This window comes from Streptomyces sp. CoH27 (assembly GCF_020181035.1).
In the GTDB taxonomy this organism is placed as follows: domain Bacteria; phylum Actinomycetota; class Actinomycetes; order Streptomycetales; family Streptomycetaceae; genus Streptomyces; species Streptomyces camelliae.
This window is the reverse complement of record NZ_JAIQYY010000016.1, coordinates 1-56,773: the sequence shown is the minus strand read 5'-3', so window position 1 is coordinate 56,773 and position 56,773 is coordinate 1. Positions and strand designations below refer to the sequence as shown.

The window sequence follows — 56,773 nt, the reverse complement described above, 5'->3', positions numbered from 1 at the left end:
CCAGAACGCGTCGACCAGCTCCCAGGCCAGCTCGGAGAAGTCCGTGACCAGGCCGTGCAGGGTGTTCGGGGAGCCGATGAGGACAGGGCTGGGCATGTTGCGGCCCCGGCCCTTTGCCTCCAGCAGGTCACCGACGGCCTCCGAGGAGAAGGCGTCGGCGCCGATGCCGTACACCGTGTCGGTCGGCAGCACCACCAGCTCGCCCCGGCGGATGGCGGACGCGGCCTCACGCAGACCCGTCACGCGGTCGGTCGCGTCGTTGGTGTCGTATCGCCGTGCCATCTAGCGGGCCTCCTCGTACACGAAGTACACGAAATGCGGGACTTCAGAAATCACTGCCGTCGGGGTGGTCACGGCAACGCCTTGCGGGCGGTCGCGAACCGGGGGCGGTTGTTGAGGTCGGGGTGGTCGGCCGCGTCGGCCCAGCCCCGCTCCTCGGTGAAGATCCACGGCACCTGGCCGCCCTGGGTGTCGGCGTGCTCGATGACGACGACCCCGCCCGGGCGGAGCAGCCGGTGTGCGGTGCGCTCGATGCCACGGATCAGGTCGAGGCCGTCCTCACCGGAGAACAGGGCCAGCTCCGGGTCGTAGTCACGGGCCTCGGGGGCGACGTACTCCCACTCCGTGAGCGGGATGTACGGCGGGTTGGAGATCACCAGGTCGACCTGGCCGTCGAGGTCGGGGAAGGCGTCCAGGGCGTTCCCCTGCCGCAGGTCCACCCTCGACCCCGCCATGTTCTTGCGGGTCCACACCAGGGCGTCCTCGGACAGCTCCACGGCGTGCACCCGGGAACGCGGCACCTCCTGGGCGAGGGCGAGCGCGATGGCGCCGGAGCCGGTGCACAGGTCGACGATGCACGGCTCGACGACGTCCATGGCGCGCACGGCGTCTATGGCCCACCCGACCACGGACTCGGTCTCCGGACGCGGCACGAACACCCCGGGCCCGACCTGGAGTTCCAGATACCGGAAGTAGGCCCGCCCGGTGATGTGCTGGAGCGGCTCGCGCTGCTCGCGCCGGGCGATGACCTCCCAGTACCGGGCGTCGAAGTCGGCGTCCTTCACGGAGTGCAGCTGGCCGCGCTTCACCCCGTGCACGAACGCGGCCAGCTCCTCCGCGTCGTTGCGCGGCGAGGGCACGCCGGCGTCGGCCAGCCGCTGGGTGGCCTGGGCCACCTCCGCGAGCAGCAGGTTCACGCGAGTCCTCCGTGTCGTACTGGGTGGTGCCTGTGTGCCTTTATGCAGCTGCCAGCTTCGCCGCCGAGTCGGCGTCGACGCAGGCCTGGATCACCGCGTCGAGGTCGCCGTCCAGGACCTGGTCCAGGTTGTACGCCTTGAAGCCGACGCGGTGGTCCGAGATGCGGTTCTCCGGGAAGTTGTAGGTGCGGATCTTCTCGGAGCGGTCGACGGTGCGGACCTGGCTGCGGCGGGCGTCGGCGGCCTCGCGCTCGGCCTCCTCCTGCGCCATGGCGAGCAGCCTGGAGCGCAGGATACGCAGGGCCTGCTCCTTGTTCTGCAGCTGGCTCTTCTCGTTCTGGCAGGAGGCCACGACCCCGGTCGGCAGGTGCGTGATGCGCACGGCGGAGTCGGTGGTGTTGACGGACTGGCCACCGGGACCGGAGGAGCGGTAGACGTCGATGCGGAGGTCGTTCGGGTTGATCTCCACGTCCACCTCCTCGGCCTCGGGCGTGACGAGGACACCGGCGGCGGAGGTGTGGATACGGCCCTGCGACTCGGTCGCCGGCACGCGCTGCACGCGGTGCACACCGCCCTCGTACTTCAGCCGGGCCCACACACCCTGACCGGGCTCGGTGGCACCCTGGCCGCCCTTGGTCTTCACGGCGACCTGGACGTCCTTGTAGCCGCCCAGCTCGGACTCGGTGGCGTCGATGATCTCGGTCTTCCAGCCGACGCGCTCGGCGTAGCGCAGGTACATGCGCAGCAGGTCGCCGGCGAACAGCGCCGACTCGTCACCGCCGGCGCCGGCCTTGATCTCCAGAATGACGTCCTTGTCGTCACTCGGGTCACGCGGGACGAGCAGCAGACGGAGCTTCTCGGTCAGCTCCTCGCGCTGCTTCTCCAGGTCCTTGACCTCGGCGGCGAAGTCGGGGTCGTCGGCGGCCAGCTCGCGCGCGGTCTCGATGTCGTCGCCCGACTGCTTCCAGGAGCGGTACGTGGTGACGATCGGGGTCAGCTCGGCGTAGCGCTTGTTCAGCTTGCGCGCGTTCGCCTGGTCGGCGTGGACCGACGGGTCGGCGAGCTTCGTCTCCAGATCGGCGTGCTCGACGACGAGTTCCTGGACGGCCTCGAACATCTTTCGGCTCCTGTACTGCGGTGAAGGGAAGGGCGGGCGACCAAAAACGCCGGTCCCGGGCACACCCCGGTCGGGGTGTGGCCGTGGACCGGCGAAATGGGGCTCGCTACTTCTTGGAGCCGGCAGCCTTGCCGAAGCGGGCCTCGAAGCGGGCCACACGGCCACCGGTGTCGAGGATCTTCTGCTTGCCCGTGTAGAACGGGTGGCACTCGGAGCAGACCTCGGCGCGGATGGTGCCGCTCGTGATCGTGCTACGGGTGGTGAACGACGCGCCACAGGTGCAGCTGACCTGCGTCTCGACGTACTCGGGGTGGATCTCGCGCTTCAAGGTGTCTCCTAGGTTTCGGGAGGGCGCCGGGTCGCCGCCGCGGGGTGCGGGAGCGTGAACCGGAGCCGACGTACCAGTCTGCCAGGACTGGGGCCATCCCCCAAAACCGGGGGCCGCTGTCGCCTATTCCCCGAGGAGCCTCAGCTGGTCACGACGCCCTTGGCTTCACCCGTGGCCGTACCCGTCGTGGCCGACTTCGGGATCTGCTGGTCGTTCTTGAGGGCGTTCCACACCAGGTGGGCCTTGGCGGGTTCCATGATCACTCGGTTGGGGTCGGCCGGGTCGTACTGGACCGGCATCGTGATCATGCTCATGTTCTTCGGGCCGATGCCCTTGAGGCCGTTGGCGAAGTCGATGAGGGAGTTGACCGAGCCCAGGTCGGAGTCGGTGGTGACGGCCTTGGTGGCGGTGTCGGCCAGGTCGTACAGCTTCTTGGGGTTGCTGAACACACCGACGTGCTCGACCTGGTTGATCAGGGCCTTGACGAAGGCCTGCTGGAGCTGGATGCGGCCCAGGTCGGAGCCGTCGCCGACGCCGTGCCGGGTGCGGACCAGACCGAGGGCCTGCTCGCCGTCGAGGGTGTGGGTGCCGGCCCGGAGGGTCAGGTGGCTCTGCGGGTCGTCGATGTTCCTGGTCGTGGTGACCGGGACGCCGCCGAGGTCGTCGATGAGCTTCTGGAAGCCCTGGAAGTCGACCTCCAGATAGTGATCCATGCGGATGCCGGTGAGGGACTCGACGGTCTTCACGGCACAGGCCGCGCCGCTGGTGGAGTAGGCCTCGTTGAACATCGAGCCGGACGCGGCGGGGTGCGTGGTGCCGCTCGTGTCGGTGCACGCGGGGCGGTCGACCAGGGTGTCCCGGGGGATGGAGACCACACTGGCCTTCTTGTGGCCCTCGTAGACGTGGACGATCATCGCCGTGTCCGAGCGGGCACTGCCGTCGTCGGTGCCGCCGCCGAGCTTCTTGTTGGAGCCGGAGCGGCTGTCCGAGCCGAGGACCAGGATGTTCTGGGAGCCGTTGTCGATCTTCGTGGGCCGGTCGGCGCCGAGGGCCTGGTTGATGTCGACGCTGTGGATGTTGCCGTTGAGCTTGAAGTACACGTATGCGGCGCCGGTGCCGCCCAGGACGACCACGCCCGCCGCGGTCCAGGCCGCCACGCGCAGCGCCTTGCGGCCCTTGCCGGGGGCCTTGCGGCGGCGCCCGCGGCCTGGGCGGGGGGCTGTCCCCGCCGGCTCGGGTATGACGGGCTCCGGGGTGCTCTCGGCGGACACATCGCTCCTAGGTCTCGTCGGTCGGTTACCCCCTGCTTTCAGGGTCGGGCGGTCGTCACCGCTCCATCGTCGCCCCGTACGGTCAGACGGAGAAACTCGGGAAAGAGTTGCACAACGCAAAGTGCCCATCGCGTACGGCGATGGGCACTCTGTGTAGTCATTCCTGGTGGGCCGCAACCGAGACCCTTGTGTCAGAGATCTCGGTTGTGACCTTTCCGACGCGCTTGCACCAGCCGCGGGTATTAGTCCCCGTTGCCCGGAGTGGGCGTCGTCTTCTGGATCTGCATCAGGAACTCGACGTTCGACTTGGTCTGCTTCATCTTGTCGAGGAGAAGCTCGATCGCCTGCTGCTGGTCCAGCGCGTGCAGCACGCGGCGCAGCTTCCAGACGATGCCCAGCTCCTCGGCGCCGAGCAGGATCTCTTCCTTACGCGTACCGGACGCGTCGACGTCCACCGCCGGGAAGATGCGCTTGTCGGCGAGCTTCCGGTCGAGCTTGAGCTCCATGTTGCCGGTGCCCTTGAACTCTTCGAAGATCACCTCGTCCATGCGGGACCCGGTGTCCACCAGGGCGGTGGCGAGGATGGTCAGCGAGCCGCCGTCCTCGATGTTGCGGGCCGCACCGAAGAAGCGCTTCGGCGGGTACAGGGCCGTCGAGTCGACACCACCGGACAGGATGCGGCCGGAGGCCGGCGCCGCCAGGTTGTAGGCGCGGCCCAGACGCGTGATGGAGTCCAGCAGGACGACCACGTCGTGACCCAGCTCCACGAGGCGCTTGGCGCGCTCGATGGCCAGCTCGGCGACCGTGGTGTGGTCCTCGGCCGGGCGGTCGAAGGTCGAGGAGATGACCTCGCCCTTGACCGACCGCTGCATGTCGGTGACCTCTTCCGGACGCTCGTCGACGAGGACGACCATCAGGTGGCACTCGGGGTTGTTGTGCGTGATCGCGTTGGCGATCGCCTGCATGATCATGGTCTTGCCGGTCTTCGGCGGGGCCACGATCAGACCGCGCTGGCCCTTACCGATGGGCGAGACGAGGTCGATGATGCGGGTGGTCAGCACGCCCGGGTCCGTCTCCAGGCGGAGGCGGTCCTGCGGGTAGAGCGGGGTCAGCTTGTTGAACTCCGGGCGGCCACGGCCGTGTTCGGGCGCCATGCCGTTGACGGAGTCGAGGCGGACCAGCGCATTGAACTTCTCGCGGCGCTCGCCCTCCTTCGGCTGGCGGACCGCACCGGTGACGTGGTCACCCTTGCGCAGACCGTTCTTGCGGACCTGGGCGAGGGAGACGTACACGTCGTTCGGACCCGGCAGGTAGCCGGAGGTCCGGATGAAGGCGTAGTTGTCGAGGATGTCCAGGATGCCCGCGACGGGGATCAGGACGTCGTCCTCGGCGAGCTGCGGCTCGTTCGCACCGAACTCGTCGCGGCCACGGCGGCCACGGCGGTCGCGGTAGCGCCCGCGACGGCCCCGGCGACCGCCCTCGAAGTCGTCGTCGTCCTGCGGAGCGTTGTCCCGCTGGCGGTCCTGACGGCCGCCGCCCTGCTGCTGGCCGCCCTGCTGCTGGCGGTCCTGACGGCCGCCCTGGCCCTGCTGGTCGTCGCCCTTGCCGCGCCGGTCACGGTCGCGGCCGCGCTCACGGCGGTCACGGCGGCCACGGCCCTCGCCGTCACCGGCGTCGCCCTGCGGCTGCTGGGCCGGGGCCTCCGTCCTGACCTCGGCCTTCGCCTCGGCGGCGACCGTCTCGGCGCTGCTCGCGGCGGGGCTGCCGGCCTCGGCGGTGGCACGGCGGCGACGGCGCTCGACGGGGGCGTCGTCGGAGGCCGGTTGGCCGGGAATCTCGATCTGCTGCTGGGCCACGGCCTTCTCGGCCGGAGCCTCGGCCTTCTTCTCGCCGTCGGCGGCCTCACCCGTACGGGCCTTGGAGGTGGCGCGGCGCTTGGGCTTGGTCTCGGTGGCGGCCTCGGCCTTGGGGGCGGCGCCCCCGGCGGCCTGCGCCTCCTTGATGACCTCGATCAGCTGGCTCTTGCGCATCCGCGCGGTGCCCCTGATGCCGAGGCCCGAGGCGACCTGCTGCAGCTCGGCCAGCACCATGCCCTCAAGGCCGGTACCGCGGCGCCGCCGGGAGCCGGCACCGGTGGCAGGCGCGGAGGCGTCCGTGGCGGGCGCGGCAGCGGTCTCCTCGACACGTGCGCCCATCAGATCGGTGGTGTCGCTCACGAAGGGTCCTTCCCTGGAGCGGACGTCGGCCTGTCTGGCTCGGCGACCGGTTGTGCTGTCCGGCTACGGTCCTGTCTTCTGTGAACCGCGCCGGGGCGGTGGTCCGCCAAAGCGGCGGAAGAGAATTTGCTGGTGACTGGCGCTTCCGCGAGCCGTGGCACCCAGTGTCACGTGGCGTGGTAGCACCGATTCCGAAGCGTGCCCGGCGGCCCGCTCAGTGCCCGCATACGACGTACTGCCCAGGTACGGCGCAAGGAACACGGAGTGGCGTGGGAGGCTCCCGGAAGAATGTCTGTCCCGGACGGGGACACGAGGCACCTCGCCATGGTGGGGTCGGGTGCAGACTTGAGGTTAACACTACCGGATCCAACAAACATTCCCCCTCTCCAAATCCGGCAACCGTGTGCGGTCAGTCGGCGCCGGAGCCGATGCCGGATTCGGCACCGGAGGTCGCGAGCGGCAGTACGCTCGCGCCCTGCACGTCCAGGCTCAGCCGGTTGGCGGCCCAGTCGGCGCCCGCCAGGGCCTGCACCTTGTCGGCGGTGCCGGCGTCGGCGAGGGCCATGACAGTGGGTCCGGCGCCCGAGATGACGGCCGGGATGCCGTCGGCGCGCAGCCGCTCCACCAGCGCGGCGCTCTCCGGCATGGCCGGGGCGCGGTACTCCTGGTGGAGGCGGTCCTCGGTGGCCGGCAGCAGCAGCTCGGGGCGCCGGGTGAGGGCCTCGACGAGCAGGGCGGCGCGGCCCGCGTTGGCGGCGGCGTCCACGTGCGGCACGGTGCGCGGGAGCAGGCCGCGCGCGGTCTCGGTCAGGACCGGCTTTCCGGGCACGAAAACCACCGGAACGATGGAACCGTTCGGCTCCATCCTGATCGCCCGGGCGGCGCCGGCCTCCATCCAGGACAGCGTGAAACCGCCGAGCAGGCAGGCGGCCACGTTGTCCGGGTGGCCCTCGATCTCGGTGGCCAGCTCCAGGAGGGCGGCGTCGTCGAGCCTGGCCTCGCCGCCTATGGTCACGGCGCGGGCGGCGACGATGCCGGCGCAGATGGCGGCGGAGGAGGAACCGAGGCCACGGCCGTGCGGGATGCGGTTGGCGCAGACGATCTCCAGGCCGCGGGGCTGTCCGCCCAGCAGGTCGAAGGCGGTGCGCAGGGAGCGGACGAGGAGGTGGCTCTCGTCACGCGGGAGGGTCTCGCTGCCCTCACCCGCGATGTCGATGTGCAGCCCGGAGTCGGCCACCCGGACGACCACGTCGTCGTAGAGCCCCAGCGCGAGGCCGAGGGCGTCGAAGCCCGGCCCGAGATTGGCGCTGGTGGCGGGAACGCGCACCCGGACGGCGGCGGCGCGGAACGCTGGACCGGCCATCGCTCGTTGACTCTCCTTGAGCTGCGTGACTGTCGAAGACATTCGATGACATTCGATACGTGCGTGGAGACCCGCTGGCCGCGCAGACGGCGCGACGACACCCATATGCGCAGGCATATGCGAGGGGCGAGTTCGGTACAGCCTATCGAAGGAAGGTTCTGTGGCGACATAGGGCGCACAGGAGGCGCACGATGCGTGTCGTAAGCCCCCTGTGCACCCTGTCAGGGTTTCACCAGGATCTACGCGAGGCCGAGGCGCTCGGCGGCGGTGGCCGCGTCGACCGGGACGGTGACCGGCTGCGGGGCGCCGGCGACGGCCCAGTCGGGGTCCTTCAGGCCGTTTCCGGTGACGGTGCAGACGATGGTCTGCCCCGGGTCGACCTTGCCCTGCTCGGCGGCCTTCAGCAGACCGGCCACGGAGGCGGCGGAGGCGGGCTCCACGAAGACGCCCTCCTGTGCGGCCAACAGCCGGTAGGCGCGCAGGATTTCACGGTCCGTCACCTCGTCGATGACACCGCCGGACTCGTCGCGGGCCGCCAGTGCGTACTGCCACGAAGCCGGGTTGCCGATACGGATGGCGGTGGCGATGGTCGAGGGATCCTTGACCACCTCTCCACGGACGATCGGAGCACTTCCCGAGGCCTGGAAACCCCACATTCGAGGGGTCTTCGCGGCGATGCCGTCGGCGGCGTACTCCTTGTAGCCCTTCCAGTAGGCCGTGATGTTGCCCGCGTTGCCGACCGGGAGGACGTGGATGTCGGGCGCGTCGCCGAGCATGTCCACGATCTCGAAGGCGGCCGTCTTCTGACCCTCGATCCGCACCGGATTGACCGAATTGACCAGCGCCACCGGGTAGTTCTCGCTCAGCTCGCGAGCGAGCGTGAGGCAGTCGTCGAAGTTGCCGTCGACCTGGAGGATCTTCGCGCCGTGCACGAGGGCCTGGCCCATCTTGCCGAGGGCGATCTTGCCCTGCGGCACGAGCACGGCCGAAACCATGCCCGCGCGCACCGCGTAGGCGGCGGCGGAGGCGGACGTGTTGCCCGTGGAGGCACAGATGACGGCCTTGGCCCCGTCCTCCTTGGCCTTGCTGATGGCCATGGTCATGCCGCGGTCCTTGAAGGAGCCGGTGGGGTTGGCCCCCTCGACCTTCAGGTGGACCGCACAGCCCGTGCGCTCGGAGAGCACCTGCGCGGGCACGAGCGGCGTGCCGCCCTCGCGGAGCGTCACGACCGGCGTGGTGTCGGAGACCGGCAGCCGGTCCCGGTACTCCTCGATGATTCCGCGCCACTGGTGGGTCATTGCTGGTTACTCTCCTTCAACCCGCATGATGCTGGCGACACCCCGCACGGTGTCGAGCTTGCGCAGCGCCTCGACGGTCCCGGTGAGGGAGGCGTCGGACGCCCGGTGGGTGACGACGACGAGGGAGGCCTCGCCGTCCTTGCCCTGCTGGCGCACCGTGTCGATCGACACGCCGTGCTCGGCGAAGACGGTGGCGACCTGGGCGAGCACACCCGGTTTGTCCGCGACGTCGAGGCTGATGTGGTAGCGCGTGACGACCTCGCCCATGGGCGAGACCGGCAGGGCGGCGTACGCCGACTCACCGGGCCCCGTTGCGCCGTTGAGCCGGTTGCGGCAGACGGCGACGAGGTCGCCGAGCACGGCGGAGGCGGTGGGCGAACCGCCCGCGCCCGGGCCGTAGAACATGAGCTGGCCGGCGGCGTCGCTCTCCACGAACACGGCGTTGTACGCGCCGCGCACGGAGGCGAGCGGGTGGCTCAGCGGAATCATGGCGGGGTGCACGCGCGCGGTGACGGAGCCGCCGTCCGCCGCCCGCTCACAGATGGCGAGCAGCTTGATGGTGCAGCCCATCTCCTTCGCCGAGCGGAAGTCGGCGGCGGTGACCTCGGTCATGCCCTCGCGGTAGACGTCGTCGAGGCGCACGCGCGTGTGGAAGGCGATCCCGGCGAGGATGGCGGCCTTGGCGGCGGCGTCGAACCCCTCGACGTCGGCGGTCGGGTCGGCCTCCGCGTACCCGAGCGCGGTGGCCTCGTCGAGGGCTTCCTGGTAGCCCGCCCCCGTGTTGTCCATCTTGTCGAGGATGAAGTTGGTGGTGCCGTTGACGATGCCGAGCACCCGGTTGACCTTGTCACCGGCTAGGGACTCGCGCAGCGGGCGGATCAGCGGGATGGCACCGGCGACGGCGGCCTCGTAGTACAGGTCGCGGCCGTGCTCCTCGGCGGCGGCGTGCAGGGCGGCACCGTCCTGGGCGAGCAGCGCCTTGTTGGCGGAGACGACGGAGGCGCCGTGCTCGAAGGCGGCGGTGATGAGAGTCCGAGCGGGCTCGATCCCCCCGATGACCTCGACCACCACATCGATGTCCCCCCGTTTGACGAGGGCGGTGGCGTCGGTGGTGACGAGGTCCGCGGGAATGCCCTCGCGCACCTTGCTCGGGCGCCGTACGGCGACCCCGGCGAGCTCCACCGGGGCGCCGATCCTCTGGGCGAGGTCGTCGGCGTGCGTCGTCATGATGCGCGCCACCTCTGAGCCGACAACCCCACAGCCCAGCAGCGCCACCTTCAGCGGACGCGTACGCATCATCCGACCTCGTTTCCTCTCACCGTCTACGGTTGGACCAGTCTCACTCACCGGACGGGAGTTTCTACCCTTGGTCCGGATCGTGAGACATGAATTTCATTTGTACGGGGCTGGGCGACAGGAGATCTTCCAGCCCCGTTCGGCGGGTCACGGCTACCCGACGTCGAGACGCAGGAGGTCCTCCTCCGTCTCACGCCGGACGATCACCCGGGCGTCGCCGTCCTTCACGGCGACGACGGGCGGCCGCGGCACATGGTTGTAGTTGCTGGCCATGGACCGGCAGTACGCGCCCGTGGCCGGTACGGCGATGAGATCCCCCGGCGCCAGGTCGGCGGGCAGGAACGCGTCCTTGACCACGATGTCCCCGCTCTCGCAGTGCTTGCCGACCACGCGGGCGAGCATGGGCTCGGCGTCGGAGGTGCGGGACACGAGGGCGACGCTGTACTCGGCGTCGTACAGCGCGGTCCGGATGTTGTCGGACATGCCGCCGTCGACGGACACATAGGTCCGCAGCCCGTCGAGCGGCTTGACCGTGCCGACCTCGTAGAGCGTGAAGGCGGTGGGGCCGACGATGGCCCGGCCGGGCTCGACGGAGATGCGGGGCGTCCGCAGCCGGGCGGCCTCGCACTCGCGCGTCACGATCTCCGTCAGCGCCTTGGCGATCTCGTGCGGCTCACGCGGATCGTCGTCGCTGGTGTAGGCGATGCCGAGCCCGCCCCCGAGATCGATCTCGGGCAGCTCGACCCCGTGCTCGTCGCGAATGTCCTTGAGCAGCCCGACGACGCGATGAGCGGCGACCTCGAAGCCGGACATGTCGAAGATCTGCGACCCGATGTGGGAGTGGATGCCGATGAGTTCGAGCCCGTCGAGCTGAAGCGCCCGCCGCACGGCTTCCGCAGCCTGCCCCCCGGCCAGCGGAATCCCGAACTTCTGGTCCTCGTGGGCGGTGGCGATGAACTCGTGCGTGTGCGCCTCGACGCCGACGGTGATCCGGATCTGGACCTTCTGCCGCTTGCCGAGGGACTGCGCGATGTGGGCGACCCGCACGATCTCCTGGAAGGAGTCGAGCACGATCCGCCCGACACCGGCCTCTATGGCGCGGTGGATCTCGTCCTTGGACTTGTTGTTGCCGTGGAAGGCGATGCGCTCGGCGGGCATCCCGGCGGACAGAGCGGTGGCCAGCTCGCCCCCGGAGCAGACGTCCAGATTCAGCCCCTCCTGCTCCAGCCACCGGACGACGGCACGGGAGAGGAACGCCTTGCCGGCGTAGAACACATCGGCGTCGGGCCCGAAGGCACCGCGCCAGGCGCGCGCGCGGGCCCGGAAGTCGGCCTCGTCGAGGATGTAGGCGGGCGTGCCGAACTGCTCGGCGAGCCGGTTGACGTCGACACCGCCGACGGTGACGACCCCGTCGGCGTCCCGCGTGACGGTCTGGGCCCAGACCTTGGGGTCGAGGACGTTGAGATCGGCGGGCGGCGCGGAGTAGTGCCCCTCGGACAGGACATCGGCGTGACGGGGCCCGGCGGGGTGGGCGGAACGGCTCATGACGGTGACTCTCAGACTCTCTGTCTCTCTCCGGGGCGCAGCCCTAGAGGTGTTCGGGTGCGTCGATGCCGAGCAGGGACAGGCCACCGGCCAGCACCGTCCCGGCGGCTTCGGCGAGGGCGAGCCGGGCGCGGTGGGCGGCCGAGGGTTTCTCCTCGCCACAGGGCAGCACGGAGGGCAGAAAGGCCAGCACGGCATCGGCGACGGTGACGAGATGCCGGGCAAGCCGGTCCGGGGCACGGTGGGTGGCGGCCGCGGCGAGGATACGGGGGTGGTCGGCGAGGGGGGTGAGGAGCGCAGGGACGGGGGTGGTTGTGGGGGTGGCGCTGTTGGCGGGGGTGAGCGGGCTGGAGCCGGCGGCGAGCGGACCGGAACCGGGGACGATCGGACCGGAGCCGGCGGTGAAGGGCCCGGAGCCGGCGGTGCTGGGCCCGGAGTCGGCGGCGAGCGGACCGGAACCGGAGGCGACTCGACCTGAACTGGCAGCGATCGGACGGGAACCAGGAATGACCGGGCCTGGACCTGCGGCGATCGGGCCGGGCTCGGCGGTGAAGCCCAGGCGAGCGGCGTTGCGGCTGACAGAGCGGACGCGGGCGTGGGCGTACCGCACCCGGAACAGCGGATTGCCCTCCCGCTGGACGAGGTGATCGGCGGTGATCCGGGGCCGGTCGTGCGGGGCGGGGTGGAGCAGGGCCCACTGGGCGGCGTCGGGTCCGAGCGGGGCGGGGTCCTCCGGGGCGGGCACGGGCCGCAGATTGACGGGCTCGGCGTGCTCGACGGTGGCCCGCCCGCCCTGGGCGGCCACGAGCCGTACGACGGCGTCGGCGACGACCTCGGCCCGGACCTCGTACGGCACCCGCAGCGCGACGACCTGCCCCGCGAGGGCGTCCCCGTGCCCGTAGGCGGCGCCGCGGGCACGGATCTCCTTGACGACGGTGGTGACGAGATCGGCCTGTGCCTGCTCGGCGAGGGTGATGTTGAGGAATCCGGGGCCGGTGACGACAACCTCACGGATGCCGTCGGCGTCGGCGAGCCGGGGCACCAGGATCTCGGCGACCCGCCGCGGCGGCTGTCCGGCCGGCCGGGCGAGCTGAAGGGCGATGGTGGTGGCGTAGTCCCCGCACCCCCCGGGCCCCGGCTCGGTCACCACGGCCCGCTCGGGCACGGTCACACGCAGCTCCCCGTCATCGACAGCACGACGCACCGCATGCAGGACGGTGCGGGACAACTCGACGGGGGTCACGGGACAAGCGTAGGGGAGGAAGGGGGTGGGTAGGCGAAGGGGTTCTCACTGTGGGACGGGCGGCGGGTGCGTGGAGTTCCTGCCACGGGAGAGCCACACTCGGCCACCGCACGGGAGCCGTGCTCGACCACCGCAGGAGAACCGTGCTCGGCCACCGCAGGAGAGCCGCACTCGGCCACCGCACGGGAGCCGTGCTCGACCACCGCAGGAGAACCGTGCTCGACCACCGCAGGAGAGCCGCACTCGGCCACCGCCGGAGAGCCGTGCTCGGCCACCGCACAGGAGCCGCTCGCTAGCCGCCGTAGGAGAGCCGGCCGGAAACACCATCGGCGTAGCCGCCGCCGGCTCCGCCGCAGTCCCCTTCTCCCTCCCCGTCCCCACCGTCCCCGTCATCTCCCTGCCCGCCCTCGCCACCACCCCGATGCCCCTCGCTCCCTTCTCCCTCGTGCCTGTCCGAGCGCTGGATGAGCCGCTTGACGAGCCGGACCAGTTCGGCCGGTTCGAAGGGCTTGGCGAGGAAGGCGTCCACGCCGAGGTCGAGGCCGCTCTCGACCTCGTACTGGGTGCACGCGCTGATGATGGCGACGGGCAGATGGTGCGTACGGGGATCGGCGCGGAGCCGGGCGGCGGTGCGCAGGCCGTCCAGCCGGGGCATGACGACATCGAGCGTCACGACGTCGGGCCGCACCTGATGCACCACGTCCAGGCACTCGGCACCATCGGCCGCGGTCACGACCTCAAGCCCTTCCAGTTCGAGGTTGACCCTGATCAGCTGCCGGATGACCTTGTTGTCGTCCACAACAAGCACCCGACCCGAGGCGCCTGGCACACGTCGAGAGTAGGTCCGGCCCCGCCACCGCGTCCGGGTTTTCCCCACTTCCGCCCCGTACAGGGGACCCGTTCCACCGCGCCCCGGGAAATCAGGTTCCTGATCATCCCGCCGGACCTGCTAATGTTCTACCCGTCGCCGCGAGCAACAGCTCAAGCCGCCGACACGCCCCCGTAGCTCAGGGGATAGAGCAACGGCCTCCGGAGCCGTGTGCGCAGGTTCGAATCCTGCCGGGGGCACTTCGAGTGAAGTGCCTAAAGACCCCGCCACCAGCGAGTTAGCTGGGTGCGGGGTCTTGTTGCATGTGCAGGCGGATGCGGTCAGACGCAGCCCCATGACAATGATCACGTAATGACCGCGTAATGATCTTGGGGTGCGTCTCTGCAGGTCACGCCGACTATCGAGAGCTTTCGAGCGAGTCTCATCAAACACCTGGGCACGCAGACGATCTTGTGATGTTCTGCTCCTGTGGATGGTGTCCTCTCGGCCTTAATCGCGATCGTCGGAACGCTGCTGGGCTCCGCTGTGACGCACGCATTCCAGCGCAAAGCGTCTGCACACGACCGAGTGTTCGCAGCTCAACAGCAACTCCGCGCGGATCGGATGACCGTGTACAGCGACTTCGCCGGAGCGCTGACAGAGTTCCGACGCAGCCAACAAGATCGCTGGCACCGCAAGAACGAGGACCCAGACGGCTCCGCGTTCATCGCAGCTCGCACAGAGGCCTACCGGCTTCGCGGGACCGCCCTCCACTCGCTGTTCCGAGTCCAGCTCATAGCGAGCGCGCAGACGCTGATCGACACCGCGCAAAATGCCTACGACCTCACATCCAGCTTGCACAAGGCAGACGACAAGACAGAGCTGAGTGCCCTTGGTGCACAGGCACGAGAGGCCCTGGAGCAGTTCATCACCATCGCTTCTTCGGACGTGCAGTAACGCCGAGGGAGCCCCAGATCTCTCCGGGGCTCCCTCGGTAACTCGACCAGACCATGCAGTGGTCACATGGCTGGCATTTACACGTCCTCCTCCCCCAGCCCCTTCAAGATCCGGTCGTTCATCTCCTCCTCCTGGCCGTCGATGCACTTGGCGTAGATCTTCAGCAGGACGTCGACCGAGTGGCCGGCGCGAGCCGCCGCCTCCGGAGCGGGTACGCCGGAGTTGAGCCACTGGGAGACACCCGCGTGCCGGAGGTCGTACGGACGGGCCGCCAAGACGGAGGAGACCTGTTGGGGCGGGAACGCCAGCGCGCGGGCTTGCTTCCCCACGCACGGGAGTACGAGGACGCCGCTACGACGTTGCCCCGCTCACTGGCGAACAGCCGACCATCCTCCGCGGTGCCGAACTCCTTGATGTGCTCGCGGAGCATCCGTACCAGCGGAGGAACTGGCGCCGCTGCCGACCGAGGACTTCGAGTGCGGCATCACGCTGACTCCGAAGGTCGACCGCGCCAGTCGGATCACTGTCCGCCAGTGCCACTACTCGGTGCCCGCCCGCTTCATCGGAGAACGCGTACGCGTTCTGCTGCGGGGCAACGAGCTGCTGGTGTTCGAGCGCCGGAACGTCGTCGCCCGGCATCCGCGGCTGACCAAACGCTACGGATATCGCGATGTGCTGGACCACTACCTGGAGATCTTGCTGGTCAAGCCGGGCGCCATGGCCGGGTCGACCGCGCTGGCCGCCGCGCGGGCCGAGGGATCCTTCTCAGCCATCCATGAGGCGTTCTGGGTCGCTGCCCTGAAAACCTCTAAGACGCGCCGTCGCCGGCGGTATCGCCGCAGCGCGGCTCGATGCGGTCGACTACTTGCTCGCTCCATGCCCGGATGACCGCCGCCTGCTCGGCAGTGAGCGAGCCGAAGAAGTGGCGGCGGATGTTCTCGGCATGCACGAGAATGGCGCTCTGCGCGGCGCGGCGGCCCTCGGCGGTCAGCCCGACCCCCGCGCGGCGACCATCGGCCCCGTACTGGGTGCGCTTGACGAAGCCGCGCTTTTCCATGCGCGTCAGCTGATGTGAGACGCGGCTCTTGTCCCAGTCGAGTGACTCGGAGAGCTCGCCGACACGCATCTCGCGGCCCGTAGCCCTCCACAGCGTCACCAGCACGCTGAACTCGGCCTTCGAGATGTCGCAGTCACGCTGCAGACCACGCTCCAGCTCCCTGGTGAGCAGGCGCTGCGCGCGCATCCAGGTATCCCAGAACTCCCACTCCTCGGGTTCCAGCGATCGCGTCTCCGTCATGTCGCCGAGGATATCGCGACCAGCGGAGTTGTCACTTCAACTCTCTCCGATCTAGAGTTGATGTGACAACTCTCCCGGAAGGAAGACCATGCCACTTCGCATCGCAGTCATCCTCGGAAGCACCCGCCCCGGCCGCCGCGGCGGCCAGATCGCCGCCTGGGCACTGGAGGCCGCCCGCGCCCACGGCGGCGCCGACTACGAACTCATCGACCTCGCCGACCACAATCTCGGCAACCTCGACGAGCCCGGCAACCCGAACCTCCAGCAGTACCAGCACGACCACACCCGTGCCTGGGGCGCACTCATTGACAGCTTCGACGGCTACGTATTCCTCGTCCCCGAGTACAACCGCTCCTACCCCGGAGCCCTGAAGAACGCCTTGGACTACGTCTACCGGGAGTGGAACGACAAGGCTGCCGGGATCATCAGCTACGGCGGCTGGGTCGCCGGGGCCCGGGCCGCCGAGGCGCTGCGGCTCGTCCTCGCCGAACTCCAGGTGGCCACGGTCCGTGCCCAGCCCACCATCTCGACACACCCCTCGTTCCACACCGGCACCTTCGTCCCCCAGGAAGGCCTCGACACCGCCGTAGGCGACATGCTCGACCAGGTGATCGCCTGGTCCGGCGCCCTGCGCGGGGTCCGTGAGGCCAAGACGCAGACGGCCACGGCTGCATGAGGCCCGGTTCGTGGCCGATCACGTGAGCGGACGTGGCGAGCTGACGGACACTGCAACGCATCCGCCTGGCCTTCACCACCAACGGCCAAGAACAAGCTGACCCGGCCCGCTTCAAGAACCGAGGCCGACGCCCATACAGCGCGCCGCCTCGGCCCGGTCAGGCACGAGCCGTTCTCCGTCGGTCGTGCCGATGCCCGTCCTCGTCGTCCACCACAGATCGGAGAATCCGTCGGTCTCGGATCGAACACGGGTCGAGATCCTGTGGTCCGGCCGGCTGCTGGGGCCCGTCGTCCAGTCCGGATCCGATGCACTTCACGCTGCCCCTCCGCCCCCTCTTCACGGCCAGGGAACCCACTCGTTCGGGGCGGGGCCAAAACAACTTGCCGGAGTGGGGCCAATTGAAGTTGCCGCAAACAGCCGGGTGCTGTTGGTGCGGAGGCGGGTTAACGGGGGCCGGCCATGCCGTACGCGGCGACGTCTGGGATCGGGCTGCCGAGAGCTGCGTCATGCAAAGGAGCCCCCGCCGGCCTTCTCACCGGGCGGGGGCAGGGTGGGTCAGTCGAGGTCGATCGTGAAGCGCCTCGTGTTCGGAGCGATCGTTTCGGCGTGGATCTGGCCACGAGCACGGTCGAATTTCCCGGTGCCGCCAGTGATCGCGTTGTCGAAGGGAGGGGGAGGGGTCGTCGGGCGGCCCTGGGTGAGGATGCCGAAGACCATCCCCTGCGCGGAGAGCTGGCCGCCCGGGAGGGTGTAGGTCACGGTGCACTCCTCCGCTCCGCCGTCGACGGCCCGGGTGGTGGTGCAGGTGCCGCCGGTCTCGCCGACCTTCTTGCGGTTTTGGTCGAGGAGGTCCGAGCGGACGACGGTTCGATCGCCCTGGGTGGCGGGGATGCCGCCTGGGTTGACGGGGAAGCGCGTCTGCTCCTTGAGCACGCCGATGAGTGTGATGACCCGGTGTCCGCCCTTGGCGTGGGCGGAACCGGTGTCCATCGCGGCGGCCTCGACAGGGGCGCAGGCGAGAAGGCCGACCAGCGCAGTGGCCGTGCCGAGACAGGCTGCTCTGATGGGGCGCATCGTGTGGCTCCTGAGGTTGATACTCATGGATGGTCAGGTGACGCATTCATAACCTCGGCTCTGCCGCCGCCCGGAACGTCCCGGCGTGACTCACCGGTATATCCGATCAATCGGACCAACCCGCGACGAGAGACGGCCCGCCCGACCGGACGAGTCGGGCGGGCGGGCGGGTTGACGCTGGTGCAGCACATTGGCTCCTGATTCGCGGCAACAGCGGGTGCTGTCTCCGCTGACGGACAACCGCTGTCAGGTCTCGGCTCTGGCACAAATCTTGGGGAGCGATCGCGGAGGGTGATCTCGGATCATTTCGGACCGGCGTACATACCAAAAAGCAAGAACCGTGGGCGCCGGATGGGACATCCCTGTTGAGACCGCGTGCACTGACTGACACCAACGGCTGACACCAACAAGCGCGAACGGCAGCGGCCGAAGCCGGATGTCAGTGAACGATCGGCTGAGGTAGGGGGCGTTTGGTCGAGCCAGCAGATACCTGCGATCGACCTGATAAGGATGAGGCCACGCCTAAAAGGCTGCCTTTGGTGCCGGCAGGGAAACAGACGGCATTTCGCCAGGCTGGGGAGTGGGGACATGCTGCCGCACGCCCGGTCACCCGTGGCATGCAAGGCGGCGAAAAGTAGACGAAGGTGCAGGCATTGACACCGTCCGAGCCCGTTCCAACCCCAAGCAAGTCTTGGCGTCACCCCTTTCCATGGTGGACTTGGAGCTGACGGTCAGACAGCTGTCCGGAACTGCTTGCCGAACCGGCATGTGCCGAGGTGTCCAGTCGCCGATCCAGCCGGCGAGGATCCGCAAGGCTTCGGAAGACGGCGAGCCGGGTTGGGCTGTACTTACGAACAACCACTGGCCCGGGTCACAAGGAAAGGTGAGGTTTTCGTAGTCCAAGGTGACTTCACCGAGCAGGGGGTGCCGGTAATGCCTGGTGCCATGGGCGAAATCCTCCACATCGTGAGCAGCCCACCACCCGCGAAAATCCCTGTCCGTGACCGACAGCTGATGAATCAGCTCGGCGAGTTGCGGGTCGTTCGGATGTCGCCCCGCATAGAGATGCAAACCTGTGACGATCATGCGAGCGGCATTGCCCCAGTCGGCAAACAGTTCACGCGCCGCAGGGTCGAGAAATATGAATCGCGCCAAATTGCGCTCGCGCGCCGGCATGGCGTCGAAATCGACAAACATCGCACGAGCCATCCGATTAAGGGCAAGGACGTCCAGACGATCGCCCAGAATCATGGCAGGAGTATCCCGAAGCACCTCAAGCAGTGCGTACACACCGGGCCGCACTCGCCCGGGAACGGCGGGCCTGCTCACTCTGGCCACGGACTGCGGCCTGGCAAGGTTGAACAGGTGGGCACGTTCGACGTCATCCAGCCACAAGGCCCGGGCTACGGCCTCCAACACTGCTTCAGAGGCGTTGGCCGCCCGTCCGCGTTCCAGACGGATGTAGTAGTCCACGCTCAATCCGGCTGAGATCGCGACTTCCTCGCGGCGAAGCCCCGGAACGCGGCGACTCGCCCCCGCCATGACCCCGGCCTTCTCAGGAGTCACCCGGGCGCGCCGCGCCTTGCGAGTGGTCCGCCGCTCGGCCGTCAAGGCCCGCACACAGATCATCAACCAGATCCGCACCCTCATCATCACAGCGCCAGGTGAGGTCCGTGAGCGGCTGCGTGCCCTGGCCCCCGCCGAACTGATCAAGCAGCTGTCACGGTCCCGGCCAGGCGCGGACACCCGCGATCCGGCCTGCGCAGTCAGGATCGCCCTACGGCGTCTGGCCCGCCGCCATCAATACCTCACCGAGGAGATCGCCGATGCCGACGCCGAGCTGAAGTCACTGGTGTTCGAAGCCGCACCCGCGCTGGTCGCGCTGCCTGGAGTGGGCATCGAGACCGCCGCCCAGCTCCTGATCGCCGCCGGCGACAACCCCGAGCGGCTCACCTCGGAAGCATCGTTCGCGCACCTGTGCGCGGCAGCCCCCATCCAGGCCAGCTCGGGCCGCACCAACCGGCACCGCCTCAACCGCGGCGGCGACCGCGGGGCCAACCACGCACTCCACATGATCGCTCTGGTCCGCATGCGCTACGACCAGCGGACCCAGAACTACGTCGCCCGCCGAACTGCCGAAGGCCTGTCCAAGAAGGACATCCTCCGCTGCCTCAAACGCTTCATCGCCCGCGAGGTCTACGGGCACCTCACCCGTCCCCACCACACACCGAAACCACTCACACAGACCGCTTGACGGTCTATAGGAGCGTCATCAACGAGGCCGGACGGCGGCGTACATCAGCATCCCTGCCCGACCGTCGAGGCGCTCCCCCTCAAGCCGTCCGCTTGCGTGCCGCAGCCTTCTTCGTCGCCGTCTTCTTCTCCCCAGCCTTGGCCACCGACTTGGCCGTCTTGGCCGCCGTCTTCTTCGCCGTCGTCTTCTTCGCCGCCGTCGTCTTCTTGGCGGCAGCCGTCTTCTTCGTCGCCGCCGTCTTCCTCGGCAGCCGTGTCACCTCGGCCTCGCCGCCGGGGGGCACCTCGCCGCGGGACTCCTTCGCCGCCCGGACGCTGTTCTCCAGGGCCGCCATCAGGTCCAGGACCTTGCCTCCCGGGGCCGGGGCCGGAGCCTCGGGCGGGGCCTCGCCGGCGGCCTTCGCGGCGATGACCTCCTCCACCGCCTCCCGGTACTCGTCGTGCAGGTCCGCCAGGTCCACCTCGCCGAGGGTGTCCATCAGGGCGTCCGCGAGGTCCAGCTCCTTGTCGCGGATGGTGACGTCGACCTCCGGGGCCACACCCTGCGGTGCGCGGACCTCGTCCGGCCAGAGCAGGCCGTGCATGGCGATGGCGTCGTCGACCACGCGCAGCATGCCGAGGCGTTCGCGGCCGCGCAGGGCGTACTTCGCGATGGCCACCTTGTTGCTGCGCTTCAGGGCCTCCCGGAGCAGGGTGTACGGCTTCGCCGCCGGGGCTCCGCTCGCCGCCAGGTAGTACGCCGCGTCCATCTGGAGCGGGTCGATCCGGTCGGCCGGCACGAAGGCCACGATCTCGATCGTGCGGGCGGTGGGGATGGGGAGGTGGGAGAGGTCCTCGTCGGTGATCGGGATGATCGTGCCGTCCGCGTCCTCGTACCCCTTGCCGATCTCCTCGCCGCCGACCTCCCGGTCCTCCAGTTCGCAGAACTTGCGGTAGCGGATGCGGCCGCCGTCCTCGGTGTGGATCTGGCGGAAGGAGATCGCGTGGCTCTCCGTGGCGTTCACCAGCTTGATCGGGATGCTGACGAGACCGAAGGAGATCGCTCCGTTCCATATCGACCGCACGTGCCGCACCCACCCTTCCTCTGCCAATTACACCGTTTTCGCCCGTTTCTCTGGGATTGTCATCCTATGACGCCTATCACGGAGGTGGAGGGGCGGCGGGTCGCGCTCAGCAACCTGGAGAAGGTGCTGTATCCGCAGACCGGCTTCACCAAGGCGGAGCTGGTGCACTACTACGTGACCGGCGCCGGCGTGCTGCTGCCGCACTTGCGGGACCGGGCCGTTTCCTTCCTGCGTTATCCCGACGGCCCCGAAGGGCAGCTGTTCTTCGCCAAGAACGTGCCGCCGGGTACGCCCGAGTGGGTCACCACCGCGGAGGTCCCGCGGTCGGAGGGGCCGGCCCGGATGGTCGTCGTACAGGATCTGGCCAGTCTCGTCTGGGCTGCCAATCTCGTCACCGAGTTTCATACGCATCAGTGGCGGGTGCAGGACCCCGAGCGGGCCGACCGGCTGGTCTTCGACCTCGACCCCGGACCGCCCGCGACCGTCGTCCAGTGCTGTGAGGTGGCCCTGTGGCTGCGGGAGCGGCTCGCGGCGGACGGGATCGAGGCGTATCCGAAGACGGCCGGGTCGAAGGGGCTGCATCTGCTGGCGGCCGTGCGCGGCGCGTCCCCCGAGCGGGCCAGCGAGTACGCCAAGGCACTCGCCGTGGAGGCCGAGCGGGCGCTGCCCCGGCTCGTCGTGCACCGGATGGCGAAGAGCCTGCGGCCGGGGAAGGTGTTCGTCGACTGGAGCCAGAACGCCGCGCGCAAGACCACGGCCACGCCCTACACGCTGCGCGCCCGCCCGTACCCCTACGTGTCCGCCCCGGTCACCTGGGAGGAGATCGCGGACTGCCGCAGCGCCGGGCAGCTGGAGTTCCAGGCCGGTGACATGGCCCCCCGCCTCCAGGATCACGGGGACCTGATGGCGCCCCTGCTGAACCCGGAGACGGCTGCGCCCCTCCCCTGACCCGGATCCAGTCCCCTCCTACGCCTCCTACACCCTCCCCCACGTGTTCCGGTCCCGCGCCATCCCGTGCAGGGCCTCCACGTCCGCCGGCTTCAGCACCCCGCCGAGCCGGGCCAGGTCCGCCAGCCCGGTGTCCTGGAGGATCCGGACCGCGCGTGGCCGGCCCGTGACGGTCACCTCGGCGGGGCCCGCCAGGGCCAGGACCGGGCGGACCTCGGCGGTCAGGGCGTAGGAGGCGCGGTCGGCGTCCGCGCGCAGCCGGCGCAGAAGGGGCTCGGGCTCGCGGCGGCCCACGGTGACCATGGGGTCGGCGACCAGGACGCGGCTCTTGCGGGCGTACAGGGCGTGGACGGCGAACAGGCCGCCGGGGCCGAGCAGCAGGTGGTGGATGCGGTCGCCGCCGGGCAGCGCTATGGAGTGCAGGGTGTGCCAGCCGGCGCCCTCCAGGGCGTCCAGGGCCTGGCCGACGGTCTGCTCGGCGGCCAGGGCGCGGCGGCGCGGGTCGGGGCGCAGCCGGTGGGCATGTCCGGGGTCGCGGTCGAGGGCGACGAGCAGGGCCTCGCCGGGGCGGTTGGGCGCCAGGTCGTCGTCCGGGTGCAGGGTCAGCCGGGCCAGTTCGGCGGGGGTCGGAACCGGGGGCGGGCCCACGGTCACCGGGCCGGTCAGGAAGGGTTTCAGGGCCTGGAGTACGTCGTCCCTGCTGTCCTCGCCGAGCAGGTTCACCCGGCCCGTCTCCCGGTCGTACCAGGCGACGTTGCTGCCGTCCGGGCGGCAGACGTACAGCCGTTCCCGGCCGTGCCGATAGGCCGGCACCACGCGCAGTGCGTTCATGCGCCATCACCCCTCGTCCATGGGAACAGGCGGGGTGCTCCCGGGGCAAGAGCGGTTACCTTGGAGAACGGCCCTGCGAGGGGGAGTTGGGGAGGCGCCGTTGCGGATCCGCGGAAGGCAGCCCGACGTACCGCCTCCGGAGCGTCCGTGGAGCGAGATCGTGCCGGGCCTGTGGATGGGCGGGCATGAGTTCCGGGGCCGTTCCGGGCGGGTGGAGCCGGTCGTCGTGCACGGCGAGTTCGATGTGGTGCAGACACTGCTGCGACTACCGGGGTACGGGCCCGATCCGGGCGTCGAGCACCACGTGTGGCCCATCCCGGACGGCCCGCTGGACGGGACCCAGCTCGCCGGGGTGATGCGGCTGGCCCGTGCGGTGAACGAGGCGCTGGACGCCGGGCGCCGGGTGCTCGTGCGCTGTTACCACGGGTACAACCGGTCCGGCCTGCTCATCGCGCACGCCCTGGTGCAGCGCGGCCACGCCTCCCCGGACGAGGCGATCCAGCTGATCCGGGCCCGGCGCTCGGCGTGGGCGCTGCACAACGAGCTGTTCGTGGAGTACCTGCGCGCGGGACTGCCGACCGTCCGACTGCTGGAGGAACTGGCCGAGTAGCCTCTCTCCCAGCGCCGCCTCGGCGGCACAAAAAAGACTTTCCTCGGAAACTACGAAACTACGACCATTCCGTACTACGCATAAGGTGTACGGGATCCCGAACAGACCCCGACGCCCCAGGAGCCCCGTGCCAGCCCGCCGTCCCCTGCGTACCGCCCTCACCGCGGCCGCCGTCGCCCTGCTGTCGGTGACGGCCGCGGGCTGTGGCGACCGGGGCGGACTTCAGGCGGCCGGGCCGACCCCGACCGCGATCAGCCCCGCCAGGCTCTGGCCCGACCTGCGGCCGGCCTCCAGCCCGGCCTACCCCTACGCCGTGGCGACCCGGTCGGTCGTCAAGGGCGTCAAGGTCCCCGGTGACGACATCCGCAAGGTGGACCCGGTGGCCGTGGTGGAGGCGGAGATCAAGGCCGAGCCGGACGACTACGGCTCCAAGGGGGCGTACCACGCGACCGTGGACCGGCTGAAGGACTGCCGGGCCGGCGGCGACACGGCGCGCTGCCCGCTGCTGACGCCGTACTACCGGGACCTGACGGGCGACGGCCGGGAGGATCTCACGCTCGGCTTCCGGCTCTACCCGACCAACCAGACGGCGGTACGGGTCTACACCGTCGAGAAGCACCGGCTGGTGCAGGTGCTGGCCGACAACGACGCGATCCTCGGGGTGGAGCTGGCCGGCCGGTCGCTGATCGAGCGCTCGCCGGCGGACGTCTCCGGCTACGAGTACCGCACGACCTGGGTGTGGGATCCGGGGCAGCGCGCGATGGTGTTCTCCCGCGACGAGTATCTGCACACCGGTGACGGCCGCAAGGCCCAGAAGCCGTCCGCGTCCCCGTCCGCGTCCCCGGCGTACCCCTCCCCGGCGGGCAACCCGTGAAGCCCGGTCTGCCAGGGTGGGCCGGGCCGCTCGCCGTGAAGGCTGCCGTGTTCATCACGGTGATGTGCTGCGCGCTGGCCGCGCTGCTCGGCGTCCTGGTGCATGTCTCGGTGACCAACCAGACGGTCGACCAGGCCCGCCACCAGGCCCTGTCCCGCCTCGCGGACGCCACCGAGGCGTACGAGGCCGGGGACACGCTGCTGCCGGGCGCCGGGGTCGACCCCGAGGGGCTGCCGCCCGCGCTGCGGACGCTGGCGGCGTCCGGTCAGCGCGGCACGATCGTCTCCACGCACAACGGGCGCCCCACCATGTGGGCGGCGGGCCCGGTGGCCGGGCGCCGGGCGCTGGCCGTGGAGGTCGACTACTCCCAGCAGGCCCGCACCATCGCCGGCCTCGACAACTCGATCCTGTGGTCGTCGGGCCTCGCGATCGGGGTGACGGTGCTGGTCGGCGTGTTCGCGGTGACCCGGGTGACCCGCCGGCTGCACGCCACCGCGCGTGTGGCCCGGCGGATCAGCACGGGTGACCTGGACGCGCGCGTGGACGATCCGCTGACCAGGGATCCGTCCCGGCCGCAGGACGAGGTGGCCGCGGTCGCGGCGGCCCTGGACACCATGGCCTCCACTCTGCAGAGCAAGCTGCTGAGCGAGCAGCGGTTCACCGCGGACGTGGCGCACGAGCTGCGCACCCCGCTGACCGGGCTGCACGCGGCGGCGGAGCTGCTGCCGCCGGGCCGGCCGACGGAGCTGGTGCGGGACCGGGTGGCGGCGCTGCGCACGCTCACCGAGGACCTGCTGGAGATCTCCCGGCTGGACACCGGCCGGGAGAAGCCGGCCGTGGGCACCGAGGAACTGGGGGCGCTGGCCCGGCGGGTGGTGCGGGCGTCGGGCACCGACACGGAGGTGCGGATCGTCCGGGGCGCGCGGGTGGAGACCGACCGGCGGCGGCTGGAGCGGGTGCTGGGGAATCTGGTGGCCAACGCGCACAAGCACGGGGCCCCTCCGGTGGTCCTGACGGTGGACGGGCCCGTGGTGACCGTACGGGACCACGGGAGCGGGTATCCGGGGTACCTGGTGGCGCACGGGCCGCAGCGGTTCCGTACGGAGGGCGGGGCCACGGGGCACGGGCTGGGGCTGACCATCGCCCTGGGGCAGGCGGAGGTGCTGGGGGCGCGGCTGGTGTTCGCCAACGCGCTGGACGGCGGGGCCGTTGCCACGCTGATCCTGCCGGTGGACGAGGAGCGGTAGAGCTCGAACACAGCCCCGCGTTCCTTCGGGGCGCGCCCATGGCCCACAAGGCGTCCCATTTAGGTAGGTTCCGGGCATGACCAAGGCCGGAACCACCCTGGCGGCGGGGCAGGCTCCCGCACCCGTCGTACGTCTCCCCCGGCGCCGTGGCATCGAACTCGCCCTGATCGTGCTGGCCGTCCTGCTGTCCGTGTACGGCTACTGCGCGGTGGGGCTCGCGCGGACCGGTACCGTTCCGCCCGGCGCCGCCGGCTACGGCGCCGGGCTCGGGGTGCTCGCCCTGGCCGCGCATCTCGCCGTACGGCTGCGGGCGCCGTACGCCGATCCGCTGCCGCTGCCGATCGGGGTGCTGCTCAACGGGATCGGCCTGGTCCTGATCTACCGGCTGGACCTGGAGACACCGGGCAACCGCGCGGCCCCGGCCCAGCTGGTGTGGTCCACGCTCGGGGCCGGGCTGTTCATCGTCGTCGTGCTGCTGCTGCGCGACCACCGGGTGCTCCAGCGGTACGCGTACGTGTGCGTGGCCGCCGCGCTCGCCCTGCTGGCGCTGCCGATCCTCTTCCCGGCCGTCAACGGCGCCCGCATCTGGATCCGGCTCGCCGGATTCTCCATCCAGCCGGGCGAGTTCGCGAAGGTGCTGCTCGCGGTGTTCTACGCCGCTTATCTGGCCGCCAACCGCAACGCGCTCGCGTACACCGGCCGCCGGCTGTGGCGCTTGCAGTTCCCGACCGGGCGGGTGCTCGGGCCGATCGTCACCACCTGGCTGCTGAGCGTGGGCGTCCTGGTCCTGGAGCGGGATCTGGGCACCTCGCTGCTGTTCTTCGGGCTGTTCGTCGTCCTGCTGTACGTCGCCACCGGACGCACCGGATGGATCGCGGTCGGGCTGCTGCTGGCGGTGCTGGGCGCCTGGGCCGTCGGCCGGTTCGAGCCGCATGTGGGCGGGCGGATCGAGGACTGGCTGCACCCGTTCCACACGATCGACGCCGGGATCGGGCCCAACCAGCTCTCCCAGTCGCTGTTCGCGTTCGCGGCCGGCGGGGTGCTGGGGACCGGGCTCGGGCTGGGACACTCCGTGCTGATCGGCTTCGCGGTGAAGTCGGACTTCATCCTGGCCACGGCGGGCGAGGAGCTGGGGCTCGCCGGGCTCGCGGCGATCGTCCTGCTGTACGCGCTGCTGGTGGAGCGCGGCTTCCGGGCGGGCCTCGCGCTGCGCGAGCCGTTCGGCCGGCTCCTGGCCGTCGGGCTCGCCGCGCTCCTGGCGCTCCAGGTGTTCGTGATCGCCGGCGGGGTGACCGGGCTGATCCCGCTGACCGGCATGGCGATGCCGTTCCTCGCCCAGGGCGGCTCCTCGGTGGTGACCAACTGGGCCATCGTGGCGCTGCTGATCCGGGTGAGCGACTCGGCGCGCAGCCAGTACGACGGGCGGGAGGCCCCGTGAGGGACCATCGCGACCACGGCGACTTCGGCGGCTTGCCCGAGGGCGGGCGGCCCATGGCCCGGTACATCCGGCACGCGTGCGCGTTCTGCGCGCTGCTGCTCGCCGCCCTGCTGGTCAACGCGGCCCGGGTGCAGGTGGTGGAGTCGGGCGTGTACGACGGCAATCCGGCCAACCGCCGTGCCACGATCGCCCGTTACGGCCAGCCGCGCGGCGACATCCTGGTCGGCGACGAGCCGGTCACCGGATCCACCGACACCGGCGAGCAGCTGCGCTACGAACGGGCTTACAAGGACGGCCCGTTGTACGCCCCGGTGACCGGCTTCTCCTCCCAGCGGTACGGCACCACGTTCCTGGAGCACGCCGGGGACGGGGTGCTCTCCGGCACCGATCCGATGCTGTCGGTGCTGCCGCTGTGGAACGACCTGACGCGCCGGCCCAGTCCGGCCGGGAACGTCGTCACGACCCTGAACCGGGCCGCGCAGGAGGCGGCGTACCGGGGGCTCGCCGGGCGCAAGGGCGCGGTCGCCGCGATCGAACCGGCCACGGGCCGGATCCTGGCGCTGGTGTCGAGCCCGTCGTACGACCCCGGGCAGCTGTCCGGCAACGAGGAGGCGGTGACCTCGGCGTGGGAGCGGCTCAACCACGACCCGGAGAAGCCGATGCTCAACCGGGCGGTGCGGCAGACCTATCCGCCGGGCTCGACGTTCAAGGTGGTCACCGCGGCGGCAGCGCTGGACGCGGGCGTGGTCACCGACCTGGACGAACGCACCGACTCCCCCGACCCCTACCGGCTGCCGGGCACCGTCACCCGGCTGACCAACGAGGCCGACGGCTGCCGCGACACCTCGCTGCGGGACGCCTTCGAGTGGTCCTGCAACACGGTGTTCGCCAAGCTCGGCGTGGACGTCGGGGCGCGGGCCATGGTCGGCACGGCGCAGGCCTTCGGGTTCAACGATGCCGGGCTGCGCATCCCGTTCGCCGTCGCGCCCAGCACCTTCGACCCGCACCTGGACCGGGCGCAGCTGGCGCTGTCCTCGATCGGGCAGTACAACACGCGGGCCACGCCGTTGCAGATGGCGATGGTCGCGGCGGCCGTCGCGAACGGCGGGCAGCTGCGCTCGCCGTACCTGGTGGAGCGGACCACCCGGCACAGTGGGGAGACGGTCGCCGGGAGCGGGGTGCATCCGGTGCGGCAGGTGATGAACCCGTCGACGGCCACGCGGCTGAAGGAGCTGATGACGGACGTCGTCCGGGAGGGCACCGGCACCCGGGCGGCCATCCCCGGCGCCCTGGTCGGCGGCAAGACCGGCACCGCACAGCACGGCGTCGGCAACTCCGGTGTGCCGTACGCCTGGTTCGTCTCCTGGGCGCAGGCCGACGGCACCCTGGAGCCGCGGGTGGCGGTCGCGGTGGTGGTGGAGGACGCCTCGGCGGACCGGGGCGAGATCAGCGGCGGCGGGGACGCGGCGCCGATCGCCCGGGACGTGATGCGGGCGGTGCTCGGTCTGTGAGACGGGGGGTACCGGTCCCGGCGGGGCCGACCTACCGTTCGGTCATGACGCAGACCTCCGCCGCGTACGAACTCGCCCAGGTCAACATCGCCCGCCTCAAGTTCCCTCTGGACTCGCCCCAGTTGACGTACTTCGTCGACGCGCTCGACCCGGTGAACGCGGTGGCGGACGCCGCGGACGGGTTCGTCTGGCGGCTGCAGAGCGACTCCGGCAACGCCACCGACATCCCGGTCCTCGGTGACGAGTGGCTGATCATCAACATGTCGACGTGGCGGGACACCAACGCGCTGACGGCGTTCATGTACCAGGGCCGGCACCGGGAGTTGCTGTCCCGTCGGCGTGAATGGTTCGAGAAGCTTCAGGAGGCGACGGCCGTGCTGTGGTGGGTGCCGGCCGGCCACCGCCCGACGGTCGCCGAGGCGGAGGACCGGCTGCTGCGCCTGAGGGCGCACGGCGCGACGCCGTACGCCTTCACGTTCCGTGCGCCGTTCCCGGCGCCGCAGGAGAGCGCGGCGGTCAGCCGATCGGCTTGATCATCTCCGAGCGGACCTGGAGGGTGAGCTTCGCGTACATCGCGAGGTCCACGTCGGACGGGTTCTGCGTGGCCGACTTGGGGGTGACCGATCCGACGGCGGCCCCCGTGTTGCCGTCGTTCCAGGCGCACATGGGGTAGGTCACGGACTCGCCGAGCTTCTTCTGCGTCAGCACCTCACAGCTGACCGTGGGCTCGCCGCTCTGCGAGAAGTCCTTCCGTGCCACGGCCACCGTCACGCCGTCCGCCTGGGAGGCGCCCTTCAGCATGTTGTCGCGGGCCTCGTCGGTGTTCTTGAAGCGGCCGTACATGCCCGACACCACCAGGCTGCCCTGGGTCGCGTCACCACCCTGGCGGTAGGTGGCGACCACGGCGTGGACGTCCTTGGCGTCCCAGGCCCCGTCGGCCTCGTCCTCGATCTTCTTGCCCTCGGTGTCGGAGAGGTCCTGGGCGAGCTGGAACCTCCCGCCGACCAGCGTCTTCGGGAGGACGAGCTTGTTCTTCGCCTCGGGGAAGCCGCTGCTGACCACCGCGCCGAGCAGAATGAGCCCCACGACGACCAGCGTGACGGCACCGCCCACGATCCCCAGGATCAGCCCGACCCGGCGCTTCTTCGGCGGCGCGGCCATGGGCGGCGCGCCCCACGCCGGGTAGGGCTGCGGCGGGTACGGCTGGGCTTGCGGGTACGGGGAGCCGTACGGGCCGGGGGCAGCCTGCGGCGGGCCGTACGGGGACTGCTGACCGTAGGGCGGCTGCTGGTCGTACGGGGACTGCTGACCGTAGGGCGGCTGCTGCCCGTACGGCGGCTGCTGCGGCGGCCCGTACGGCGGCTGCGGCTGCTGCGGTGGTGGAGGCATGGACACGCCAGCACGCTACTGCACCTGGGTGAAGGTGCCGCCACCGCCACCGCCACCGCCACCGCCACCGCCACCGGGATGCTCAGCCCTCGGCGGCCCCCGCCTCGACGGCCTCCTGCACCTCCGCCACCCGCTCCCGCTCCTCGGCGGCGAAGCGCTCCGCGTCCAGCTGGTCGGCCAGTTCCTCGTCCTGGGCCATGAGCAGGTCCAGGTTGGCGTCACCCAGGTCGAAGACGCCCATGTCGAGGTAGGCCTGCTGGAGCCGCTTGCCCCACAGACCGATGTCCTTGACGCAGGGCACGATCCGGCTGAACAGCAGCTTGCGGAAGAGCTGGAGGAACTCGGAGCGCTCGCTCAGCACCTCCGCCTCGGCCCTGGGGATGCCGAAGTTCTCCAGCACCTCCTCGCCCCGCAGCCGGTCGCGCATCAGATAGCAGCCCTCGATGACGAACTCCTCGCGCTCGCGCAGTTCGGCGTCGGTGAGCTGCTTGTAGTAGTCCCTGAGTGCCATCCGGCCGAAGGCCACGTGCCGGGCCTCGTCCTGCATGACGTAGGCCAGGATCTGCTTGGGCAGCGGCTTGTTCGTGGTGTCCCGGATCATCCCGAACGCGGCCAGCGCGAGCCCCTCGATGAGCACCTGCATGCCCAGGTACGGCATGTCCCACCGGCTGTCCCGGAGCGTGTCGCCGAGCAGGGACTGCAAGTTGTCGTTGATGGGATAGACGAGCCCGATCTTCTCGTGCAGGAACCGGCCGTAGATCTCGGCATGCCGGGCCTCGTCCATGGTCTGGGTCGCGGAGTAGAACTTGGCGTCCAGGTCGGGCACCGACTCCACGATCCGCGCCGCGCAGATCATCGCGCCCTGCTCGCCGTGCAGGAACTGGCTGAACTGCCAGGAGGCGAAGTGCCGGCGCAGCTCGCCCTTGTCCTTGTCGCTCATCTTGTCCCAGTACGGCGTGCCGTACAGGGTCATGGACTCCTCGGGGGTGCCGAGCGCGTCGTACGGATCGACCTCCAGGTCCCAGTCGATGCGCTTCTGCCCGTCCCACTGCTTGTCCTTGCCCTTCTGGTACAGGGCGAGCAGCCGGTCGCGGCCGTCGTCGTACTCCCAGTTGAACCGGGCCGCGCCGCTCGCGGGCACCTGCCAGAGGTGGTCACCGGGGTCGTTGGCGTACAGGTCTTGGGTCGGCATACCCCGCAGGCTCACATGTAGACGCGCGGTCAACAAGTCATGTGCAAGGGATTGACGGCCTTGCTGACAAGCAGTCTCATAAGGGCAAGGACGACGTACCCCCGGTAACGAGGTGAGGGAGCCATGACGACGCTGACGGAAGCGGACGCGCTGGACGGCCTGCGCGACGCGCTCGGCCTGCTCAAGGACCGGGAACAGGTGGCCGAACGACTGCTCGTCTCCTCCGCCAAGCACTCCTTCGACCCGGACAAGGAGCTGGACTGGGACGCGCCCTTCGAGGAGGGCAAGTGGTTCTGGCCGCCGGAGCTGGTGTCGCTGTACGGCACGCCGATGTGGCAGCGGATGAGCGAGGACCAGCGGATCCTGCTCTCCCAGCACGAGGCGGCGGCGCTGGCCTCGCTCGGCATCTGGTTCGAGATCATCCTGATGCAGCTCCTCGTCCGGCACATCTACGACAAGGCCGCGACGAGCGCGCACGTCCGCTACGCGCTGACCGAGATCGAGGACGAGTGCCGGCACTCGAAGATGTTCGCCCGGCTGATCTCCCACGGCGGCACGCCCTGGTACCCGGTGAGCCGGGCCCACCAGAACCTGGGCCGCGTCTTCAAGACCATCTCCACCACCCCCGGTTCCTTCACCGCGACCCTGCTCGGTGAGGAGGTCCTCGACTGGATGCAGCGCCTCACCTTCCCGGACGAGCGCGTCCAGCCCCTCATCCGTGGCGTCACCCGCATCCACGTGGTCGAGGAGGCCCGCCACGTCCGGTACGCCCGCGAGGAACTGCGCCGCCAGATGCTGACCGCCCCGAAGTGGTCCCAGGAGTTCACCCGGGTCACCTCGGGCGAGTTCGCCCGCGTCTTCTCGGTCGCCTTCGTCAATCCTGAGGTGTACACGAACGTCGGGCTGGACAAGCGGGAGGCCATGGCCCAGGTGAAGGCGAGCGGGCATCGGCGGGAGGTCATGCAGACGGGGGCGAAGCGGCTGACGGACTTCCTGGACGACATCGGGGTGCTGCGGGGGGCGGGGCGGCGGCTGTGGAGGTCGTCGGGGCTGCTGGCGTAGCGGGAGCATGCCGACCTGAAGAGGCGCGGGGCTGTATCGATATGCGGCTCGCCGTGTGGGCTCGACCAGCCACAACGAGTCGGCGGACAAAGGACGACCCCCCCCGAGCGGAGCGATTAGGCTGACGGCCATGACCCCGGCCGCCACCCCCGCCTACCGTCGGCTCAGTGTCGAGGAGCGGCGCAGCCAGCTCCTCGCCGCCGCGCTCACCCTCTTCGCGCACCGCGCCCCCGAGGACGTGTCGCTGGACGACGTGGCGGAGGCGGCCGGAGTGTCGCGGCCGCTGGTGTACCGGTACTTCCCGGGCGGCAAGCAGCAGCTGTACGAGGCCGCGCTGCGGTCGGCCGCCGAAGAGCTGCGGCAGTGCTTCGACGAGCCCCTTCAGGGGCCGCTGCTGCGCCGGCTGTCCCGGGCCCTGGACCGCTATCTGGCCTTCGTCGACGAACACGACACCGGCTTCAGCGCGCTGCTCCAGGGCGGCAGTGTGGTGGAGACGTCACGGACCACGGCCACCGTGGACGGCGTACGCCGGGCCGCCGCCGAGCACATCTACCGGCATCTCGACGTCGCCGAGCCCGGCCCCCGGCTGCGGATGACCGTCCGGATGTGGATCACGGCCGTCGAGGGGGCCTCCCTGATCTGGCTGGACGAGGACAAGCAGCCTCCGGTCGAGGAGCTGCGCGACTGGCTGGTGGACCAGTTCGTGGCCATGCTCACCGTCACCGCGGGCCGGGACCCGCAGACGGCGGCCCTCGTCGGCGCGCTCGCCGGGAATGGCCGAAACTGAACCCGTGAAGAGCCAGGACACCCCCTTCGAGGGCGGCCCGATGGACGGTCGTGTGCTGTCCGTCATGGTCGGCCCGACCGGGCACCCCCCGAAGACGTACCGCATCCCCGTCCCGGACCCGGCCGGCGGCCCGCCGACGGTGCTGGTCTACCACCGGGTGCCGAGGGGGCACAGCAAGCGGCTGGGGCTCATCCAGGGGTGGAAGTACGTCTACGACCCGGACGACGTCTCCGGCGGCAAGCTCCGGTGGCCCTGGTCGAAGCCGGCCGGCCGGCCCGCCACGCCGCCGGGCGGGCGGGACGACGCGAACGAGTGACAGACGTGGACCGAACCGCCCACGCCCAGCGCGCGCCCCACACGGATGATCCGATTATCGCGGTGCGATAGGAGGCGAACAGCCCGCCCGTCGGGCCCCCTCTCCGCACCGAGGTGATGACGTGTCAGGAATGCTTCTGCGCCTGGCCTGTACGACGGCGGTGGCGGCCCAGGCCGTCCTCGTGCCCGCACCCGCCGCGGCCGTACCGGACCCGCAGCGGTCCGTCGCCCAGCTGCTGACGGACCTTCAGCAGCTGTACCACCAGACCGAGCAGGCCACGGAGACCTACAACGCGACCGCGGAGAAGCTGACGCGGCAGCGCGCCGAGGTGTCCCGGCTCGACGGCGAACTGGCCCGCGCCCGGCTCGCCCTCCAGGACAGCCGGGCCGACGCCGGCCGACTGGCCCGCCAGCAGTACCAGAGCAGCAGCGGCCTCGGGCCGTACGTCCGGCTGCTGCTCGCCCCCGATCCGGAGCACGCGCTGGACGCGGGCCACGTCATCGGCGAGCTGGCGCGCGAACGGGCCCGGACGGTGACCCGGCTGACCGCCACGGAGAAGGGCAGGGACGCCCTGGCCCGGGCCGCCCGCCAGGCCCTGGACACCCAGCTCACACTCACCGGCCAGCAGAAGAAACAGCACGACGACGTCCAGGGCAAGCTCGCCGGCGTGGAACGCCTGCTGGCCGGCCTCAGCCCGGCCCAGCTGGCGGCGATCGCCACGCTGGAACGGCAGAGCGTCACCGCGGCCCAGCAGAAGCTCGCCACCGCGGGCGCCCTGCCCACGGCCCGCGCCGCCTCCCCGGCCGGGGAGCGCGCGGTCCGCTGGGCCATGGACCAGATCGGCAAGCCCTACGCGTGGGGGGCGGCAGGCCCCGACGCCTACGACTGCTCGGGCCTCACCACCCAGGCCTGGTCCCGGGCGGGCACGCCCATTCCGCGCACGAGTCAGGAGCAGTGGCAGCGGCTGAAGCGGATCCCGCTGAGCGAGCTGCGCCCGGGTGACCTGGTGGTGTACTTCCCCGACGCGACGCACGTGGCGATGTACGTCGGGGACGGCAAGGTCGTGCAGGCGCCGAGACCGGGCGCGGCCGTCCAGGTGTCACCCCTGGCGTCGTACCCGGTGCTCGGTGCCGTACGTCCGGATCAGGCTCCCGCCACCGAGGCCAGGTAGGCCTGCGTCTTCTCCGGCTCGTAGAAGAAGTTCTCGAAGTCCGCCGGGTCGTTGAAGGCGTTGGCGAAGCGGTCCGCCACCGGCTGAAGCTGCCCGGCCGCGCCGATGAGGTTCAGGATGTGCTCCGGCGGGGGCGCCAGCATCGCGTTGGTCCACTTGGTGACGTGCTGGGCGGTGTTCCAGTAGCGGTCGAAGGCCGCCTGCATCCAGGCCTCGTCGAACTCCTTGTCCCCGTGTTCGAGGATGGCGGCGAGGTACGCGGCGGCGCACTTGGACGCCGAGTTGGAGCCCTGGCCGGTGATCGGGTCGTTGGCGACGACGACATCCGCCACGCCGAGGACCAGGCCGCCGCCCGGCAGCCGGCCGATGGGGTTGCGGACCGTCGGGGCGTAGCGGCCCGCCAGCGTGCCGCCCGCGTCCGTCAGCTCGACCTTCGTCGCCCGCGCGTACTCCCAGGGCGTGAACTTCTCCATGAGTTCCAGGGTCAGGGAGAGATGCTCGGCCGGGTCCTTGACGCCGTTGAAGACGTCGAGCGGGCCGCCGGGTATGCCCTCCCAGAACAGGATGTCCGCGCGGCCGGAGGTGGTGAGCGTCGGCATGACGAACAGCTCGCCCACGCCCGGGACGAGGTTGCAGCGGACCGCGTCGTACTCCGGGTGCTCCGGGCGCGGGCCCAGCCCGTGGACGTACGCCACCGCCAGCGCGCGCTGCGGCTCGCTGTACGGGGAGCGGGAGGCGTCGCGGCCGAACATCTGGACCAGCTCGCCCTTGCCGGCCGAGACCAGGACGAGGTCGTAGGCGCGGGAGAAGTAGTCGAGGTCGCCGACCGCCGCGCCGTGGATGACCAGCTGGCCGCCGCGCTGTGCGAAGGTCTCCATCCAGCCGGCCATCTTCACCCGCTGGTCGACGGACTGCGCGTACCCGTCGAGCCTGCCCACCCAGTCGATGGCCCGCTGGGTGGGGCCCGGGTCGTGCGAGCCGGGGGCGGCGACGGAGACGCCGAGTCCTTCGATCTTCGGGGCCTGGGACTCCCAGAAGTTCAGCTGGAGATCGCGCTCGTGCTGCAATGCCGTGTCGAACATGCACTGCGTCGACATGACCCGGCCGGTGCGGATCTCGTCCGCGGTCCGGTTCGACATCAGGGTGACCTCGTAGCCGTGCGACTGGAGGCCGAGGGCGAGCTGGAGTCCGGACTGGCCGGCTCCGACGACGAGTATCTTCCGCATGCGGGTGAGGACTCCTAACGGGTACTGCTCGGGGACTACTCGGGGGTTTCGTCCAGCGCGTGGCCGACCAGGGCCAGCAATGTCTCGATGGCCGAAATCCGCCGTCGCGCATCCATGATCATGACAGGGATGTGCGCGGGTATGGTCAGCGCCTCCCGTACGTCCTCCGGCTCGAACAGCTCGCTGTCGTCGAAGTGGTTGACGGCGACGACGTACGGCAGTCCGCAGCTCTCGAAGTAGTCCAGCGCGGGGAAACAGTCCTTCAGGCGGCGGGTGTCGGCCATGACGACGGCGCCGATCGCGCCGCGCACCAGGTCGTCCCACATGAACCAGAACCGCTGCTGGCCCGGCGTGCCGAACAGGTAGAGCACCAGGTCGTCGTCGAGCGTGATGCGGCCGAAGTCCATGGCCACGGTCGTGGTGAGCTTGCCCGGCGTGGCGGAGAGGTCGTCGGTCTCCTCGCTCGCCTCGGTCATCAGCGCCTCGGTCTGCAGAGGCGTGATCTCCGAGACGGCGGTGACCAGGGTGGTCTTGCCGACGCCGAAGCCGCCCGCCACGACTATCTTCGTCGCGATGGGGGCCCTCGTACGGTCCGTCTGCCAGGACCTCAGGTCCTCGTCGGGCTCGGCGAAACCGGCGACGAGGGGGGTGCCTCCGAAGGCGGAGGCGGCGGCGTCAGAGACGACGGAGTCCACTCAGCACCCTTTCCAGCAGAGCGCGGTCCGGGCGGCCGGTGCCGTGACCCGTTCCGGTGCCGTACACACGGATCTTTCCCTGGTCCGCGAGGTCGCTCAGGAGCACGCGGACCACGCCGAGCGGCATCTTCAGCAGCGCGGCGATCTCGGCCACCGTGCGCATACGGCGGCACAGTTCGACGATGGCCCGCATCTCCGGCATGACCCGGGTGGTGAGGGAGCCGTTCGTCAGTTCCTTGCGCTCCTCGGGGGCGTCGAGAGCCGCTGTGCTGGCCACGAACGTCTCCACGAGGAGGACGTGGCCGAAGCGGGTGCGGCCGCCGGTGAGCGAGTAGGGGCGGACGCGGGCGGGTTTGCGGTCGCCGCCGCGTATGGGGAGTTTCTTCTGCGTGCCGCTCATCGGGTGCTCCCCGTCGACTCGGCTTCCAGGGATTTTCGCAGCTCGCTGCGGAGTTCGGGGGTCAGCACGTGACCGGCGCGACCGACGAACAGGGCCATGTGGTACGCCACCACGCTCATGTCGCACTCGGCGGAGCCGTGCACGCCGAGCAGGGAGCCGTCGCTGATGGACATCACGAACAGGCTGCCCTCCTCCATGGCGACCATCGTGTGCCTGACCCCGCCGAACTCCATCAGCTTGGCCGCGCCGACGGTCAGGCTGCCGATGCCGGAGACGATGGTGGCGAGGTCGGCGGCGGAGCCCTTCGGGCCCTTCGCCGGGCGCTTCTCCCGGGATGCGGCGGTGCGGGCGGGGTCGGACGAGAGCAGCAGCAGGCCGTCCGAGGACACTACGGCGACGGACTGGATGCCGGGTACTTCCTCCACCAGGTTGGTCAACAGCCAGTGCAGGTTGCGGGCCTCACTGCTCAGTCCGAAGGTGCTGGGCGCGGTCAACTGCTTGCCTCCTCGACAGTGCCCCCCGTGGTGTCTTCCGTACGTTCTGCGATCTCCTCCGCTACGGCGCGGTAGCCGGCCTGGGCGCCGCTGCGGAAGCCGCCCAGCCTGCGGCGGAGCGCTTCCGCGTCGACAGAGCCGGTCCGCTGGCGCGGGGCCTGGGCCGGTGCGGTGATCCTGGGTGTGCGCTTGGGGAGGCCCTTGGCCGTGAGCCGCTCCGCCTCGGCGGGTTCCTGCGGAGCCTCAGCCCGTACGGCGTCCCCTCCGTCGGCGGCCGCCGGGTCCGTGGGCGACGGCGGAAGCGCTGTCGTTGCCGTTGCGGTGGGCGCTGCGGGCGTTTCGGCGGGCGGAGGGTCCTGTGTCAGGTCCGGGAGCAGGAGCTCCATGGTCGTCTCGGCGTAGGTCTCCGCCGGGGCCTTCGGGCGGGTCTCCGTGTGCTCGGTGACGGCCGGGGCGGCCTGCTCGTGCACGGCGACGGGATCGCCTACGGCAGCGGGCTCCGCGGCCGGGGTGCCGGTGGCGGACCGGGCTGCCTCCGGGTCGGTGCCGGTGGCCGCCGCTTCCGCCCGTACCGCCTCTTCCGCCAGGGCCACCAGTGGGTCGGTGCCCTTCGTGCGGCCGTGCAGGATGTTGGAGTTGACCTCGGCGTCGGCGCCCGGGAGGGAGAGCGTGCCGGTGCTGCTCATGGACGTGGTCTGCGGGGGCAGCGCGATCGGCGGGGCCTCGGTGAGGAGGGTGGCGGGGAGGACCACCACCGCCGCGATGCCGCCCTGCTTCTGCTCGCGCAGCTGCACGCGCACGCCGTGGCGGTGGGCGAGGCGGGCGACGACGTAGAGGCCGAGGCCGAGACCGGTCTCGCCCTCGTTGTCGTAGTGGGACTCGGGGTCGAAGTCGGCCAGGCGGCCGTTGAGGACGCCGAGGCGGTCCGTCGCCATGCCGATGCCCTCGTCCTGGACCGAGAGCATCACTTCGCCGCTCTCCAGGAGCCAGCCGGAGACCTCCACCGGGACGTCCGGCGGGGAGAACGACGTGGCGTTCTCCATCAGCTCGGCCAGGAGGTGGGAGAGGTCGTCGGCTGCGAAGCCGGCCACGTGGGCGTGCGGCGGGAGGGAGGCGATGCGGACGCGTTCGTAGCGCTCGATCTCGCTGACCGCCGCGCGGACGACGTCGACCAGCGGGACCGGGCCGTGGTGCTGCTGCACATGCTCGGTGCCGGCGAGGACCAGGAGGTTCTCGCTGTGCCGGCGCATGACCGTGGCGAAGTGGTCGAGCTTGAAGAGGGTGGCCAGCCGGTCGGGGTCCTGCTCGCGCTCCTCCAGGCCCTCGATGACGGCCAGTTGCCGCTCGACCAGGCCCAGCGTGCGCAGCGCCAGGTTGACGAACGTGCCGCTGATGCTGGTGCGCAGCCGCTCCAACTGGGCTGCGGAATCCGCCAGTTCGGTGCGGAGCGCCTCGCGGGCGTCAGCCATCTTCTGGCGCTGGCCGACCAGATGCTTGCGGTCGGTCTCCAGTGTGGCGACCCGCTCATGGGCGGCGGCGGTCTGCTCGCGCAGGGCCACCGCGTGCGCGTGCAGGGCGTTGACCGAGCGGACCACCTGGGCGAACTCGTCGTTGCGGCCGGTGAAGGCGATCGGCTCCCGGGCCGCCGGGTCCCCGGGCTCCGCCAGGCGGGCCGAGCCGCGGCGCAGGACGGACAGGGGGCGGGTCAGCGTACGGGCCATGGCCGTCGCGATGCCGACCGCCACCAGCATCAGCGCGCCGAGGACGGCGATGCGGATCTCCAGCGCCGTGACGTCGTCGTCCCGGAGCTTCGCCAGGTCCTTGGTGCGGTGGTCGTAGAGGGCCGATTCCGCGCCGGTCATCAGGTCGACCCGGGCGGAGAGGGCCGCGTCCAGCTTCTTGGTGCTGGTGGTGAGCTGGCTGTCGGTGAGGGTGGGCTGGGCGGTGAGGGCGGCCAGGTACTTCTCGGCCGAGTTGACGTCGGAGCCGGTGACCGTGGAGTCGTAGGAGTCGACGGCGGACTGCGGGGCGGTCTCGCGGAAGCCGGCGAGGGCCGCGTCGGAGCGCAGCCGGGCCTGCTGGGCGGCGGCGCTGAGCGCGTCGCGCTGTTTGCGGTCGGCCTCGGTCACGGTGGAGATCGTGGTGGGCAGGCCGGTGACCGGGTTGATGACGGTCCGGGTGGTGGCCGGCACGTTCAGCGCGGCCAGCAGCAGGCCGCGGGCGGCGGCCGACTGCTGGACGGCGGTGTCCAGTTCGGCGAGCGCGTGGGCGCCGGAGCCGGCCCGCGGGGGCGACTGCTCGGCCAGCTGCTCGGCGAGCCGGTGCAGGGCGGTGATCGTCGCCGAGTACGCCTGGTGGGCCTGGAGGGCCGTGCTCCGGCCGGTGAGCGCGGCCTGGCGGACGGCGTCGATACCGTCGAGTGCGCTGCGCAGGCTCGCCGGGGTGTCGGCGTCGGCGCGCAGGTCGTCCACCTGGTGGTCGACGCGGACGCTGCGGTCCTCGGAGGGAGCCTTCGCCTTGGGGCGTCCGGCCGCGATGTAGGAGGTGACCTCGTCGCGCTCATCGGCCAGCGAGTGGGCGAGGGCGAGCGCGTCCTGGGTGCGGCCGGCCAGCGTCACCAGGTCCTGGGAGTCGCTGACGTTTCCGGATGCGGTGAGCAGGGAAGGCGCCCCGGCACCGGCGATGGCGGCGGCCACCACGGCGACGGCGACGATCAACCGGGTGCGCACATGGGTGGGACGGCCGGTGCCCACGGGGGTCTGCTGGGCGGTCCCCACGGGGTCCGTCTGCCTGCCTGTGCGCCGAGGCCGCTTTTTCTGCACCGGTGCTCGCATTCCTGAACTCGTCTACCCAGGGGCCCGGGTGGCACCCCGTCAGCTCGGTGCCAAGTGGTGCGTACACCCGGTTCGTACGGTTCCCGACCCTCCCAGCGCCGGTGGGTGGTGGTCGTGCATCACCTGACCCCGCCACCCGAAGGAGTGAACATCGGAGGGGAGTTGGCGGGCAAGTTCCAGTGGCGTGTGCACGCCTGTTGTGCGGCACGCCGGTTGGACGCACGCGGCATGCTTTGACAGTATTCGCCACTGCCGCCCGCCCGGAATGGCGGATTCTCCCCCAAAGCAGGCGCCTGACCTGCGAGGTCGTATCAATTCGAGGGCGCTTGCCAGCCTTTGGCGAAAGCTGTGAAGACCTCGTGCAGACTGGCTGAATGCGATCTGATCTCGTTTCGGACCCCGGCGACGCCAACCGCCCCAACGAGGACTTCGCCGGTGTCGGACTACCCGCTTCCGGACAGGGCGGTTGCGTGATCGTCCTGGACGGGGTGACACCGCCGCAGGGTGAGACGGGGTGTCTGCATTCCGTCCCCTGGTTCACCGCACGGCTCGGCGGCGCACTGACCGAACTGACCGTTTCGAGACGAGATCTGACGCTCCCGGAGGTTCTCTCACGGGCCCTCGCCCGGACCGCCGAAGCCCACGCGGACACCTGTGACCTTTCTCACCCGCGCACCCCGCAGGCAACCGTGGCCCTGGCCCGCTGGGCCGCCGACACGGTCGAGTACCTGGTGCTGTCCGACTCCGCGCTGCTCCTGAAGGCCCCCGGCGGCACGGTCACCCCGGTCCTGGACGACCGTCTGGCCCGGCTCCCGCGCTCCGCGCTCGCCACCGACGCCCTGGTGGACGCGAACCTGCGCAACAAGGAGGGCGGCTTCTTCACGGCGGCCGCCGACCCCGCGGTGGCCGCCCGCGCGGTCACCGGCACCGTGCCGCGCGGCGAGGTCCGCGCCCTGGCAGCGCTGACGGACGGGGCGACCCGCTGGACGGAGAAGTTCCGTGAGGGCGACTGGACGGCCCTGTTCGACATCGTCGAGAAGGAGGGCGCCCGCTCGCTGCTGGACCGGGTGCGGGAGCTGGAGGCGGCGGACAGCGAGCAGCGGGCGTTCCTGCGGCGCAGCAAGACGCACGACGACGCGACGGTGGTGTACGTGGAGCTGTAGCCGCCCGCCGCTCGGGGGTGCCTCGGGGGTTGCGCCTCGGAGGTGCCTCGGAGGTGCCTCGGGGGTGCCTACTTCTCCATGACGCCGTTCAACTGGTGCAGCAGCCGGGCCAGTTCCGCGACCTCGCGGCGGTCCCAGTGGGCGAGCTGGCTGACGTAGCGGGCGCGGCGGGCCTCGCGGACCTTGCCGACCCGGCCGCGGCCCTCGTCGGTGAGGGTGACGAGCCAGGCACGGCCGTCGGCGGGGTCGGGTTCGCGGGCGATCAGGCCCAGCTCCTCCAGGGCACGCAGCTGGCGGGACATGGTGGCCTTGCCGACGCCGATGTAGGCGGCGAGCTCCGTGGCCCGCTGCCCGCCCAGCTCGTCCAGCCGGATGAGCAGGCCGTACGCGGAGGACTCCAGGTCGGGATGGACCTCGCGGGCCATCTCGCCCTGGTTGGCCCGGGCGCGCCGCAGGAGCACGGTCAACTCCCGCTCCAGCGCCAGGAATTCCTGGTCTGCACCACTGGGCGTCATCTTCCCGGCGGCGCGGTGTGCGCCGTCGTTTCCGTGCTCGTGCACGTCAGCACCCCTGCTCGGTTTCGCGAATCTGAAAGTTTCTGCCAAAGGCCGTCATTGCCGCAGCTCCGTAAGTATTTCGCAGGCGTAGACCAACGGCGGCGCCCGGACCCCCTTCCCACGCCGTCATCTACGTGCGTAGCTTCTTTATCAGGCAATGAATGGCATGCCCACATCAGTGGACGCGACCCCCCACAGGTTCTGGCCCACAGGTTTGTTGCTCCCCACCTCACTCTCCCCGGAGGCACGTCATGCCCGTGCACAGACCCGGCTCCGTCCGCATCCCCCACACCGTCGCCGTCCTCCTCACGGCGCTGCTCGCGGCCCTCTCCTTCAGCCTTCCCCTCAGCTCCGCCCAGGCAGCCACGACACCCGGCCGAGGTTCCGCCTACATGGGCATGGGCGTCCTCGCCCACGACGGCCGGCACGGCACCCCCGCCCCGACCGCCGTCACCCAGACCGAGGGCGTGGACGTCGCCGGCTACCAGGGCAACGTCGCCTGGTCGACCCTGTGGAACAGCGGGGTGCGCTGGGCGTACACCAAGGCCACGGAAGGCACGTACTACACGAACCCGTACTTCGCCCAGCAGTACAACGGCTCGTACAACATCGGCATGATCCGCGGCGCCTATCACTTCGCCACCCCGGACACCACGAGCGGCGCCACCCAGGCGAGCTACTTCGTCGGCCACGGCGGCGGCTGGTCCAAGGACGGCAAGACCCTGCCGGGCGCGCTCGACATCGAGTGGAACCCGTACGGCGCCGAGTGCTACGGCAAGTCGGCGAGCGGGATGGTCAGCTGGATCGCGGACTTCCTGAACACCTACAAGTCGCTGACCGGCCGGGACGCCGTGATCTACACGGCCACCAGCTGGTGGAGCGACTGCACCGGGAACTACGGCGGCTTCGCGGCGAACAACCCGCTGTGGATCGCCCGCTACGCCTCGGACCCGGGGACGCTGCCGGCCGGCTGGTCGTACTACACGATGTGGCAGTACACCTCCTCCGGCCCGACCGTCGGCGACCACGACAAGTTCAACGGCGCACTGGACCGGGTGCAGGCCCTGGCCAACGGCTGACGGTTCACCGGTGGCCCCTGCCCGCGGGCGGGGGTCACTTTGTCCGTACAGCGCTGCGTTGGTGCTCTGCGTCGCCCCGGACGATCCTGGTCAGGAGAGGCTGCCGAGCAAGGGCGGGATGAGCGGCGATGGAGCGACAGGAGCGGGAGCGGGAGCGGCAGGAGACCTATACGGCCACGGCCACCATCGATGAGCAGGGCATCCTCACGAGCTGGAGCGATGGGGCCCGGCGGCTGCTCGGCTACGACTCCCCCGCCGTCGTCGGCCGACCCGCCACCGCGCTGCTCGGCGCCGAGGGCGGAGCGGCCCGCCGGGTGCTGGCCGGGCGGGAGCGCTGGAACGGTGTCGTCCCGCTGCGCCACCGGGACGGCCGGCTCCTGGAACTGGGCGTGCTCGTCCATCGCCGCACCTCGCAGACCGGGGTCACCGACTGGCTCGTGGTGAGCGCCGTACCGGCCCGGGCGCAGCCGCCGCGGGGCGAGCCGCTGGAGGAGTGGACGTTCCTGCAGTCCCCGTTCCCGCTGGCCATCTTCGACACCGGGCTGCGCCTGGTGCGCGCCAACCGCCGGATGGAGCGCGCCCTCACCCTGCCCGAGGCCGCGGTGCGCGGGCTGCGGCTGCCGCACATCATGCCCGGCGCCGCGAGCGAGGAGGCCGACCGGTCGATGCGGCGCGCGCTGGAGTCCGGCCGGCCGCAGGAGATCGCGCTGCGGCTCGGCCCGGAACTGGGCCGCAGCACCGTGCTCACCCCCCTGAAGGACGCCGGCGGCCGGGTACGGGCCATCTGCCTCTCCGCCCGCCCGGCCACCGCCCAGGACTCCGGGACCACCCCGACCGACACACCCGCCGGCCGGCCCCCGGACCAGACCCGGGCCGCCCAGGAACTCGCCGAGACCACGGTCCCCGCGCTCGCCGACGCCATGGTGCTCGACCTGCTGGACACGCCGGCCGAGGAGACGGAGGGGGTGGTGGCGGAAGGGGCACGTGAGGCACGTGAGGCTTCAGGCGCCGAAGAGGGTGAGGGGGCCACAGGGGTCGGAGAGGGCGAGCAGAGCGTGCGGCGCGCCGAGGCGGTGCTGTTGCGGCGTGTCGCCATGTGCGGCGTACCGGACGTCGGACGGTACGCCGGCGGCGCCGGGGTCGGGGAGACCGTCGGCTGTCCGGTGGAGTCCCCGGCCGCCCGGTGTCTGCTGGAGGGCCGGCCGTTGGTGTTCGACACCGCGGACCCGGCTGTCGCCGGCTGGGTGGCGGTGGATCCCGGTGCGGCCTGGGTGCGGGCGGCCGGGGTGGGCTCATTGCTGGCCGTGCCGCTGGCGGCCCCGGGCGGTGCGCTCGGCGTGGCCCTGTTCGGCCGGCGGCACGACCGGGAGCCGTTCGGGCGGGAGGATCTGCGCCAGGCCCAGGAGTGCACGGCCCGGGCGGCCGCCGGCATCCGCCAGGCCCGCGACCACGCCCGGGCCCGTACCACCACGATGGCTCTGCAGCGCAGCCTGCTCCCGCACACCCTGCCCGACCAGGCGGCCCTGGAGATCGCCACCCGTTATCTGCCCGCCGCCACCCGGGCCGGGGTGGGCGGTGACTGGTTCGACGTGATCCCGTTGTCCGGCGCCCGGGTCGCCCTGGTGGTCGGCGACGTGGTCGGGCACGGCATCCGCGCCTCGGCGACCATGGGCCGGCTGCGCACCGCGGTCCGCACGCTCGCCGACGTCGACCTGCCGCCCGACGAACTGCTCACCCACCTCGACGACCTCGTCCTGCGCCTCGCCGCCGACGAGAGCAGCGCGGACCCGGCCGGGGACACCGCCGGCGGCATCGGCACCACCTGTCTGTACGCCGTCTACGACCCGGTCTCCCGCCGGTGCACCCTGGCCCGCGCCGGGCATCCACCGCCCGCCGTGGTCACCCCGGACGGCGCCGTCCGCTTCGTCGACGTACCCGCGGGGCCGCCGCTCGGACTCGGCGGGCTGCCCTTCGAGGCCTGCGAGACCGATCTCGCCGAGGGCAGTCTGCTCGCCCTGTACACCGACGGGCTGTTCGAGGCGCGCGAGCACGACATCGACGAGGCGCTGGACAAGATGTTCGCCGCGCTCGGCCGGCCCGCGAAGTCCCTGGACTCGGTCTGCGACCACGTGCTCACCGCGCTGCTCAGCCACCGCCCGGACGACGACATCGCCCTGCTCGTCGCCCGTACCCGGGCCCTGCACGAGGACCGGGTCGTCGCCTGGGAGCTGCCGGACGACCCGACCGTGGTCGCCCATGCCCGCCGTCTCACCGACGAGCAGCTGTCCGTGTGGGGGCTTGAGGAGGCCGCCTTCACCACCGAGCTGATGGTCAGCGAGCTGGTCACCAACGCCATCCGCTACGGCCGCCCGCCCATCCAGCTCCGGCTGATCCACCAGGACGCGAACCTGATCTGCGAGGTGTACGACGCCAGCGGCACCACGCCGCACATGCGGCGCGCCCGCATCTTCGACGAGGGCGGCCGGGGCCTGCTGCTGGTCGCCCAGCTCGCCGACCGCTGGGGCACCCGGCACGACCGGGTCGGCAAGACGGTGTGGGCGGAGCAGTCGCTCTCGGCGGCCACCGAGTGATCCTGCGGGCCCACCGCGTGACTCAGCCATTGCCGCCGTTGCCGCCCCGGCCGCCCTGACCGCTCGTCTCGCAGCCGACGCCGAGGCAGATCCCGCCGCTCCCGCCCTGCCCGCCGTTGCCGCCGTCGCCCGTGCCCACTGCGTTGCCGCCGTTCCCGCCGGCGCCGCCGTTGACGCTGCCCGAGCAGACGCCGACGCAGAGCCCGCCGTTGCCGCCCTTGGTGCCGTCCTGGCCCGCGGCGCCGTCGGTGCCGTTGCCGCCGTTGGCACTGCCGTTGCAGAGCCCTGCGCAGATGCCGCCGTCGGATCCGGCGGTGCCGTTGACGGTGCCGTTGCAGTTGCCCGCACAGATGCCGTCACCGACGCGGACGCTGCCGTTGCCGACATGGACGCTGCTGAGGCCGGACGAGCCGCTGCCCGCTCCTCCGCCGAAGGAACCGGTGTCGGCCATCGCGGCCGGGGTCATCGCGCCTCCGGCGATCACCACGGTCGAGACCGCGAGACCGAGACCGAACTTCCAGGAGTACCTGCGCATGGGATTTCTCTTTCTCCGTATTTCTCTTCGGGGCATTTATCTTCGGGTTACTAGGAATCCAGAAGACCGAGCCAGTCGCCGCTCAGAATCTGGCGTTCCCACGTACTGATCTCCTTTTCCGAGATCTTGTACTTCTTGGCCGCGTCGGCCTGGGTCACCCGGCCGGTCAGCACGCTCAGCGCGATCCGTGCCTTGTCCAGGTCCGTGAGTTCCGACTTCGGTTTGTCGGGCAGGTCCTGCACCGAGAGGCAGCCTGGCTTGCCGGGTTGGCCCGGCTGGCCCGGCTGGCCGGGCGCGCCGCCCTTGCCGCCAGCGCCGCCCTCTCCGCAGTGGTCGGACTGGTGGGCCAGGGCCGAGATGCCCGTGGGGGCCGAGGCCGGGTGGGTGGCTGCCTGGGCGCCGCACGCGGTGACGGTGACGACTGCCAGGGAGGCCGCCGCGAGAAGGATGGGCCGCTGCCAGAGGCTGGTGGACATCGTGGGCTCCGTTTCCGATCAGAAGGTGAGATGAGGTGAGTGAGAGAGGGGATTCCGGGTGGGGGTGGAGGCCGGACGGCCCCCACCCCGTGGACGGTCCGAGGACGTGGACGGTCAGAAGATGCTGAACCCTCCTGCCCCGCCGCCACCGCCGGCGCCGCCGAGAAGGCCGCCCAGGCCACCCGCGCCACCGGCACCGCCGGCGCCGCCCTGGAAGACGCTGTCGCCGCCCTTTCCGCCGCCGCCGCCGTTGCCGCCGAAGAGGGTGCCGTCGCCGCCGCTGCCGCCGCTGCCGCCGCCACCGCCGGAGAGGATGCCGGAGCCGCCGGCCCCGCCGCCGCCGCCGTTGCCGCCGATGACGCCTTCGCCGCCGCCACCGCCGCCACCGCCGCCACCGCCGGAGAGGACGCCGTTGCCGCCCGCGCCGCCGGCGCCGCCGTCCCCGCCGACGCCGAGGACGCTGCCGCCACCGGAGCCGCCGGACCCGCCACCGCCGCCGATCAGACCGCCGCCGCCGGCACCACCGGCACCACCGGCGCCTCCGCCATGGACGAAGGCCACGGTCGAGGCGGGCATCGGGGCGGCCATCGCGCTGGACACAGGGATGAGGACGCCTCCGGTGACCAGGGCGGCCGAGGCCGCGAGCGTGGCCAGCCGGATGCCCCGGCGCTTCGGACGGACTTCGCTGTGGGTGTGGACCTTACGAGTCATGATTTTTCTCCCATTCGATACGAGGAATTCCGGAGAGGAATCCGGAGAGGATTTCCGTTCTCCGTGCCTCCGCATTTCCTGTGCGGTGAGGCCGTACCTCAAGTAGGCCCGAGCGGGAGAGATGGGTCACGTTCCGAGGACTCGGGACTTGACGCGCCGCAGATCCTGTGGTCTCAGGCGAGGAAGGGCCGGGCCCAGGACGGCGGCTCCGGTGGCGGAACGCGGTCCACCACGGTCGGCGTACGGCCCCTGGGGCCGGTGCCGGCGAGGGCCGCGCGCAGGGCCGTGACGAACTCCAGGCAGCTGTCGTGCCGGTCGTCCGGCGCCTTGGCCAGGGCCTTGCGCACGACGTCGGCGGCGAGCGCCGGGATGTCGGGGCGTTCCTCGGTGAGGGTCGGCGGTGGGTCGTACTGGTGGGCCCAGAGCAGGTCGAGGTGGTCCGCCCGCTGGAAGGGCGGGGCACCCGCGAGCATCTCGTGGACCACGCAGGCCAGGCTGTACAGGTCGGCGCGGCCGTCCACCGGGCGCCCGGCGATCCGCTCGGGGGCCACGTAGTCGAGGGTGCCGACGAACTCGCCGGCGGTGGTGAACCCGGTGAGCGACAGCGACTTCTTCGCCAGCCCGAAGTCGGTGAGATAGACGTGCTCGGGGTGCTCGCTGTCGATGCCCTTGGCGACCAGCACGTTGGCGGGCTTGACGTCCCGGTGCACGAGGTCGCGGGCGTGGGCCGCGTCCAGCGCGGAGGCCAGCTGGGCCGTGATGCGCAGCGCGGCGGGCACCGGCAGGCGGCTCTCCCGGTCGATCAGGGCGCGCAGGTCCAGACCGGCGACGAGGCACATGGCGATGTAGAGGATCCCGTCGGCCTCGCCGGCCTCGAAGACGGGGACGATGTGCGGGTGCTCGATGGCCGCGGCCACCCGCGACTCCTGCTCGAAACGGCGGCGGAAGGCCTCGTTGCGCGTGTACTCGGGCGCGAGCAGCTTGAGCGCGACCGTCCGGCCGAGCCGCAGGTCCCTGGCCCGGTAGACGACGGCCATGCCACCGCGGCCGAGCTCGCGCTCCACCCGGTAGCCCGCGATCTCGGCCCCGATCAGGCCGGAGGGGCTCTTGGGGGGCCAACTCACGCCTGAATTCTATCGACCTGTGCCGGTATGCGGGCATGGCGACCGCACCGGGACACAAGGGCGCATGGCGAAGGCCCGGGCCTCCCTCACGGGACCCGGGCCTCCGGCTATCCGGCTGCGTCCGTCACGCCGCGACCGGAATCTGCGGCGTCGCGCCGTTCTCGGCGGGCGCGAGCGCCAGCTCCAGGACCTGGCGGACGTCGGTCACGGTGTGGACGTCGAGCTTGTCCAGCACCTCGGCCGGGACGTCGTCCAGGTCGGGTTCATTGCGCTTGGGGATGATCACGGTGGTCACCCCGGCACGCTGGGCGGCGAGCAGCTTCTGCTTCACCCCGCCGATCGGCAGCACGCGGCCGGTCAGCGAGACCTCGCCGGTCATCGCCACGTCCGTGCGGACCAGCCGGCCGGAGAGGAGGGACGCGAGGGCCGTCGTCATGGTGATGCCCGCGCTCGGGCCGTCCTTCGGGACCGCGCCCGCCGGGAAGTGGATGTGCACACCCCGGTCCTTCAAGTCGGCCACCGGCAGCTCCAGTTCGGCACCGTGACTGCGCAGGAAGCTCAGCGCGATCTGCGCCGACTCCTTCATCACGTCACCCAGCTGACCGGTGAGGGTCAGCCCCGCCGCGCCCGTCTCCGGGTCGGCCAGGGACGCCTCCACGAAGAGGACGTCTCCGCCCGCTCCGGTGACCGCGAGGCCCGTCGCCACGCCGGGCACGGACGTACGGCGCTCGGCCGGGTCCTGGGCGGACTCGGGCACGTGGTGCGGACGGCCGAGGAGACCGCGCAGATCCTCGTCCCGGACGGTGAACGGCAGCTCCCGCTCGCCGAGTTCGTGCTGGGCCGCGACCTTGCGGAGCAGACGGGCGATCGAGCGCTCCAGGGTGCGCACGCCCGCTTCCCGGGTGTACTCGCCGGCGAGCTTGCGCAGCGCGCCCTCGTCGATCGTGACCTCGTCCGTGTTCAGGCCGGCCCGCTCCAGCTGGCGCGGGAGCAGGTGGTCCCGGGCGATGACGACCTTCTCGTCCTCGGTGTAGCCGTCGAGCCGGACGATCTCCATCCGGTCGGCGAGCGCCTCCGGGATGGCCTCCAGGACGTTGGCGGTGGCGAGGAAGACCACGTCCGACAGGTCGAGCTCGACCTCCAGGTAGTGGTCCCGGAAGGTGTGGTTCTGCGCGGGGTCCAGCACCTCCAGCAGGGCCGCGGCCGGGTCGCCGCGGAAGTCGGAGCCCACCTTGTCGATCTCGTCGAGCAGGACGACCGGGTTCATGGAACCGGCCTCCTTGATCGCGCGCACGATCCGGCCGGGCAGCGCGCCGACGTACGTACGCCGGTGGCCGCGGACCTCGGCCTCGTCACGGACGCCGCCGAGGGCGACGCGGACGAACTTCCGCCCCATCGCGTGCGCGACGGACTCGCCGAGCGAGGTCTTGCCGACGCCGGGCGGGCCGACGAGCGCCAGTACGGCACCGCCGCGCCGGCCGCCGATGACGCCGAGGCCGCGCTCACCGCGCCGCTTGCGCACCGCCAGGTACTCGGTGATGCGCTCCTTCACGTCCTCCAGGCCCGCGTGCTCGGCGTCCAGGATCGCCTTGGCGCCCTGGATGTCGTACGCGTCCTCGGTGCGCTCGTTCCACGGCATCTCCAGCACCGTGTCCAGCCAGGTACGGATCCACGATCCCTCGGGCGACTGGTCGCTGGACCGCTCCAGCTTGTCGACCTCCTTGAGCGCGGCCTCGCGGACCTTCTCCGGCAGGTCGGCGGCCTCGACCCGGGCGCGGTAGTCGTCGGACTCCTCGCCCGCGTCCTCGGCATCGCCGTTCAGTTCGCGCAGTTCCTTGCGGACGGCCTCCAGCTGACGGCGCAGCAGGAACTCGCGCTGCTGCTTGTCGACGCCCTCCTGGACGTCCTTGGCGATGGTCTCGGCCACGTCCTGCTCGGCGAGGTGGTCGCGGAGCGCCTGCGTGGCGAGCTTGAGCCGGGCGACCGGGTCGGCGGTCTCCAGCAGTTCGACCTTCTGTTCGATGGTGAGGAACGGCGAGTAGCCGGAGTTGTCGGCCAGTGCCGAGACGTCCTCGATCGCCTGGACCCGGTCCACGACCTGCCAGGCGCCGCGCTTCTTGAGCCAGTTGGTGGCGAGGGCCTTGTACTCCTTGACGAGGTCCGCGACCTGGCCCGGCAGCGGGTCCGGCACGGTCTCGTCGATGCTCGCGCCCTCGACCCACAGGGCGGCGCCGGGGCCGGTCGTACCGGCGCCGATCCGCACCCGGCCGCGGCCGCGGATCAGAGCCCCCGGGTCACCGTCGGCCAGCCGGCCGACCTGCTCGACCGTACCGAGCACACCGGTCTTGGCGTACGTGCCGTCGACGCGCGGCACCAGCAGCACCTTGGGCTTCCCGGGCGCCGACCGGGCAGCGGCCTGCGCGGCCTCCACCGCGGCTCGCACCTCGGCATCGCTCAGGTCCAGCGGAACCACCATCCCGGGCAGCACGACCTCGTCGTCGAGCGGCAGCACGGGCAGGACGAGCGTGAACGCCGTGGACTCAGCAGCCATGATCTCCCTTTCGGCAGTCAACTTGAGCTATGCCGACTCAACCTCTGGGCAGGGGCTGGTGTTCCCCATGCTTGTTCGCTGTGAGCGATCAGGGGATGACCGAGAGGTTCTCGCAGGTGAGCGGGGGTCAGATCGGCTGCGCCCAACGGCGCACCACGGGCCAGCCCATGACCCCTATGGTCAGAGCGATCAGATGGCCCCAGTCCGTCATCGGGTCCACGAACTCGGCCAGGTCGTTCAGGAGGAGGCCGGCGAACACGGTGAGGAGGGGCCAGCGGAGCCAGGGCTGGAGGAGGCCGGCCAGGGCGCCGGTGCTGGCGGCGACGCCGAAGCTGATGCCGTAGTCCAGGCGGTGCAGGGAGGTCTCCGGGAGGTGGCCGGCCAGGACGGCCAGGCCCACCGGGATCTCCGTCGCCAGCGTGGCCAGGACGTGCCCGGCGAGGAAGACACAGATTGCCCGTGCTCCGCCTATCCGCCGTTCCAGCGCGGTGAGCACCAGCACGAAGGCGGCCGAGTACGGCGAGAGGATCCCGCCCGCGATCCACAGCCCGCTCGCCAGGAGCACCACCGCGGGCGACTGCACCAGGTGGGCGACGTCCGTGCTGGAGTCCTGGTAGAGCGTGTTCATCAGCCCGGGGTCGGCCACGGCCGCGATCACGGAGGTGACGGCCAGGACGGACGCGTAGGCGAAGGTGAAGGGCGTGCCGGACGGAGTGGGCAGCAGGCGCAACAGCCGTGCGGCGAGCGGGTTCGGACGGACCTCGACGGGGACGGGAGCCGGCGCCTGGGGCGTGGTGCCGCGCTGGCGGGGCATGCCGTCCAGCAGGGCGGCGAGCGCGGGGGCCGGGACGGCGGCGGTGCCGTCGGACAGGGGCGTGCCCGTCAGGGGCGGGGACGCGGCCGTCGCAGGGCCCGTCGCGGTCCGTTCCACGATGTGGCGCTCCTTCCGTTGCGCCCACCATTGGGGCTCGGCGGGCCGCGTGTCTATGACCGACGCCACGCGCGAGCCGATTCACAGCAACCTCTCACGCTGCGACGGCGTCCGCATCCCGGGGCCGCGCGTCGCACGAACGGGTGCCTCGCACCGGGAACGGCACCCCGTCACCCGCAATTCCCGTGAACGACAAGGCTCGTTCAAGCAAGATGGAAGCATGACTGCCGCCCACGACATCTCCGTCGACTCCCCCGTGGTTCTCGACCGGCGGGACGGGCCGTACGGCGAGGTGGTGCTGCGCCGGCACGGGGCGCTGCTCCAGATCATCGCCAACGGGTGCTTCCTGATGGACACCTCGGACGGCCGTTCGGAACGGCTGCTGGTCGAGGCCGCGGCGGCCGCGCTGGACGGGCGGCCGGACCCGTCGGTGCTGATCGGGGGCCTCGGCGTCGGGTTCTCGCTGGCACACGCCGTCGCGGATCGGCGCTGGGGGCGGATCACCGTCGTGGAGCGCGAGCGGGCCGTGGTCGACTGGCACCGGGACGGGCCGCTCGGGGAGGTGTCGGCCGGGGCGCTCGGCGATCCGCGCACCGAAGTCGTGTGTGAAGACCTTGTGTCGTACGTCCGTGAGACATCGGACACGTTCGACGCGCTGTGTCTGGACATCGACAACGGGCCGGGCTGGACCGTCACGGACGGCAACGGGAGCCTGTACACCGCGGCCGGACTCGCTTCCTGCGCAAGGGTGTTGAGACCGGGCGGGGTGCTGGCCGTGTGGTCGGCCCGGCCCTCTCCGGAATTTGAAGGAAGCTTGTGGAATGCCGGGTTCCAACAGGTGCGTACCGAAGAGGTGCCGGTTGCCCGGGGCGTTCCGGACGCCGTGCACCTCGCGGTCCGACCTGGATAGCGACAGCGCGGTGGATCCCCGTAGGGTGCTGCCCTGACGCGGATCATTCAACGGATCAACCATGCGTCGGACGCAGACATGGGATCACCCCACTGATTCCGGAAAGCAACAAGCAGGGGCGGGCGATGGAGCAGACACACACCTCCCAGAGCGGCGCGGCGACGAGCACCCCGGGCGCCCAGCGCCGGGTGCTGGTCGTCGAGGACGACCCCACGATCGTCGATGCCATCGCGGCCCGGCTTCGTGCCGAGGGATTTCTCGTGCAGACCGCGATGGACGGACCGGCCGCGGTCGACACGGCCGAGGCCTGGCAGCCCGACCTGCTGATCCTCGACATCATGCTGCCGGGTTTCGACGGCCTTGAGGTCTGCCGGCGGGTGCAGGCGCAGCGGCCGGTGCCGGTGCTGATGCTGACCGCGCGGGACGACGAGACGGACATGCTGGTCGGTCTCGGGGTCGGCGCGGACGACTACATGACCAAGCCGTTCTCGATGCGCGAGCTGGCGGCACGCGTGCACGTGCTGCTGCGCCGCGTGGAGCGGGCGGCCCTCGCCGCCACCACGCCCCGCTCCGGCATCCTGCGCCTCGGCGAGCTGGAGATCGACCACGCGCAGCGCCGGGTCCGGGTGAAGTCCGAGGACGTCCATCTGACGCCCACCGAGTTCGACCTGCTGGTCTGCCTGGCGAACACCCCGCGCGCGGTGCTCTCCCGGGAGCAGCTGCTGGCCGAGGTGTGGGACTGGGCGGACGCCTCCGGCACCCGTACGGTCGACAGCCACATCAAGGCGCTGCGCCGGAAGATCGGCGCCGAGCGGATCCGTACGGTGCACGGCGTGGGCTACGCCCTGGAGACGCCGACCCCGTGAGCGGCGACGGGCGCCAGGCCGCACAGAGGAACCCCGGGGCCCTCGGCGAGGAGCCCTGGGGCGGCGTACGCCCGTTCTCGATCAAGACCAAGCTGGGTGCGCTGGTCGTCATCTCGGTGCTGATCACCACCGGCCTGTCGATGATCGCGGTGCAGACCAAGACCGAGCTGCGCTTCATCACGGTCTTCTCGATGATCGCCACGCTGCTGATCACGCAGTTCGTGGCGCACTCGCTGACCATGCCGCTGGACGAGATGAACACCGTGGCGCGGTCGATCTCGCAGGGCGACTACACGCGCCGCGTGCGCGAGAACCGCCGGGACGAGCTGGGCGACCTGGCCGAGACGATCAACGTCATGGCCGACGAGCTGGAGGCGCAGGACCGGCAGCGCAAGGAACTGGTCGCGAACGTCTCCCATGAGCTGCGCACGCCCATCGCCGGGCTGCGCGCGGTGCTGGAGAACATCGTCGACGGGGTCACCGAGGCCGACCAGGAGACCATGCGCACGGCCCTGAAGCAGACCGAGCGCCTCGGCCGGCTGGTGGAGACCCTGCTGGACCTGTCCCGGCTGGACAACGGCGTCGTACCGCTGAAGATGCGGCGCTTCGAGGTGTGGCCGTATCTGTCGGGCGTGCTGAAGGAGGCCAACATGGTCGCCTCGGCGCGGGCGGGCATCGCCTCCGGCTCCGGCAGTCACACCCGTACCGACGTCCACCTCCACCTGGACGTCTCCCCGCCGGAGCTGACCGCGCACGCGGACCCCGAGCGGATCCACCAGGTCGTGGCCAACCTGATCGACAACGCGGTCAAGCACAGCCCGCCGCACGGCCGGGTCACGGTGAAGGCGCGGCGCGGGCCGCAGCCGGAGTCGCTGGAGCTGGAGGTCCTGGACGAGGGTCCGGGCATTCCGCGCTCGGAGTGGCACCGGGTCTTCGAGCGTTTCAACCGGGGCGCGGTGACCCGGCCGCACGGTCCGGGCAGCGACGGCGGTACGGGGCTCGGGCTGGCGATCGCCCGCTGGGCGGTGGATCTGCACGGCGGCCGGATCGGTGTGGCCGAATCCGATCGCGGCTGCCGGATCATCGTCACCCTTCCGGGACTGACTTCCCTCCCTGGTTGACGTACAGTCCGAACCGGAAGCACAAGATCCATGCTGCTCGGCGCCGCACAGGCGCAGCTGGACACGTGTGATCAGGGACAAGGCCGCGCCACCCGTCGAACGAAGGCGCGCCGGGCCCGGGCCGGTGCACCCTCACACACCTTCCCGCATGCGGAACCACGCTTGTTTCCCGCCATATCAAGCCCTGAAACAAGATTTCCGATGTGACTTACGCGACGATGACCTTGCTCGACCTGACCTTCCCGGCCGCAGAGGCGTAGCCTTTATTCCCGCTGTCCATCACCTTGTGAAGCGGAAGAGGGCGGTTGCCGCCGTGTCGCCACAGTCCCCCAGTAACCCGAGCGTCTCCACCGACGACCAGGCCGGGAAGAACCCCGCTGCCGCGTTCGGTCCGAACGAGTGGCTCGTCGACGAGATCTATCAGCAGTACCTCCAGGACCCGAATTCGGTAGACCGTGCCTGGTGGGACTTCTTCGCCGATTACAAGCCGGGTGCACCTGCCACCCCGGCTCCGGCGGGTACTGCGGCCGCGGGGGCCGCAGGGACCACCACCACGGCCCCGCAGGCCCAGCCCGCGGCCCCTGCCCCGCAGGCCGCCGCAGCGCCGGCTCCGGCCGCTCCGAAGCCCGCCGCGGCCCCCGCCCCGGCACCGGCTCCCGCGGCCCAGGCCGCGGCTCCGGCCCCGGCCAAGCCGGCGCAGCCCGCACAGGCGCCCGCTCAGCCGAAGCCGGCCGCCGCACCGGCCGCCAAGGCCGCACCGGCCGCCGCGGCCCCCGAGGGCCCGGAGCTGATCACGCTGCGCGGCCCGGCCGCCGCGGTCGCCAAGAACATGAACGCCTCGCTGGAGCTGCCGACGGCCACCTCGGTCCGCGCGGTCCCGGTGAAGCTGCTGTTCGACAACCGCATCGTCATCAACAACCACCTCAAGCGCGCCCGCGGCGGGAAGATCTCCTTCACGCACCTGATCGGGTACGCGATGGTGCAGGCCATCAAGGCCATGCCGGCGATGAACTGGTCGTTCGGCGAGAAGGACGGCAAGCCGACCCTCATCAAGCCGGCCCACGTCAACCTCGGCCTGGCCATCGACCTGGTGAAGCCCAACGGCGACCGCCAGCTCGTCGTGGCCGCCATCAAGAAGGCCGAGACGCTGAACTTCTTCGAGTTCTGGCAGGCCTACGAGGACATCGTCCGCCGCGCCCGTGACGGCAAGCTGACGATGGACGACTTCACCGGTGTCACGGTCTCCCTGACCAACCCCGGCGGCCTCGGCACCGTCCACTCGGTCCCGCGCCTCATGCCCGGCCAGTCGGTCATCATGGGCGTCGGCTCCATGGACTACCCGGCGGAGTTCCAGGGCACCAGCCAGGACACCCTGAACAAGCTCGGCATCTCGAAGGTCATGACGCTCACGTCGACCTACGACCACCGGGTGATCCAGGGTGCCGCCTCCGGCGAGTTCCTGCGCTCCGTCGCCAACCTGCTCCTCGGCGAGAACGGCTTCTACGACGACATCTTCGAGGCCCTGCGGATTCCGTACGAGCCGGTCCGCTGGCTGCGGGACATCGACGCCAGCCACGACGACGACGTCACCAAGGCCGCCCGGGTCTTCGAGCTGATCCACTCCTACCGGGTCCGCGGCCACGTCATGGCCGACACCGACCCGCTGGAGTACAAGCAGCGCAAGCACCCCGACCTCGACATCACCGAGCACGGGCTCACCCTGTGGGACCTGGAGCGCGAGTTCGCGGTCGGCGGCTTCGCCGGCAAGTCCCTGATGAAGCTGCGCGACATCCTCGGCGTGCTGCGCGACTCGTACTGCCGCACCACCGGCATCGAGTTCATGCACATCCAGGACCCCAAGCAGCGCAAGTGGATCCAGGACCGCGTCGAGCGCCGGCACGCCAAGCCGGAGCGCGAGGAGCAGCTGCGCATCCTGCGCCGGCTGAACGCGGCGGAGGCCTTCGAGACCTTCCTGCAGACGAAGTACGTCGGCCAGAAGCGCTTCTCCCTGGAGGGCGGCGAGTCCGTCATCCCGCTGCTCGACGCGGTGATCGACTCGGCGGCCGAGTCCCGTCTGGACGAGGTCGTCATCGGCATGGCCCACCGCGGCCGCCTGAACGTGCTGGCCAAC

The 56,773-nt window shown here is 70.9% G+C and carries 52 protein-coding genes, 1 tRNA gene and 2 pseudogenes (1 of these 55 cut by a window edge); 23 read left to right on the top strand and 32 right to left on the bottom strand.

Annotated features, from left to right (window positions below; translation table 11 throughout):
* From LE548_RS26655 to LE548_RS26595, 12 genes are all read right to left on the bottom strand, one after another.
* Positions 1-282, bottom strand: partial view of an L-threonylcarbamoyladenylate synthase gene (locus LE548_RS26655; RefSeq protein WP_225099497.1) — the 5' end (the start) only. The gene continues 366 nt to the left of window position 1, outside the view; the window shows 282 of its 648 coding nt (coding positions 1-282); its start codon is at positions 280-282; the stop codon falls past the left edge of the window.
* Positions 283-350: 68 nt separating this feature from the next.
* Positions 351-1,196: a peptide chain release factor N(5)-glutamine methyltransferase gene (prmC, locus tag LE548_RS26650; RefSeq protein ID WP_225099496.1), complete on the bottom strand. Its 846-nt coding sequence runs from the start codon at positions 1,194-1,196 to the stop codon at positions 351-353.
* A 40-nt stretch (positions 1,197-1,236) separates the two neighbouring features.
* Complete coding sequence (gene prfA, locus LE548_RS26645) at positions 1,237-2,313, bottom strand: peptide chain release factor 1 (protein WP_225099495.1); 1,077 nt, start codon at positions 2,311-2,313, stop codon at positions 1,237-1,239.
* A gap of 106 nt (positions 2,314-2,419) precedes the next feature.
* Positions 2,420-2,641, bottom strand: a complete 222-nt coding sequence (gene rpmE, locus LE548_RS26640) for a 50S ribosomal protein L31 (protein WP_225099494.1) — start codon at positions 2,639-2,641, stop codon at positions 2,420-2,422.
* 140 nt (positions 2,642-2,781) lie between these two features.
* Complete coding sequence (locus LE548_RS26635) at positions 2,782-3,912, bottom strand: LCP family protein (protein WP_225099493.1); 1,131 nt, start codon at positions 3,910-3,912, stop codon at positions 2,782-2,784.
* Between the two features lie 242 nt (positions 3,913-4,154).
* Positions 4,155-6,128 carry a transcription termination factor Rho gene (gene rho / locus LE548_RS26630; protein ID WP_225099492.1) on the bottom strand — a complete coding sequence of 658 codons (1,974 nt, stop codon included), beginning with the start codon at positions 6,126-6,128 and terminating at the stop codon, positions 4,155-4,157.
* A 409-nt stretch (positions 6,129-6,537) separates the two neighbouring features.
* Complete coding sequence (gene thrB, locus LE548_RS26625; RefSeq protein ID WP_225099491.1) at positions 6,538-7,491, bottom strand: homoserine kinase; 954 nt, start codon at positions 7,489-7,491, stop codon at positions 6,538-6,540.
* Positions 7,492-7,730: 239 nt separating this feature from the next.
* A complete protein-coding gene (thrC, locus tag LE548_RS26620; protein ID WP_225099490.1) occupies positions 7,731-8,789 on the bottom strand; it encodes a threonine synthase in 1,059 nt (352 codons plus the stop codon).
* Positions 8,790-8,795: 6 nt separating this feature from the next.
* Positions 8,796-10,088, bottom strand: a complete 1,293-nt coding sequence (locus tag LE548_RS26615) for a homoserine dehydrogenase (RefSeq protein ID WP_225099489.1) — start codon at positions 10,086-10,088, stop codon at positions 8,796-8,798.
* Between the two features lie 150 nt (positions 10,089-10,238).
* The gene (gene lysA / locus LE548_RS26610) at positions 10,239-11,630 is read right to left on the bottom strand and encodes a diaminopimelate decarboxylase (RefSeq protein WP_225099488.1); all 1,392 of its coding nucleotides are present in this window, start codon (positions 11,628-11,630) and stop codon (positions 10,239-10,241) included.
* A 43-nt stretch (positions 11,631-11,673) separates the two neighbouring features.
* Positions 11,674-12,873, bottom strand: coding sequence for an ArgS-related anticodon-binding protein NrtL (nrtL, locus tag LE548_RS26605; protein ID WP_225099487.1), 1,200 nt, complete (start codon positions 12,871-12,873; stop codon positions 11,674-11,676).
* A 292-nt stretch (positions 12,874-13,165) separates the two neighbouring features.
* Positions 13,166-13,750, bottom strand: a complete 585-nt coding sequence (locus LE548_RS26595; RefSeq protein ID WP_308030634.1) for a response regulator — start codon at positions 13,748-13,750, stop codon at positions 13,166-13,168.
* A 119-nt stretch (positions 13,751-13,869) separates the two neighbouring features.
* On the opposite strand from LE548_RS26595, the gene LE548_RS26590 reads away from it, so the two are divergent.
* Both LE548_RS26590 and LE548_RS26585 read left to right on the top strand, forming a co-directional pair.
* A tRNA-Arg gene (locus LE548_RS26590) sits at positions 13,870-13,941 on the top strand.
* Between the two features lie 229 nt (positions 13,942-14,170).
* A complete protein-coding gene (locus tag LE548_RS26585; RefSeq protein WP_225099485.1) occupies positions 14,171-14,638 on the top strand; it encodes a hypothetical protein in 468 nt (155 codons plus the stop codon).
* A 77-nt stretch (positions 14,639-14,715) separates the two neighbouring features.
* On the opposite strand, the pseudogene LE548_RS26580 reads toward LE548_RS26585, so the two are convergent.
* A pseudogene (locus tag LE548_RS26580) lies at positions 14,716-15,083 on the bottom strand (site-specific integrase); the annotation flags it as partial.
* Between the two features lie 2 nt (positions 15,084-15,085).
* Between LE548_RS26580 and LE548_RS46605 the strand changes: the two are divergent.
* Positions 15,086-15,286: pseudogene (locus LE548_RS46605) on the top strand (IS21 family transposase); the annotation flags it as partial.
* A 160-nt stretch (positions 15,287-15,446) separates the two neighbouring features.
* On the opposite strand, the gene LE548_RS26575 reads toward LE548_RS46605, so the two are convergent.
* Positions 15,447-15,935: a MarR family winged helix-turn-helix transcriptional regulator gene (locus LE548_RS26575; RefSeq protein WP_225099484.1), complete on the bottom strand. Its 489-nt coding sequence runs from the start codon at positions 15,933-15,935 to the stop codon at positions 15,447-15,449.
* 88 nt (positions 15,936-16,023) lie between these two features.
* Here LE548_RS26575 and LE548_RS26570 point away from each other — a divergent pair, with 88 nt between their 5' ends.
* Positions 16,024-16,611: an NADPH-dependent FMN reductase gene (locus LE548_RS26570; protein WP_225099483.1), complete on the top strand. Its 588-nt coding sequence runs from the start codon at positions 16,024-16,026 to the stop codon at positions 16,609-16,611.
* A 555-nt stretch (positions 16,612-17,166) separates the two neighbouring features.
* On the opposite strand, the gene LE548_RS26565 is transcribed toward LE548_RS26570, so the two are convergent.
* Both LE548_RS26565 and LE548_RS26560 read right to left on the bottom strand, forming a co-directional pair.
* The gene (locus LE548_RS26565; protein ID WP_225099482.1) at positions 17,167-17,685 is read right to left on the bottom strand and encodes a hypothetical protein; all 519 of its coding nucleotides are present in this window, start codon (positions 17,683-17,685) and stop codon (positions 17,167-17,169) included.
* A 606-nt stretch (positions 17,686-18,291) separates the two neighbouring features.
* The gene (locus LE548_RS26560; RefSeq protein WP_225099481.1) at positions 18,292-19,314 is read right to left on the bottom strand and encodes a helix-turn-helix transcriptional regulator; all 1,023 of its coding nucleotides are present in this window, start codon (positions 19,312-19,314) and stop codon (positions 18,292-18,294) included.
* On the opposite strand from LE548_RS26560, the gene LE548_RS26555 reads away from it, so the two are divergent.
* Entirely contained in the window at positions 19,226-19,939 is a 714-nt protein-coding gene (locus tag LE548_RS26555) for a transposase (protein ID WP_225099480.1), read from the top strand. The two genes, LE548_RS26560 and LE548_RS26555, sit on opposite strands and share 89 nt — an antisense overlap.
* A 79-nt stretch (positions 19,940-20,018) precedes the next feature.
* On the opposite strand, the gene LE548_RS26550 is transcribed toward LE548_RS26555, so the two are convergent.
* The gene (locus LE548_RS26550; protein WP_225099593.1) at positions 20,019-21,002 is read right to left on the bottom strand and encodes a Ku protein; all 984 of its coding nucleotides are present in this window, start codon (positions 21,000-21,002) and stop codon (positions 20,019-20,021) included.
* A gap of 66 nt (positions 21,003-21,068) precedes the next feature.
* On the opposite strand from LE548_RS26550, the gene ligD reads away from it, so the two are divergent.
* A complete protein-coding gene (ligD, locus tag LE548_RS26545) occupies positions 21,069-21,950 on the top strand; it encodes a non-homologous end-joining DNA ligase (RefSeq protein WP_225099479.1) in 882 nt (293 codons plus the stop codon).
* A gap of 27 nt (positions 21,951-21,977) precedes the next feature.
* On the opposite strand, the gene LE548_RS26540 is transcribed toward ligD, so the two are convergent.
* The gene (locus LE548_RS26540) at positions 21,978-22,781 is read right to left on the bottom strand and encodes a nuclease-related domain-containing protein (protein WP_225099478.1); all 804 of its coding nucleotides are present in this window, start codon (positions 22,779-22,781) and stop codon (positions 21,978-21,980) included.
* Between the two features lie 100 nt (positions 22,782-22,881).
* Between LE548_RS26540 and LE548_RS26535 the strand changes: the two genes are divergently transcribed.
* The 6 genes from LE548_RS26535 (at position 22,882) to LE548_RS26510 (ending at position 28,994) form a co-directional block, all read left to right on the top strand.
* The gene (locus LE548_RS26535) at positions 22,882-23,391 is read left to right on the top strand and encodes a dual specificity protein phosphatase family protein (protein ID WP_225099477.1); all 510 of its coding nucleotides are present in this window, start codon (positions 22,882-22,884) and stop codon (positions 23,389-23,391) included.
* Between the two features lie 127 nt (positions 23,392-23,518).
* A complete protein-coding gene (locus tag LE548_RS26530) occupies positions 23,519-24,265 on the top strand; it encodes a hypothetical protein (protein ID WP_225099476.1) in 747 nt (248 codons plus the stop codon).
* Between the two features lie 62 nt (positions 24,266-24,327).
* Positions 24,328-25,512 (top strand): HAMP domain-containing sensor histidine kinase, encoded by a 1,185-nt coding sequence (locus LE548_RS26525; protein ID WP_263636628.1) that lies wholly within the window; start codon positions 24,328-24,330, stop codon positions 25,510-25,512.
* 76 nt (positions 25,513-25,588) lie between these two features.
* On the top strand, positions 25,589-26,950 hold the full coding sequence (locus tag LE548_RS26520; RefSeq protein ID WP_225099474.1) for an FtsW/RodA/SpoVE family cell cycle protein: 1,362 nt from the start codon (positions 25,589-25,591) through the stop codon (positions 26,948-26,950).
* A 53-nt stretch (positions 26,951-27,003) separates the two neighbouring features.
* Positions 27,004-28,461, top strand: coding sequence for a penicillin-binding transpeptidase domain-containing protein (locus tag LE548_RS26515; protein WP_225099592.1), 1,458 nt, complete (start codon positions 27,004-27,006; stop codon positions 28,459-28,461).
* Positions 28,462-28,505: 44 nt separating this feature from the next.
* Positions 28,506-28,994, top strand: a complete 489-nt coding sequence (locus LE548_RS26510) for a DUF3291 domain-containing protein (RefSeq protein ID WP_225099473.1) — start codon at positions 28,506-28,508, stop codon at positions 28,992-28,994.
* On the opposite strand, the gene LE548_RS26505 is transcribed toward LE548_RS26510, so the two are convergent.
* Positions 28,978-29,850 carry a hypothetical protein gene (locus LE548_RS26505; RefSeq protein ID WP_263636627.1) on the bottom strand — a complete coding sequence of 291 codons (873 nt, stop codon included), beginning with the start codon at positions 29,848-29,850 and terminating at the stop codon, positions 28,978-28,980. The two genes, LE548_RS26510 and LE548_RS26505, sit on opposite strands and share 17 nt — an antisense overlap.
* An 82-nt stretch (positions 29,851-29,932) precedes the next feature.
* The gene (locus LE548_RS26500; protein ID WP_225099471.1) at positions 29,933-31,042 is read right to left on the bottom strand and encodes a ferritin-like domain-containing protein; all 1,110 of its coding nucleotides are present in this window, start codon (positions 31,040-31,042) and stop codon (positions 29,933-29,935) included.
* A gap of 123 nt (positions 31,043-31,165) precedes the next feature.
* Between LE548_RS26500 and LE548_RS26495 the strand changes: the two genes are divergently transcribed.
* The 4 genes from LE548_RS26495 to LE548_RS26480 all read left to right on the top strand — a co-directional run bounded on the left by LE548_RS26495 (position 31,166) and on the right by LE548_RS26480 (position 34,378).
* Positions 31,166-32,104: a diiron oxygenase gene (locus LE548_RS26495; RefSeq protein WP_225099470.1), complete on the top strand. Its 939-nt coding sequence runs from the start codon at positions 31,166-31,168 to the stop codon at positions 32,102-32,104.
* Between the two features lie 130 nt (positions 32,105-32,234).
* Entirely contained in the window at positions 32,235-32,891 is a 657-nt protein-coding gene (locus LE548_RS26490) for a TetR/AcrR family transcriptional regulator (protein WP_225099469.1), read from the top strand.
* 4 nt (positions 32,892-32,895) lie between these two features.
* A complete protein-coding gene (locus tag LE548_RS26485) occupies positions 32,896-33,207 on the top strand; it encodes a hypothetical protein (protein WP_225099468.1) in 312 nt (103 codons plus the stop codon).
* Between the two features lie 121 nt (positions 33,208-33,328).
* Positions 33,329-34,378, top strand: coding sequence for an NlpC/P60 family protein (locus LE548_RS26480; RefSeq protein ID WP_225099467.1), 1,050 nt, complete (start codon positions 33,329-33,331; stop codon positions 34,376-34,378).
* On the opposite strand, the gene LE548_RS26475 is transcribed toward LE548_RS26480, so the two are convergent.
* The 5 genes from LE548_RS26475 to LE548_RS26455 are packed head-to-tail and all read right to left on the bottom strand — an operon-like array spanning position 34,351 to position 40,027.
* Positions 34,351-35,604 carry a styrene monooxygenase/indole monooxygenase family protein gene (locus tag LE548_RS26475; RefSeq protein ID WP_225099466.1) on the bottom strand — a complete coding sequence of 418 codons (1,254 nt, stop codon included), beginning with the start codon at positions 35,602-35,604 and terminating at the stop codon, positions 34,351-34,353. The two genes, LE548_RS26480 and LE548_RS26475, sit on opposite strands and share 28 nt — an antisense overlap.
* 35 nt (positions 35,605-35,639) lie before the next feature.
* On the bottom strand, positions 35,640-36,299 hold the full coding sequence (locus tag LE548_RS26470) for an ATP/GTP-binding protein (RefSeq protein ID WP_225099465.1): 660 nt from the start codon (positions 36,297-36,299) through the stop codon (positions 35,640-35,642).
* Complete coding sequence (locus LE548_RS26465) at positions 36,280-36,699, bottom strand: DUF742 domain-containing protein (protein WP_225099464.1); 420 nt, start codon at positions 36,697-36,699, stop codon at positions 36,280-36,282. Before LE548_RS26465 ends, LE548_RS26470 begins: the two co-directional genes overlap by 20 nt.
* The gene (locus tag LE548_RS26460) at positions 36,696-37,193 is read right to left on the bottom strand and encodes a roadblock/LC7 domain-containing protein (RefSeq protein ID WP_225099463.1); all 498 of its coding nucleotides are present in this window, start codon (positions 37,191-37,193) and stop codon (positions 36,696-36,698) included. The genes LE548_RS26465 and LE548_RS26460 overlap by 4 nt, the downstream gene beginning before the upstream one ends.
* Positions 37,190-40,027, bottom strand: coding sequence for a nitrate- and nitrite sensing domain-containing protein (locus LE548_RS26455; protein WP_225099462.1), 2,838 nt, complete (start codon positions 40,025-40,027; stop codon positions 37,190-37,192). Before LE548_RS26455 ends, LE548_RS26460 begins: the two co-directional genes overlap by 4 nt.
* A 374-nt stretch (positions 40,028-40,401) precedes the next feature.
* Here LE548_RS26455 and LE548_RS26450 point away from each other — a divergent pair, with 374 nt between their 5' ends.
* Positions 40,402-41,190, top strand: a complete 789-nt coding sequence (locus tag LE548_RS26450; RefSeq protein WP_225099461.1) for a protein phosphatase 2C domain-containing protein — start codon at positions 40,402-40,404, stop codon at positions 41,188-41,190.
* Between the two features lie 68 nt (positions 41,191-41,258).
* Here the strand turns inward: LE548_RS26450 and LE548_RS26445 are convergent, their stop codons facing one another.
* Positions 41,259-41,750, bottom strand: a complete 492-nt coding sequence (locus LE548_RS26445; protein WP_374116178.1) for a MarR family winged helix-turn-helix transcriptional regulator — start codon at positions 41,748-41,750, stop codon at positions 41,259-41,261.
* 248 nt (positions 41,751-41,998) lie between these two features.
* Between LE548_RS26445 and LE548_RS26440 the strand changes: the two genes are divergently transcribed.
* A complete protein-coding gene (locus LE548_RS26440; RefSeq protein WP_225099460.1) occupies positions 41,999-42,826 on the top strand; it encodes a lysozyme in 828 nt (275 codons plus the stop codon).
* 128 nt (positions 42,827-42,954) lie between these two features.
* A complete protein-coding gene (locus LE548_RS26435) occupies positions 42,955-45,417 on the top strand; it encodes a SpoIIE family protein phosphatase (protein WP_225099459.1) in 2,463 nt (820 codons plus the stop codon).
* A 22-nt stretch (positions 45,418-45,439) separates the two neighbouring features.
* On the opposite strand, the gene LE548_RS26430 is transcribed toward LE548_RS26435, so the two are convergent.
* From LE548_RS26430 to LE548_RS26405, 6 genes are all read right to left on the bottom strand, one after another.
* Entirely contained in the window at positions 45,440-45,952 is a 513-nt protein-coding gene (locus LE548_RS26430; RefSeq protein ID WP_225099458.1) for a hypothetical protein, read from the bottom strand.
* A 50-nt stretch (positions 45,953-46,002) separates the two neighbouring features.
* A complete protein-coding gene (locus LE548_RS26425) occupies positions 46,003-46,428 on the bottom strand; it encodes a helix-turn-helix domain-containing protein (RefSeq protein ID WP_225099457.1) in 426 nt (141 codons plus the stop codon).
* Positions 46,429-46,542: 114 nt separating this feature from the next.
* Complete coding sequence (locus LE548_RS26420; protein WP_263636613.1) at positions 46,543-47,139, bottom strand: hypothetical protein; 597 nt, start codon at positions 47,137-47,139, stop codon at positions 46,543-46,545.
* A gap of 173 nt (positions 47,140-47,312) precedes the next feature.
* The gene (locus tag LE548_RS26415) at positions 47,313-48,263 is read right to left on the bottom strand and encodes a serine/threonine-protein kinase (RefSeq protein WP_225099456.1); all 951 of its coding nucleotides are present in this window, start codon (positions 48,261-48,263) and stop codon (positions 47,313-47,315) included.
* A gap of 124 nt (positions 48,264-48,387) precedes the next feature.
* Positions 48,388-50,814, bottom strand: coding sequence for an endopeptidase La (gene lon, locus LE548_RS26410; RefSeq protein WP_225099455.1), 2,427 nt, complete (start codon positions 50,812-50,814; stop codon positions 48,388-48,390).
* A 127-nt stretch (positions 50,815-50,941) separates the two neighbouring features.
* Positions 50,942-51,745, bottom strand: coding sequence for a rhomboid-like protein (locus tag LE548_RS26405; RefSeq protein WP_225099454.1), 804 nt, complete (start codon positions 51,743-51,745; stop codon positions 50,942-50,944).
* A 220-nt stretch (positions 51,746-51,965) separates the two neighbouring features.
* Between LE548_RS26405 and LE548_RS26400 the strand changes: the two genes are divergently transcribed.
* The 4 genes from LE548_RS26400 to LE548_RS26385 form a co-directional block, all read left to right on the top strand.
* A complete protein-coding gene (locus LE548_RS26400) occupies positions 51,966-52,655 on the top strand; it encodes a spermidine synthase (RefSeq protein WP_225099453.1) in 690 nt (229 codons plus the stop codon).
* 125 nt (positions 52,656-52,780) lie between these two features.
* Positions 52,781-53,521 carry a response regulator transcription factor gene (locus LE548_RS26395; RefSeq protein WP_225099452.1) on the top strand — a complete coding sequence of 247 codons (741 nt, stop codon included), beginning with the start codon at positions 52,781-52,783 and terminating at the stop codon, positions 53,519-53,521.
* Positions 53,518-54,642, top strand: a complete 1,125-nt coding sequence (locus LE548_RS26390) for a HAMP domain-containing sensor histidine kinase (protein WP_225099451.1) — start codon at positions 53,518-53,520, stop codon at positions 54,640-54,642. The genes LE548_RS26395 and LE548_RS26390 overlap by 4 nt, the downstream gene beginning before the upstream one ends.
* 313 nt (positions 54,643-54,955) lie before the next feature.
* A partial coding sequence (locus tag LE548_RS26385; RefSeq protein WP_225099450.1) for a multifunctional oxoglutarate decarboxylase/oxoglutarate dehydrogenase thiamine pyrophosphate-binding subunit/dihydrolipoyllysine-residue succinyltransferase subunit occupies positions 54,956-56,773 on the top strand: 1,818 nt, incomplete at its 3' end.

What these genes read in the sequence shown, in the direction of transcription:
- LE548_RS26555 (WP_225099480.1), top strand. Translation starts at nt 19,226, where the DNA reads ATGACCCCGGCCTTCTCAGGAGTCACCCGGGCGCGCCGCGCCTTGCGA.
- LE548_RS26400 (WP_225099453.1), top strand. Translation starts at nt 51,966, where the DNA reads ATGACTGCCGCCCACGACATCTCCGTCGACTCCCCCGTGGTTCTCGAC.
- LE548_RS26430 (WP_225099458.1), bottom strand. Translation starts at nt 45,952, where the DNA reads ATGCGCAGGTACTCCTGGAAGTTCGGTCTCGGTCTCGCGGTCTCGACC.
- LE548_RS26475 (WP_225099466.1), bottom strand. Translation starts at nt 35,604, where the DNA reads ATGCGGAAGATACTCGTCGTCGGAGCCGGCCAGTCCGGACTCCAGCTC.
- LE548_RS26465 (WP_225099464.1), bottom strand. Translation starts at nt 36,699, where the DNA reads ATGAGCGGCACGCAGAAGAAACTCCCCATACGCGGCGGCGACCGCAAA.
- LE548_RS26425 (WP_225099457.1), bottom strand. Translation starts at nt 46,428, where the DNA reads ATGTCCACCAGCCTCTGGCAGCGGCCCATCCTTCTCGCGGCGGCCTCC.
- LE548_RS26570 (WP_225099483.1), top strand. Translation starts at nt 16,024, where the DNA reads ATGCCACTTCGCATCGCAGTCATCCTCGGAAGCACCCGCCCCGGCCGC.
- LE548_RS26440 (WP_225099460.1), top strand. Translation starts at nt 41,999, where the DNA reads ATGCCCGTGCACAGACCCGGCTCCGTCCGCATCCCCCACACCGTCGCC.
- LE548_RS26515 (WP_225099592.1), top strand. Translation starts at nt 27,004, where the DNA reads ATGGCCCGGTACATCCGGCACGCGTGCGCGTTCTGCGCGCTGCTGCTC.
- LE548_RS26395 (WP_225099452.1), top strand. Translation starts at nt 52,781, where the DNA reads ATGGAGCAGACACACACCTCCCAGAGCGGCGCGGCGACGAGCACCCCG.
- LE548_RS26540 (WP_225099478.1), bottom strand. Translation starts at nt 22,781, where the DNA reads ATGAACGCACTGCGCGTGGTGCCGGCCTATCGGCACGGCCGGGAACGG.
- thrC (WP_225099490.1), bottom strand. Translation starts at nt 8,789, where the DNA reads ATGACCCACCAGTGGCGCGGAATCATCGAGGAGTACCGGGACCGGCTG.
- LE548_RS26615 (WP_225099489.1), bottom strand. Translation starts at nt 10,088, where the DNA reads ATGATGCGTACGCGTCCGCTGAAGGTGGCGCTGCTGGGCTGTGGGGTT.
- LE548_RS26435 (WP_225099459.1), top strand. Translation starts at nt 42,955, where the DNA reads ATGGAGCGACAGGAGCGGGAGCGGGAGCGGCAGGAGACCTATACGGCC.
- lon (WP_225099455.1), bottom strand. Translation starts at nt 50,814, where the DNA reads ATGGCTGCTGAGTCCACGGCGTTCACGCTCGTCCTGCCCGTGCTGCCG.
- LE548_RS26500 (WP_225099471.1), bottom strand. Translation starts at nt 31,042, where the DNA reads ATGCCGACCCAAGACCTGTACGCCAACGACCCCGGTGACCACCTCTGG.
- LE548_RS26575 (WP_225099484.1), bottom strand. Translation starts at nt 15,935, where the DNA reads ATGACGGAGACGCGATCGCTGGAACCCGAGGAGTGGGAGTTCTGGGAT.
- ligD (WP_225099479.1), top strand. Translation starts at nt 21,069, where the DNA reads ATGACGCCTATCACGGAGGTGGAGGGGCGGCGGGTCGCGCTCAGCAAC.
- LE548_RS26420 (WP_263636613.1), bottom strand. Translation starts at nt 47,139, where the DNA reads ATGACTCGTAAGGTCCACACCCACAGCGAAGTCCGTCCGAAGCGCCGG.
- LE548_RS26525 (WP_263636628.1), top strand. Translation starts at nt 24,328, where the DNA reads ATGTGCTGCGCGCTGGCCGCGCTGCTCGGCGTCCTGGTGCATGTCTCG.
- lysA (WP_225099488.1), bottom strand. Translation starts at nt 11,630, where the DNA reads ATGAGCCGTTCCGCCCACCCCGCCGGGCCCCGTCACGCCGATGTCCTG.
- LE548_RS26490 (WP_225099469.1), top strand. Translation starts at nt 32,235, where the DNA reads ATGACCCCGGCCGCCACCCCCGCCTACCGTCGGCTCAGTGTCGAGGAG.
- LE548_RS26505 (WP_263636627.1), bottom strand. Translation starts at nt 29,850, where the DNA reads ATGCCTCCACCACCGCAGCAGCCGCAGCCGCCGTACGGGCCGCCGCAG.
- LE548_RS26565 (WP_225099482.1), bottom strand. Translation starts at nt 17,685, where the DNA reads ATGCGCCCCATCAGAGCAGCCTGTCTCGGCACGGCCACTGCGCTGGTC.
- LE548_RS26455 (WP_225099462.1), bottom strand. Translation starts at nt 40,027, where the DNA reads ATGCGAGCACCGGTGCAGAAAAAGCGGCCTCGGCGCACAGGCAGGCAG.
- LE548_RS26510 (WP_225099473.1), top strand. Translation starts at nt 28,506, where the DNA reads ATGACGCAGACCTCCGCCGCGTACGAACTCGCCCAGGTCAACATCGCC.
- LE548_RS26520 (WP_225099474.1), top strand. Translation starts at nt 25,589, where the DNA reads ATGACCAAGGCCGGAACCACCCTGGCGGCGGGGCAGGCTCCCGCACCC.
- LE548_RS26450 (WP_225099461.1), top strand. Translation starts at nt 40,402, where the DNA reads ATGCGATCTGATCTCGTTTCGGACCCCGGCGACGCCAACCGCCCCAAC.
- LE548_RS26495 (WP_225099470.1), top strand. Translation starts at nt 31,166, where the DNA reads ATGACGACGCTGACGGAAGCGGACGCGCTGGACGGCCTGCGCGACGCG.
- LE548_RS26560 (WP_225099481.1), bottom strand. Translation starts at nt 19,314, where the DNA reads ATGATCTGTGTGCGGGCCTTGACGGCCGAGCGGCGGACCACTCGCAAG.
- prfA (WP_225099495.1), bottom strand. Translation starts at nt 2,313, where the DNA reads ATGTTCGAGGCCGTCCAGGAACTCGTCGTCGAGCACGCCGATCTGGAG.
- thrB (WP_225099491.1), bottom strand. Translation starts at nt 7,491, where the DNA reads ATGGCCGGTCCAGCGTTCCGCGCCGCCGCCGTCCGGGTGCGCGTTCCC.